This is a genomic window from Modestobacter sp. SYSU DS0904 (genome assembly GCF_054051115.1).
This window is the reverse complement of sequence record NZ_JBJHAQ010000004.1, coordinates 1-55,527: the sequence shown is the minus strand read 5'-3', so window position 1 is coordinate 55,527 and position 55,527 is coordinate 1. Positions and strand designations below refer to the sequence as shown.

Annotated in this window: 54 protein-coding genes (1 of these 54 only partly in view); 34 read left to right on the top strand and 20 right to left on the bottom strand. The window is 74.0% G+C overall.

The features are described 5' to 3' along the window. From ACI79U_RS03805 to ACI79U_RS03795, 3 genes are all read right to left on the bottom strand, one after another. Nucleotides 1-977, bottom strand: partial view of a CynX/NimT family MFS transporter gene (locus ACI79U_RS03805; protein ID WP_457065787.1) — the 5' portion only. 409 nt of this gene lie to the left of the window's left edge; only the first 977 of its 1,386 coding nucleotides appear in the window; the start codon lies at nt 975-977; its stop codon lies off the left edge, out of view. A 94-nt stretch (nt 978-1,071) separates the two neighbouring features. Further along, nucleotides 1,072-1,632, bottom strand: coding sequence for a hypothetical protein (locus tag ACI79U_RS03800; RefSeq protein ID WP_457065789.1), 561 nt, complete (start codon nt 1,630-1,632; stop codon nt 1,072-1,074). A gap of 71 nt (nt 1,633-1,703) precedes the next feature. Continuing rightward, the gene (locus tag ACI79U_RS03795) at nt 1,704-3,995 is read right to left on the bottom strand and encodes a (Fe-S)-binding protein (protein ID WP_457065791.1); all 2,292 of its coding nucleotides are present in this window, start codon (nt 3,993-3,995) and stop codon (nt 1,704-1,706) included. Nucleotides 3,996-4,197: 202 nt separating this feature from the next. On the opposite strand from ACI79U_RS03795, the gene ACI79U_RS03790 reads away from it, so the two are divergent. From ACI79U_RS03790 to ACI79U_RS03750, 9 genes are all read left to right on the top strand, one after another. Then, nucleotides 4,198-4,527: a PadR family transcriptional regulator gene (locus ACI79U_RS03790; protein WP_457065793.1), complete on the top strand. Its 330-nt coding sequence runs from the start codon at nt 4,198-4,200 to the stop codon at nt 4,525-4,527. Next, the gene (locus tag ACI79U_RS03785) at nt 4,524-5,570 is read left to right on the top strand and encodes an HAAS signaling domain-containing protein (RefSeq protein WP_457065795.1); all 1,047 of its coding nucleotides are present in this window, start codon (nt 4,524-4,526) and stop codon (nt 5,568-5,570) included. Before ACI79U_RS03790 ends, ACI79U_RS03785 begins: the two co-directional genes overlap by 4 nt. A gap of 204 nt (nt 5,571-5,774) precedes the next feature. Then, nucleotides 5,775-7,685, top strand: a complete 1,911-nt coding sequence (gene dnaK / locus ACI79U_RS03780) for a molecular chaperone DnaK (RefSeq protein WP_457065797.1) — start codon at nt 5,775-5,777, stop codon at nt 7,683-7,685. A 64-nt stretch (nt 7,686-7,749) separates the two neighbouring features. Continuing rightward, a complete protein-coding gene (grpE, locus tag ACI79U_RS03775; RefSeq protein WP_457065799.1) occupies nt 7,750-8,493 on the top strand; it encodes a nucleotide exchange factor GrpE in 744 nt (247 codons plus the stop codon). An 82-nt stretch (nt 8,494-8,575) separates the two neighbouring features. After that, on the top strand, nt 8,576-9,808 hold the full coding sequence (gene dnaJ, locus ACI79U_RS03770) for a molecular chaperone DnaJ (RefSeq protein ID WP_457065801.1): 1,233 nt from the start codon (nt 8,576-8,578) through the stop codon (nt 9,806-9,808). Next, nucleotides 9,805-10,224, top strand: a complete 420-nt coding sequence (locus ACI79U_RS03765) for a heat shock protein transcriptional repressor HspR (protein ID WP_457065804.1) — start codon at nt 9,805-9,807, stop codon at nt 10,222-10,224. The genes dnaJ and ACI79U_RS03765 overlap by 4 nt, the downstream gene beginning before the upstream one ends. Before the next feature lie 84 nt (nt 10,225-10,308). After that, nucleotides 10,309-10,782, top strand: a complete 474-nt coding sequence (locus tag ACI79U_RS03760; protein WP_457065806.1) for a MarR family winged helix-turn-helix transcriptional regulator — start codon at nt 10,309-10,311, stop codon at nt 10,780-10,782. A gap of 497 nt (nt 10,783-11,279) precedes the next feature. Then, on the top strand, nt 11,280-11,834 hold the full coding sequence (locus ACI79U_RS03755) for a MarR family winged helix-turn-helix transcriptional regulator (RefSeq protein ID WP_457065808.1): 555 nt from the start codon (nt 11,280-11,282) through the stop codon (nt 11,832-11,834). After that, complete coding sequence (locus tag ACI79U_RS03750) at nt 11,831-13,516, top strand: MDR family MFS transporter (RefSeq protein ID WP_457065810.1); 1,686 nt, start codon at nt 11,831-11,833, stop codon at nt 13,514-13,516. Before ACI79U_RS03755 ends, ACI79U_RS03750 begins: the two co-directional genes overlap by 4 nt. Nucleotides 13,517-13,647: 131 nt before the next feature. Here the strand turns inward: ACI79U_RS03750 and ACI79U_RS03745 are convergent, their stop codons facing one another. After that, a complete protein-coding gene (locus ACI79U_RS03745; protein ID WP_457065812.1) occupies nt 13,648-14,082 on the bottom strand; it encodes an OsmC family peroxiredoxin in 435 nt (144 codons plus the stop codon). A gap of 170 nt (nt 14,083-14,252) precedes the next feature. Continuing rightward, complete coding sequence (locus ACI79U_RS03740) at nt 14,253-14,714, bottom strand: MarR family winged helix-turn-helix transcriptional regulator (RefSeq protein ID WP_457065814.1); 462 nt, start codon at nt 14,712-14,714, stop codon at nt 14,253-14,255. Nucleotides 14,715-14,923: 209 nt separating this feature from the next. Here ACI79U_RS03740 and clpB point away from each other — a divergent pair, with 209 nt between their 5' ends. Further along, nucleotides 14,924-17,515 carry an ATP-dependent chaperone ClpB gene (gene clpB, locus ACI79U_RS03735; RefSeq protein ID WP_457065816.1) on the top strand — a complete coding sequence of 864 codons (2,592 nt, stop codon included), beginning with the start codon at nt 14,924-14,926 and terminating at the stop codon, nt 17,513-17,515. Nucleotides 17,516-17,852: 337 nt separating this feature from the next. Further along, complete coding sequence (locus tag ACI79U_RS03730) at nt 17,853-18,572, top strand: hypothetical protein (RefSeq protein ID WP_457065818.1); 720 nt, start codon at nt 17,853-17,855, stop codon at nt 18,570-18,572. 51 nt (nt 18,573-18,623) lie between these two features. Here ACI79U_RS03730 and ACI79U_RS03725 read toward each other — a convergent pair whose 3' ends face one another. Beyond that, nucleotides 18,624-19,103: a hypothetical protein gene (locus ACI79U_RS03725; protein ID WP_457065820.1), complete on the bottom strand. Its 480-nt coding sequence runs from the start codon at nt 19,101-19,103 to the stop codon at nt 18,624-18,626. Nucleotides 19,104-19,239: 136 nt separating this feature from the next. On the opposite strand from ACI79U_RS03725, the gene ACI79U_RS03720 reads away from it, so the two are divergent. The 5 genes from ACI79U_RS03720 to ACI79U_RS03700 all read left to right on the top strand — a co-directional run bounded on the left by ACI79U_RS03720 (nt 19,240) and on the right by ACI79U_RS03700 (nt 22,443). Further along, a complete protein-coding gene (locus ACI79U_RS03720; protein ID WP_457065822.1) occupies nt 19,240-19,959 on the top strand; it encodes a fasciclin domain-containing protein in 720 nt (239 codons plus the stop codon). A 10-nt stretch (nt 19,960-19,969) separates the two neighbouring features. Then, nucleotides 19,970-20,530, top strand: a complete 561-nt coding sequence (gene pyrE / locus ACI79U_RS03715) for an orotate phosphoribosyltransferase (RefSeq protein ID WP_457065824.1) — start codon at nt 19,970-19,972, stop codon at nt 20,528-20,530. Between the two features lie 119 nt (nt 20,531-20,649). Further along, nucleotides 20,650-21,681: a class II fructose-bisphosphate aldolase gene (gene fbaA, locus ACI79U_RS03710; RefSeq protein ID WP_457065826.1), complete on the top strand. Its 1,032-nt coding sequence runs from the start codon at nt 20,650-20,652 to the stop codon at nt 21,679-21,681. A gap of 1 nt (nt 21,682) precedes the next feature. Next, nucleotides 21,683-22,087: a DUF3151 domain-containing protein gene (locus ACI79U_RS03705; protein ID WP_457065828.1), complete on the top strand. Its 405-nt coding sequence runs from the start codon at nt 21,683-21,685 to the stop codon at nt 22,085-22,087. 212 nt (nt 22,088-22,299) lie between these two features. Further along, the gene (locus tag ACI79U_RS03700) at nt 22,300-22,443 is read left to right on the top strand and encodes a GPGG-motif small membrane protein (RefSeq protein ID WP_457065830.1); all 144 of its coding nucleotides are present in this window, start codon (nt 22,300-22,302) and stop codon (nt 22,441-22,443) included. A gap of 60 nt (nt 22,444-22,503) precedes the next feature. Here the strand turns inward: ACI79U_RS03700 and ACI79U_RS03695 are convergent, their stop codons facing one another. The 4 genes from ACI79U_RS03695 to ACI79U_RS03680 all read right to left on the bottom strand — a co-directional run bounded on the left by ACI79U_RS03695 (nt 22,504) and on the right by ACI79U_RS03680 (nt 25,894). Then, nucleotides 22,504-23,334 carry an ATP-binding cassette domain-containing protein gene (locus ACI79U_RS03695; RefSeq protein ID WP_457065832.1) on the bottom strand — a complete coding sequence of 277 codons (831 nt, stop codon included), beginning with the start codon at nt 23,332-23,334 and terminating at the stop codon, nt 22,504-22,506. After that, nucleotides 23,331-24,395 (bottom strand): ABC transporter permease, encoded by a 1,065-nt coding sequence (locus ACI79U_RS03690; protein WP_457065834.1) that lies wholly within the window; start codon nt 24,393-24,395, stop codon nt 23,331-23,333. The genes ACI79U_RS03695 and ACI79U_RS03690 overlap by 4 nt, the downstream gene beginning before the upstream one ends. Before the next feature lie 161 nt (nt 24,396-24,556). Next, a complete protein-coding gene (locus ACI79U_RS03685; RefSeq protein ID WP_457065836.1) occupies nt 24,557-25,219 on the bottom strand; it encodes a maleylpyruvate isomerase family mycothiol-dependent enzyme in 663 nt (220 codons plus the stop codon). Nucleotides 25,220-25,276: 57 nt separating this feature from the next. After that, nucleotides 25,277-25,894 (bottom strand): hypothetical protein, encoded by a 618-nt coding sequence (locus ACI79U_RS03680; RefSeq protein ID WP_457065838.1) that lies wholly within the window; start codon nt 25,892-25,894, stop codon nt 25,277-25,279. Between the two features lie 65 nt (nt 25,895-25,959). Here ACI79U_RS03680 and ACI79U_RS03675 point away from each other — a divergent pair, with 65 nt between their 5' ends. Beyond that, nucleotides 25,960-27,249, top strand: coding sequence for an adenylosuccinate synthase (locus tag ACI79U_RS03675; protein ID WP_457065840.1), 1,290 nt, complete (start codon nt 25,960-25,962; stop codon nt 27,247-27,249). Between the two features lie 60 nt (nt 27,250-27,309). Here ACI79U_RS03675 and ACI79U_RS03670 read toward each other — a convergent pair whose 3' ends face one another. Further along, the gene (locus tag ACI79U_RS03670; protein WP_457065842.1) at nt 27,310-28,356 is read right to left on the bottom strand and encodes a glycerophosphodiester phosphodiesterase family protein; all 1,047 of its coding nucleotides are present in this window, start codon (nt 28,354-28,356) and stop codon (nt 27,310-27,312) included. A gap of 214 nt (nt 28,357-28,570) precedes the next feature. Here ACI79U_RS03670 and purD point away from each other — a divergent pair, with 214 nt between their 5' ends. Continuing rightward, complete coding sequence (purD, locus tag ACI79U_RS03665; RefSeq protein WP_457065844.1) at nt 28,571-29,839, top strand: phosphoribosylamine--glycine ligase; 1,269 nt, start codon at nt 28,571-28,573, stop codon at nt 29,837-29,839. A gap of 66 nt (nt 29,840-29,905) precedes the next feature. Here purD and ACI79U_RS03660 read toward each other — a convergent pair whose 3' ends face one another. Then, nucleotides 29,906-30,367: a VOC family protein gene (locus tag ACI79U_RS03660; RefSeq protein ID WP_457065846.1), complete on the bottom strand. Its 462-nt coding sequence runs from the start codon at nt 30,365-30,367 to the stop codon at nt 29,906-29,908. A gap of 88 nt (nt 30,368-30,455) precedes the next feature. Further along, complete coding sequence (locus tag ACI79U_RS03655) at nt 30,456-31,949, bottom strand: AI-2E family transporter (protein ID WP_457065848.1); 1,494 nt, start codon at nt 31,947-31,949, stop codon at nt 30,456-30,458. Between the two features lie 91 nt (nt 31,950-32,040). On the opposite strand from ACI79U_RS03655, the gene purB reads away from it, so the two are divergent. Beyond that, on the top strand, nt 32,041-33,348 hold the full coding sequence (gene purB / locus ACI79U_RS03650) for an adenylosuccinate lyase (RefSeq protein WP_457065850.1): 1,308 nt from the start codon (nt 32,041-32,043) through the stop codon (nt 33,346-33,348). Further along, the gene (locus tag ACI79U_RS03645; protein ID WP_457065852.1) at nt 33,345-34,238 is read left to right on the top strand and encodes a phosphoribosylaminoimidazolesuccinocarboxamide synthase; all 894 of its coding nucleotides are present in this window, start codon (nt 33,345-33,347) and stop codon (nt 34,236-34,238) included. The genes purB and ACI79U_RS03645 overlap by 4 nt, the downstream gene beginning before the upstream one ends. 204 nt (nt 34,239-34,442) lie before the next feature. On the opposite strand, the gene ACI79U_RS03640 is transcribed toward ACI79U_RS03645, so the two are convergent. Further along, nucleotides 34,443-35,108, bottom strand: coding sequence for a flagellar brake protein (locus ACI79U_RS03640; RefSeq protein ID WP_457065854.1), 666 nt, complete (start codon nt 35,106-35,108; stop codon nt 34,443-34,445). Nucleotides 35,109-35,311: 203 nt separating this feature from the next. Between ACI79U_RS03640 and purS the strand changes: the two genes are divergently transcribed. The 4 genes from purS to ACI79U_RS03620 are packed head-to-tail and all read left to right on the top strand — an operon-like array spanning nt 35,312 to nt 38,981. Beyond that, nucleotides 35,312-35,551: a phosphoribosylformylglycinamidine synthase subunit PurS gene (purS, locus tag ACI79U_RS03635; protein ID WP_457065856.1), complete on the top strand. Its 240-nt coding sequence runs from the start codon at nt 35,312-35,314 to the stop codon at nt 35,549-35,551. A gap of 24 nt (nt 35,552-35,575) precedes the next feature. Next, nucleotides 35,576-36,250 (top strand): phosphoribosylformylglycinamidine synthase subunit PurQ, encoded by a 675-nt coding sequence (gene purQ, locus ACI79U_RS03630; RefSeq protein WP_457065858.1) that lies wholly within the window; start codon nt 35,576-35,578, stop codon nt 36,248-36,250. Further along, complete coding sequence (gene purL / locus ACI79U_RS03625; RefSeq protein WP_457065860.1) at nt 36,247-38,598, top strand: phosphoribosylformylglycinamidine synthase subunit PurL; 2,352 nt, start codon at nt 36,247-36,249, stop codon at nt 38,596-38,598. The genes purQ and purL overlap by 4 nt, the downstream gene beginning before the upstream one ends. Beyond that, nucleotides 38,598-38,981 carry a sterol carrier family protein gene (locus tag ACI79U_RS03620; RefSeq protein ID WP_457065862.1) on the top strand — a complete coding sequence of 128 codons (384 nt, stop codon included), beginning with the start codon at nt 38,598-38,600 and terminating at the stop codon, nt 38,979-38,981. Before purL ends, ACI79U_RS03620 begins: the two co-directional genes overlap by 1 nt. A gap of 156 nt (nt 38,982-39,137) precedes the next feature. Here ACI79U_RS03620 and ACI79U_RS03615 read toward each other — a convergent pair whose 3' ends face one another. Both ACI79U_RS03615 and ACI79U_RS03610 read right to left on the bottom strand, forming a co-directional pair. Further along, nucleotides 39,138-39,263 carry an MFS transporter small subunit gene (locus ACI79U_RS03615; RefSeq protein WP_457065864.1) on the bottom strand — a complete coding sequence of 42 codons (126 nt, stop codon included), beginning with the start codon at nt 39,261-39,263 and terminating at the stop codon, nt 39,138-39,140. After that, nucleotides 39,260-40,675, bottom strand: a complete 1,416-nt coding sequence (locus ACI79U_RS03610) for an OFA family MFS transporter (RefSeq protein WP_457065867.1) — start codon at nt 40,673-40,675, stop codon at nt 39,260-39,262. Before ACI79U_RS03610 ends, ACI79U_RS03615 begins: the two co-directional genes overlap by 4 nt. A 296-nt stretch (nt 40,676-40,971) precedes the next feature. On the opposite strand from ACI79U_RS03610, the gene ACI79U_RS03605 reads away from it, so the two are divergent. The 4 genes from ACI79U_RS03605 (at nt 40,972) to purM (ending at nt 45,482) form a co-directional block, all read left to right on the top strand. Then, nucleotides 40,972-42,063, top strand: a complete 1,092-nt coding sequence (locus ACI79U_RS03605) for an S-(hydroxymethyl)mycothiol dehydrogenase (protein WP_457065869.1) — start codon at nt 40,972-40,974, stop codon at nt 42,061-42,063. Nucleotides 42,064-42,068: 5 nt separating this feature from the next. Further along, the gene (locus ACI79U_RS03600) at nt 42,069-42,692 is read left to right on the top strand and encodes an MBL fold metallo-hydrolase (protein WP_457065871.1); all 624 of its coding nucleotides are present in this window, start codon (nt 42,069-42,071) and stop codon (nt 42,690-42,692) included. Between the two features lie 172 nt (nt 42,693-42,864). Then, a complete protein-coding gene (gene purF, locus ACI79U_RS03595; protein WP_457065873.1) occupies nt 42,865-44,424 on the top strand; it encodes an amidophosphoribosyltransferase in 1,560 nt (519 codons plus the stop codon). Continuing rightward, entirely contained in the window at nt 44,421-45,482 is a 1,062-nt protein-coding gene (purM, locus tag ACI79U_RS03590) for a phosphoribosylformylglycinamidine cyclo-ligase (RefSeq protein WP_457065875.1), read from the top strand. Before purF ends, purM begins: the two co-directional genes overlap by 4 nt. Before the next feature lie 171 nt (nt 45,483-45,653). Here the strand turns inward: purM and ACI79U_RS03585 are convergent, their stop codons facing one another. Together ACI79U_RS03585 and ACI79U_RS03580 are read right to left on the bottom strand one after the other, a co-directional pair. Continuing rightward, entirely contained in the window at nt 45,654-45,875 is a 222-nt protein-coding gene (locus tag ACI79U_RS03585; RefSeq protein ID WP_457072267.1) for a DUF3073 domain-containing protein, read from the bottom strand. A gap of 211 nt (nt 45,876-46,086) precedes the next feature. Continuing rightward, a complete protein-coding gene (locus ACI79U_RS03580; RefSeq protein WP_457072265.1) occupies nt 46,087-47,151 on the bottom strand; it encodes a Glu/Leu/Phe/Val family dehydrogenase in 1,065 nt (354 codons plus the stop codon). A gap of 267 nt (nt 47,152-47,418) precedes the next feature. Here ACI79U_RS03580 and ACI79U_RS03575 point away from each other — a divergent pair, with 267 nt between their 5' ends. The 6 genes from ACI79U_RS03575 (at nt 47,419) to mftG (ending at nt 54,476) form a co-directional block, all read left to right on the top strand. Beyond that, nucleotides 47,419-48,405, top strand: a complete 987-nt coding sequence (locus ACI79U_RS03575) for a sugar ABC transporter substrate-binding protein (protein WP_457072263.1) — start codon at nt 47,419-47,421, stop codon at nt 48,403-48,405. A gap of 14 nt (nt 48,406-48,419) precedes the next feature. Continuing rightward, nucleotides 48,420-49,481: an ABC transporter permease gene (locus tag ACI79U_RS03570; protein ID WP_457072261.1), complete on the top strand. Its 1,062-nt coding sequence runs from the start codon at nt 48,420-48,422 to the stop codon at nt 49,479-49,481. Beyond that, the gene (locus ACI79U_RS03565) at nt 49,478-50,308 is read left to right on the top strand and encodes an ATP-binding cassette domain-containing protein (RefSeq protein ID WP_457072258.1); all 831 of its coding nucleotides are present in this window, start codon (nt 49,478-49,480) and stop codon (nt 50,306-50,308) included. Before ACI79U_RS03570 ends, ACI79U_RS03565 begins: the two co-directional genes overlap by 4 nt. A 234-nt stretch (nt 50,309-50,542) precedes the next feature. After that, complete coding sequence (locus tag ACI79U_RS03560) at nt 50,543-51,868, top strand: M23 family metallopeptidase (RefSeq protein WP_457072256.1); 1,326 nt, start codon at nt 50,543-50,545, stop codon at nt 51,866-51,868. Nucleotides 51,869-51,899: 31 nt separating this feature from the next. After that, nucleotides 51,900-52,769, top strand: a complete 870-nt coding sequence (locus tag ACI79U_RS03555) for an MBL fold metallo-hydrolase (protein ID WP_457072254.1) — start codon at nt 51,900-51,902, stop codon at nt 52,767-52,769. Nucleotides 52,770-52,805: 36 nt separating this feature from the next. Beyond that, nucleotides 52,806-54,476, top strand: coding sequence for a mycofactocin dehydrogenase MftG (gene mftG, locus ACI79U_RS03550; protein WP_457072252.1), 1,671 nt, complete (start codon nt 52,806-52,808; stop codon nt 54,474-54,476). Here mftG and ACI79U_RS03545 read toward each other — a convergent pair. Continuing rightward, nucleotides 54,457-54,900 (bottom strand): hypothetical protein, encoded by a 444-nt coding sequence (locus tag ACI79U_RS03545; RefSeq protein ID WP_457072250.1) that lies wholly within the window; start codon nt 54,898-54,900, stop codon nt 54,457-54,459. The two genes, mftG and ACI79U_RS03545, sit on opposite strands and share 20 nt — an antisense overlap. Before the next feature lie 136 nt (nt 54,901-55,036). Continuing rightward, nucleotides 55,037-55,246: a hypothetical protein gene (locus ACI79U_RS03540; RefSeq protein WP_457072248.1), complete on the bottom strand. Its 210-nt coding sequence runs from the start codon at nt 55,244-55,246 to the stop codon at nt 55,037-55,039. Nucleotides 55,247-55,527 lie beyond the last annotated feature (281 nt).

Here is a 55,527-nt window from a genome sequence, read left to right as displayed (position 1 = left end):
AAGGAGCCCATGCCCAGGCCCAGCAGCGACACCCACAGCCAGGGCACGGTGAGCGGGGCGAGCAGCAGCCCGGTCCAGCCGGCCAGGTAGCAGCTGACGAAGGCCAGCAGCATCGGCCGCTGCAGCCGCTGGCGCACCGCCCCGAGCGGGACGACGGCGTTGAGCGGGATGACGATGAGCGCGTTCAACCCCACCAGCGACCCGGCGGCCGCCGCGGACATGCCCTGGTCGCGCAGGTACTGGGCGGTCCACCCGACGATCACGTAGGCCTGCATCGACTGCAGGCCGAAGAAGGCAGCCATCGTCCAGGCCAGCGGGCTGCGGGTCAGCGACCGCATCCGGATGGCGGCGTGCGTGCTCCGCGAGGCGCCGGGGCGCACCGGCACGAACAGCCAGGGCAGGGCGGCGACCACGGCGAAGGCGGCCCAGATGCCCAGTGCCCAGCGCCAGCCGTCGGCGCCGGCCGCCTCGGCGATCGGCGCCGCCGAGACGCTGGCCACGGCCCCGCCGACCGCCAGCGCCGTGCTGTAGGCGCCGACGAGCAGGCCGGTGCGGCCCGGGAACCAGCGCTTCACCAGGCCCGGCAGCAGCACGTTGCCCAGCGCCCCGCCGACCATCGTGGCCACCGTGCCGGCCAGGAAGACCCAGACGCTGTCGGTGGCGACCCGGCCCAGCAGGCCGACGGCCATCACCAGGAGGGCGGCGGCCAGCACGTGCCCGTCCCGGTAGCGGGCGGCGAGCGGGGGGCCGGCGAAGCCGATCAGCGCGAAGCAGATCAGCGGCATGCTGGTGATCAGGCCGGCCAGCCCGGAGGAGATGCCCAGCCCGCGCTCGATCTCCTCCAGCACCGGGCCGACGCTGTTGACCGCGGTGCGCAGGTTGAAGCCGGTCAGCACGATGGCGATGCCGACCAGGACGGCGCCGTGCGAGGCGGGGCCGGCCGGCGCGGCCGGCGCGTCGGGGGTGGAGCGGGTCACGTGCCCGGATCTTCCTCCTGCCCTCCCCGCCCGGGCGGACCGGGGCGGTCAGCGGGGGGCGCGGCCCACCCGCTGCGGCAGCGTGGTCTTCTCGCTACCGGCTGCCGTCGACGGTGACCTGCACCGCCGCGACCTGCTCGGTCGTGCCGTCGGCGGCCACCCGCAGCATCGCCAGCTCGTGCGGCCCGTCCCCGGCGGGGGCCGCGATCGCCAGCGCCGGGCTCAGGCACTGGCGCAGCTGCAGCGCCGGCCCGGCGTCGGTCGGGCGGTAGCTGACCGTGCTGCCGGCGTCGCCCTGGACCGGGGTGCCGTCCAGCGTGGCGACGTAGTCGACCCCGTCGGCGCCGGTGAGCCGGTAGCGCAGCACCGCGCCGGGGGCGACGACGCTGCTGGAGACCGCGATCGCCGGGGTGTCGCAGTCGGCGGTGAGCGGGACCTCCTCGGCCCCGCGGGTGCCGGCCAGCGCGAGCACCGCGAGCACGACCACGGCCACCGCCAGCCAGGTCCAGCCGCGGTTGCGCTGCACCGGCGGGCGGTCGTCGGCCAGGGCCCGCTCGTCGTTGACGTCCCGGGCGTAGTGCATCCGGGTGCGGCGGTTGCCCGCCGCCAGCTCGGGGTCGACGCGCCCCCGCCCACCCCCGAAGACGAAGCTCACGTCGCTCAGTGTCCCTCGGCCCCGTCCAGAGGCTCGCCCCGAGCTTGCGAGGGGTGAGGAGGACGGGGTCCTCAATCGTGCTGGGTGGCCGCCGAGCCGGTGCCGGCCGGGTCGTCGGGCTCGGTGCCCACGCCGGGGCCGGACTCCGTGCCCGGCGCGCCCGCCGGTGCCATCGAGCGGAGCAGGATCTGGCTGACGTCGAGCACCTCGACGTGCTGCTTGGCCTCGCCGGCCTGCTGCTTGCTGGTCACCGCGTCGCTGAGCATGGTGATGCAGAACGGGCAGGCGGTGGAGATGACGTCGGGATCGAGCTCGAGCGCCTCCTCGGTGCGCTCGACGTTGATCCGCTTGCCGATCTTCTCCTCCATCCACATCCGCGCGCCGCCGGCGCCGCAGCAGAAGCCGCGGTCCTTGCAGCGGTGCATCTCCTGGGTGGACAGGCCCTGCACGGAGTCGAGGATCTCCCGCGGCGGCGTGTAGACCTTGTTGTGCCGGCCCAGGAAGCACGGGTCGTGGTAGGTGACCTTGCGGTCGACCGGGGTGACCGGGGTCAGCCGCCCCTCCTCGACCAGCCGGCCGAGCAGCTGGGTGTGGTGGACGACGTCGTAGTCCCCGCCCAGCTGCGGGTACTCCCGGCCGATCGAGTTGAAGCAGTGCGGGCAGGTGGCGACGATCTTCCGCCGTCCGGCCGGGCGCTCCTCGAAGACGGCGTTCAGCGTCTCCACGTTCTCCTGCGCCAGCTGCTGGAACAGGAACTCGTTGCCCATCCGGCGGGCCGGGTCGCCCGAGCAGGTCTCCCCCTTGCCCAGCACGGCGAACTCCACGCCGGCGATGTGCAGCAGCTCGGCGACGGCCTTGGTGACCTTCTTGGCGCGGTCGTCGATGGCGCCGGCGCAGCCCACCCAGAACAGGTACTCGACGTCGTCGTCGATCGCGCCCTCGACCTGCCGGACCTCGAAGTCCAGGTCCTTCATCCAGTCCTCGCGGACGTTGCCGCCCATGCCCCACGGGTTCCCGCGGTTCTCCAGGTTGCGCATCATCACGCCGGCCTCGGAGGGGAAGCTGGACTCGATCAGCACCTGGTAGCGGCGCATGTCCATGATGTGGTCGACGTGCTCGATGTCGACCGGGCACTGCTCGACGCAGGCGCCGCAGCTGGTGCAGCTCCACAGCACGTCGGGGTCGATCACCCCGCCCTCCTCCAGCGTGCCGACCAGCGGGCGGTGGGCCTGGGCGTCGTTGGTGCCCTCGATCCGGGCGTAACCCGAGGCCCACACCTGCTCGTCGCTGGCCTGCAGCGTGGAGTAGTCGGCGAAGTCCGGGGCGTTGTCCGACGCCTTCGTCGCGCCGGTCAGGTACGGGGCCTTGGCGTACAGGTGGTCCCGCAGGTCCATGATCACCATCTTGGGAGACAGCGGCTTGCCGGTGTTCCACGCCGGGCACTGGCTCTGGCACCGCCCGCACTCGGTGCAGGTGGTGAAGTCCAGCATCCCCTTCCAGGTGAAGTCCTCGATCTTGCCGCGGCCGAAGACGTCGTCCTCGCCGGGGTCCTCGAAGTCGATCGGCTTGCCGCCCGACGTCATCGCCGGCAGCGGGCCGAGGGCCTGGCTGCCGTCGTCCTCGCGCTTGAAGTAGATGTTGAAGAAGGCGCTGAACCGGTGCCACGCGACGCCCATGTTGAGCACCCGGGAGATGGTGATCAGCCAGGCCAGCGAGACGACGACCTTGATGAAGGCGACGACCGACAGCAGGTCCGGGCTGGCCGGGACGACGTTCGCCAGCAGCCCGGAGACCGGGTGCGACCAGGCCGGCGCGTCGGTGAGGCCGGCGGAGACCTTGATCGCGCGGATCAGGAGGATGCAGATGCCGATGGTCAGGACGACGGCCTCGACGAAGTAGCCGCGCCCCTCGTTGGACCCGGCGAACCGGCTGGCCCGGCCCTGGCGGCGCGGGTGGTCGAGCTGGCGCCGGACGATCAGGTAGCCGATGCCGAGCACCGTGGCGGTGCCGATCAGGTCGACGAAGAGGTTCCACAGCGCCCACTCGCCGATCAGCGGGAGGTGCCACTCGGGGTTCCACACCTCGCCGAACGCCTCGACCAGGGTGAGGAACAGGCCGTAGAACCCGATGAAGACGAACCAGTGGGCGGCGCCGATGGCCGACCACTTGAGCATCCGGGTGTGCCCCAGCGACTCGACGGCCAGCGTCTTCAGCCGCGGGCCGACCGGGCCGGAGCGGGTCGGGTCGGGCTGGCCGGTGCGGAAGATCCGCAGCATCGCGCGGACGGCCTTGGTGGCGTAGACCACCGAGACGACCAGCAGGAGCACGGCCAGCGTGCCGAGGACGATCTGCAGCAGGCCCATGGGCTCCCTCTCGTGCGCGCATGCGGGCGTCGCCGCCCACCCGGGACCGACATCGACCGGGCGAGGTCACGCTACCGGCCGGTAACCGATGGACCCAGGGGCCGTGCGGCGGCAGCTCGGCGCGTGTTGGTCTTCTCTGCGCACTACTGCGCATGGTGCACTACCTCCCGGGCCGCCAGCGGGGCGGCGAAGGAGGTGGCGGGTGGACGCCAGTCAGCTGCTCAAGGGCGTGCTGGACGTCGCGGTGCTCGCGGTGGTCCGGGACGCCGACGGCTACGGCTACGACGTGGTGCGCCGGCTGCGCAACGCGGGCCTCGAGGACGTCGGCGACGCCTCGGTCTACGGCACCCTGCGCCGGCTCTACCAGGCCGGCGCGCTGACCTCCTACGTCGTCCCCAGCGACGAGGGGCCGCACCGGAAGTACTACGCGATCAACGACAGGGGGCGCTCGGTGCTCGAGGACTCGACCAAGACGTGGCGCACGTTCGTCGACACCGTCGACGGCGTGCTGGACCGGACGGTGGCGGCGTGACCGCGCCCGCGGCCCCCGACTCCGCCCGCGACCCCGCCCCTGAGCTGGCCCGCCAGGCGCAGAACTACCTGGTGGCGGTCGAGTGCGAGCTCAGCGACCTGCCTGCCGAGGAGCGCGGCGACCTGCTCGAGGACCTGGAGATGCACCTGGCGTCCCTGGTCGAGGAGGACGACGGCCGGCCGATCGACGTGCGGCTGGGGTCGCCGGTGGCCTACGCCGCCGAGCTGCGGTCCGCCGCCGGGCTCCCGCCGCGCGGTGGCGCCCGGGCCGGGGCCGACCGGGTCGCGGAGCTGCGCCGGTGGCTGGCCCGCGCGCAGGCGCACCCGCTGGCCGGCGAGGTGCGCCGGCTGCTGCTCGAGCTCCGGCCGGCCTGGTGGGTGCTGCGCGGCTACCTGCTGATCGCGGTGCCGTGCGCCCTCGCCGGCCAGTGGGACTTCCCCTTCCCGTACCCACTCGGCAGCTCGGTGCTCGGGCTGCTGCTGACCGTCGGCGCGATCGCCGGCTCGGTCGCGCTGGGTCGGCGGAAGCGGGGCCCGCGGCTGGATCGGCTGATCGCCGTCGCCGGCGCCTTCCTGGGCTTCGTGGCCTTCGTGCTGGCCGTCGACTCCACCGGCCCCTCCTCGGCCGACTACGGGTACGTCGCGGACTCCGGTTACGCCCCCGCGCCGGTGCTCGAGCAGGCCGTCGGGCAGTACCCGCTGGTGTCGCGGTACGGCCCGGTCACCGACGTCCTGCCCTACGACGCGGAGGGGACGCCGCTGGAGGGGGTGCTGCTCTACGACCAGGACGGCCGCCCGCTGCAGGTGGGGTTCCAGGAGTGGTGGGCCGACGGGTGCGCCCGCGAGCTGCGCCAGCCGCTGGCCGACGACGGGGTCCCGGTGGCGAACGTGTTCCCCCAGCAGTACGTGCTGGACGGCTCGGGTACGGACCTGAACGGGGTGCCGGTGCCGCTCGGTTCCTGCGACGCGACCGTGCAGCGTCCGGACGTGGCGCTGCCGCAGTTCCCCCCGTCGGCTCCGGAGTCCACCTCGGTGGGGGACTGACCTCGACGCGGGAACGGCAGGCCCATGCCCCCGGGGGACATCTCGCCCCCCGGGAACACAGCGGCGGGGCCTGCCGTTACGGTGGGCAGGAAAGTTGAGCGGACCAGGCGCAAGGCGTTCCCGGCGGAGCCGGAGACCCGGCGTCGTCGGTCCCTCGGCTCTCTCCGGACCTGCACCACCCACCAGTACAGAGGAGAAGCCCCCATGGCACGAGCGGTCGGTATCGACCTGGGCACCACCAACTCCGTCGTCTCGGTCCTCGAGGGTGGCGAGCCCACCGTCATCGCGAACTCCGAGGGCTCCCGCACCACCCCGTCGGTCGTCGCCTTCGCCAAGAACGGCGAGGTCCTGGTCGGCCAGTCGGCCAAGAACCAGGCGGTCACCAACGTCGACCGCACGATCCGCAGCGTCAAGCGCGAGATCGGCACCTCCTGGAAGACCGGCGACATCGACGGCAAGCAGTACACCCCGCAGGAGATCAGCGCGCGGGTGCTGCAGAAGCTCAAGCGCGACGCCGAGACCTACCTGGGCGAGCCGGTCACCGAGGCCGTCATCACCGTCCCGGCGTACTTCGAGGACGCCCAGCGCCAGGCCACGAAGGAGGCCGGCGAGATCGCCGGTCTGAACGTGCTGCGGATCGTCAACGAGCCCACCGCCGCGGCCCTGGCCTACGGCCTGGACAAGGGCGAGACCGAGCAGACCATCCTGGTCTTCGACCTCGGTGGCGGCACCTTCGACGTCTCGCTGCTGGAGATCGGCGACGGCGTCATCGAGGTCAAGTCCACCGCCGGTGACAACAAGCTCGGCGGCGACGACTGGGACGAGCGGGTCGTCAAGCACCTGGTGCAGACGTTCAACGCCCAGTCGGGCATCGACCTGGCCAAGGACAAGCTGGCCATGCAGCGGCTCCGTGAGGCCGCCGAGAAGGCCAAGATCGAGCTGTCCGGCGCGCAGTCGACCAACGTGAACCTGCCCTACATCACCGCCGGCGCCGAGGGCCCGATGCACCTGGACGTGACGATCACCCGCGCGGAGTTCCAGCGGCTGACCCAGGACCTGCTGGACCGGACCAAGGCCCCGTTCAACCAGGCGATCCGCGACGCCGGCGTCAAGGTCGGCGACATCGACCACGTCGTCCTCGTCGGTGGCTCGACCCGGATGCCGGCCGTCACCGAGCTCGTCCGTGAGCTGACCGGCGGCAAGGAGCCCAACAAGGGCGTCAACCCCGACGAGGTCGTCGCCGTGGGTGCCGCGCTGCAGGCCGGTGTGCTCCGCGGCGAGGTCAAGGACGTCCTGCTGCTCGACGTCACCCCGCTGTCCCTGGGCATCGAGACCAAGGGCGGGATCATGACCAAGCTCATCGAGCGCAACACCACGATCCCGACCAAGCGCAGCGAGATCTTCACGACGGCCGACGACAACCAGCCGTCGGTGCAGATCCAGGTCTTCCAGGGCGAGCGCGAGATGGCCGCGTACAACAAGAAGCTCGGGATGTTCGAGCTGACCGGTCTGCCGCCGGCGCCCCGCGGCGTCCCGCAGATCGAGGTGGCCTTCGACATCGACGCCAACGGCATCGTCCACGTCCACGCCAAGGACCTCGGCACGGGCAAGGAGCAGTCGATGACCATCACCGGCGGCTCGGCCCTCCCGAAGGACGACATCGAGCGGATGATGCGCGACGCCGAGTCGCACGCCGAGGAGGACAAGAAGCGCCGCGACGAGGCCGAGACCCGGAACCTCGCCGAGTCGCTGCAGTACCAGACCGAGAAGTTCCTGGCCGAGAACGGCGACAAGATCCCGGCCGAGAAGAAGGAGGAGCTCGGTGAGGCGCTGACCGAGCTCCGCTCCTCCCTCGGTGGGTCGGACATCGCCGCGATCAAGGCCGCCCAGGAGAAGGTCGCGCGGATCTCCCAGGAGGTCGGTGGCGCGCTGTACGCCCAGGCGCAGGCCGACGGTGCCCCGACCGGTGACGCCGACGCGGGCTTCGCCGGTGCGACCGGCGACGCCGGCACCCCGGGCGCCGGGTCCACGGGGGCCGGGTCCACGGGGGCGTCGTCCGCGGACGACGACGTCGTCGACGCCGAGATCGTGGACGAGGACACCGACAAGCGGTGACGACGCCGGCTGCGTGCCCGTCCGCCGGCCCGGGGAACCGGGCCGGCGGGTCCGGGAGGGAGCCATGAGCCAGCAGGACGAGCAGGCGCCGCGGGTGGTCATCCGTGACCGGCGGCGCATCGACCCGACCAGCGGCGCGGTCCGTGAGCCGGCCGGCGAGCAGCCGGCCGGCTCCACGGCCGCCCAGGGAGAGCAGATGAGCGAGCAGAACGAGGAGGCGACCCCGGTCGCCGAGCACACGGGGGGCCCGGCCGGGGCTCCGGCCGACGACCTGGGCGGCGACACCGCCCGCCAGCTGGCCGAGCGGACCGAGGACCTGCAGCGGGTGACCGCCGAGTACGCCAACTACCGGCGCCGGGTGGACCGGGACCGGGTGCTGGTGGTCGACCAGGCGGCCGAGAGGTTCGCCGGTCAGCTGTTCCCGATCGTCGACGACATCGAGCGGGCCCGCGACCACGGCGACCTGACCGGCGCGTTCAAGGTCGTCGCCGACCGGGTGCTCGGGCTGCTCGACGGCCTGGGCGTGGATTCCTTCGGCAAGCCGGGCGACCCGTTCGACCCGGCGCTGCACGAGGCGGTGCTGCACGACACCTCGCCGACGGTGAGCGAGCCGACCGCCACCACGGTGCTGCGCCCGGGGTTCCGCCGCGGCGACCGGGTGCTGCGCACGGCGATGGTCGGCGTCACCGAGCCGGAGTCCCCGGCGCCGGCGGCCCAGCCCGTCGTCGACGAGACCGTCGTCGACCAGGCCGACCCCGACCAGCCCGACACCGTCGGGCAGCCGGACGCCGACCCGGCCGACCGCTGAGCCCACCACGACCGCCGGTCCGGCGCCCACGACCCGGGCGCCGGACCAGCCCGACCGCAGCACAGCAGAGAGGAGGCGCCCGATGAGCAGCACCCGGGACTTCATCGAGAAGGACTACTACGCGGCCCTGGGCGTCCCCAAGGACGCCGACGCGGCGGCGATCAAGAAGGCGTACCGCCAGTTGGCGCGGGAGCTGCACCCGGACAAGAACCCCGGCAACACCCAGGCCGAGACCCGCTTCAAGGAGGTCTCGGAGGCCTACGACGTGCTGTCGGACCCCAAGCGGCGGTCCGAGTACGACGAGGCGCGGCGGCTGTTCGGCTCCGGCGGTTTCCGCCCCGGCGCGGGTGCCCCCGGCGGCTTCCCCGGCGGTTTCCCCGGCGGCGGTGCCGGTGCGGGACAGCCCTTCGACCTCGGGGACCTGTTCGGTGGCGCGGGTGCGCCCGGTGCGGGTGGCCGCGCCGGAGGCCTGGGCGACCTCTTCGGTGGCCTGTTCACCGGCGGCGCCCCGGGTGCCGGCACCCGGAGCCGGCAGCAGGCGGCCTCCGGGCCGGCCCGCGGCCAGGACGTCGAGACCGAGGCCACCCTCGCCTTCGACGAGGCGGTCCTCGGGGTCACGGTGCCGCTGCGCATGCAGAGCCCGGGCACCTGCCCGACCTGCGTCGGCAGCGGTGCCAAGCCCGGCACCAGCCCGCACACCTGCCCGGTGTGCAACGGCGCCGGTGTCACCAGCCGCAGCCAGGGTGCGTTCGCCTTCTCCGAGCCCTGCCGGGAGTGCCGCGGCACCGGCTCGGTGGTCGACGACCCCTGCCCGGAGTGCAGGGGCAGCGGCGTCACGAACCAGACCCGCACGATCACCGTCCGCATCCCGGCCGGGGTCAAGGACGGGCAGCGCATCCGGCTGGCCGGCAAGGGCGCGCCCGGACGGCGCGGCGGGCCGGCCGGCGACCTGTTCGTCGTCGTCCACGTCACCGGCTCGGAGCTGTTCGGCCGCGCCGGCAACGACCTCACGCTCACCGTGCCGGTCTCCTTCGCCGAGGCCGCCCTGGGCACGACGCTGACCGTGCCGACGCTGGACGGCTCGGTGTCGCTCAAGGTGCCCGCCGGCACCGCCAGCGGCCGGACCTTCCGGGTCCGCGGCCGCGGGGTGCCGGGCAAGAGCTCCACCGGCGACCTGCTGGTGACCGTCGAGGTGGCGGTGCCCCAGCGGCTGACGCCCGGCGCCCGCGAGGCGATCGAGAAGCTCGCCGCGGAGCTGCCCGACGACCCCCGGCCGGAGGTCACCGCCGCCCTGCGCCAGGGAGGCACCCGGTGACCGGCCCCGCCTTCGCCGAGGACGCCCCGGTGTTCGTCATCTCGGTGGCGGCCGAGCTGGCCGGCATGCACGCCCAGACGCTGCGCCAGTACGACCGGCTCGGTCTGGTCCGCCCGGGACGCACGGCCGGCGGTGGGCGCCGGTACAGCCCGCGGGACGTCGCGCTGCTGCGCGAGGTGCAGCGGCTCAGCCAGGAGGACGGCGTCAACCTGGCCGGGATCAAGCGCATCATCGAGCTGGAGTCCCGGGTCGAGGCGCTGCAGCACCGGATCGGCGAGCTGCTGGAGGAGCTCCAGGTCTCCGAGTCCGGGCGGATCGCCGCGGAGTCCGCGGTGGCCGCCACCTACCGGCGCGACCTGGTGCCGCGCACGGCCGGCTCCGCGCTGGTGATCTGGCGTCCCGACAGCCGGGTCTGAGCCGGCCGCACCGCGACCTGCCCGGGGAATGCGAACCGCTCGGGGAACGTTGAGTCCGCTCCGTACGTGGGACACGATGTGACCGTGAGCAGCGAGTTGGACAGCCGCAAGGCGTACGTGCACCTGGAGCGTGAGGTCGCCCTGTTGCTGCGGCGTGCCCGCGCCATCCAGGGGCGGCTGGGCAGTCAGCTCCACCACGACCTGGACGGCGCCGCGTACGGACTGCTGGTGCTGCTCGACGACGCCGGCCCGCTGCGCGCGAGCGACGTCGTCGCCAAGCTCGGGCTGGACAAGAGCACGGTCAGCCGGCAGGTGGCCTCGCTGGTCGACCTCGGGCTGGTCGACCGGGCCGCCGACCCCGACGACGGGCGCGCCCAGGTGCTGTCCACCTCCGCGGAGGGCCACCGCCGGCTCAGCGAGCTGCGCGACGCCCGCCGGGCCCGCTGGGAGGCCGACCTGTCCGACTGGGCCACCTCCGACGTCGCCACGCTGGCCGAGCTGCTCGGTCGGCTGAACCGCATCGGCGAGGCCCGCGAGGCAGAGGCCGCCGCGGACTGACCCCGCTCGCCGGGTCCCGGCCGGGTCCCGGCGGTGAGACGGCCGACCGGACGGTGCTCGACCGGCAGGTCTGCCCGGCTCTTCTCGACCCTTCTCCGGCCCCGCCCGGTGGGCTGCATGCCCGCGCGCCTGGCGAGTGCGGCCGGGCCGACTCCACCGGGCCGACTCCACCGGACCGTCTCCACCGGGCACCGTGACGGACTGGTCGCCGCGAGCTCTCCCGACCTGCTCGACCCCGGGCACTCGGACGTCCCGCTGCCGGTGGGGGACCGGCTGGTCCCCGCGTCCGGGCCGCCGGGACGACGCGTGGTCGCCGCCGCCGAGGGCCGGCGGCCGGTCGAGCCGGTGGCTCGCCTGCTCGCCGCGTTCCCCTCGGGGCCGTGCTCCTCTCACCCGGGAGAGCACCGTCACAGCGCAATGATGTTGCATGCTCCAACCAACAGGAGCAAGATGCTTGCTGTCTGCACAGAAGACGAGCGAGACAGCGGAGCGGCGACGTGCACATCACCCGGGAGACCTCCCAGCGGCTGACCGCTGGTCTGGCCCGGTTGCTGCGCACCACGCGGCAGCTTGGCCACCGCGTGGCCGCCGACCTCTATGGCGACCTGCCGTCCTTCGGCTGGGCGGTGCTGGCCCCGCTCGAGCAGTACGGGCCGCAGCGCTGCAGTGCGCTCGCCGAACACGCCGGCGTCGACGTCTCGGTCGCCAGCCGGCAGGTCGCGGCGCTGGAGCGCGCCGGGTACCTGGAGCGCAGCTCCGACCCGCAGGACGGGCGGGCCAGCCTGATCCGGCTCAGCGACGCCGGGGCCGCTGCGCTCGCCCACACCCGCGAGGTCCGCAGCCAGTGGGCGCGCAGCGCGCTCGAGGACTGGACCGAGGACGAGGCCCGCTGGTTCAGCCAGGCGCTGGAGAGGCTCGCCGACGGCCTGGACCGGGCCGGCCGCGCCACGGGGCGGCCCCAGCCCGAGGACCCGGCCCACGCCGGCGCCGTCCCGGCGGCCCCGCCCCTCCCCACCGCACGACGGCAACACCCTCAGGAGATCCGCGCATGAGCACCCACACCCCGGCCCGGCCCGCGGCCGCCCCCACCCCCGCCGCTGAGGCGCCGGTCCGGCAGCAGGGCCGGATGACCCACCGGCAGGTGCTCTCCGCGCTGTCGGGGATGTTGCTGGCGATGTTCGTCGCGTTCCTGTCCTCGACCGTCGTCTCCAACGCCCTGCCGACGATCATCACCGAGCTGCGCGGCTCGCAGAGCCAGTACACCTGGGTGGTCACCGCCACCCTGCTGGCCTCCACGGCGTCCACCCCCATCTGGGGCAAGCTCGCCGACCTGTTCAGCAAGAAGCTGCTGATCCAGATCGCGATCGTGATCTTCATCGTCGGGTCGATGCTGGCGGGGCTGTCGCAGTCGCTGCCCACGCTGATCGGCTGGCGGGTGCTCCAGGGCCTGGGCCTCGGTGGCCTGCAGGCGCTGGTGCAGATCGCGATGGCCGCGATGATCAGCCCGCGCGAGCGCGGCCGGTACTCGGGGCTGCTGGGCGGCGTCATGGCGGTGGCCACCGTCGGTGGCCCGCTCATCGGTGGGCTCCTGGTGGACACCAGCTGGCTGGGCTGGCGCTGGTGCTTCTTCGTCGGTGTCCCGTTCGCCGTGGCCGCCCTGGTGCTGCTGCAGCGCACCCTGCACCTGCCGGTGACCAAGCGCGAGGTCTCCATCGACTACCTGGGTGCCGCCCTGCTCACCGCCGGCGTCTCCGCGCTGCTCATCTGGGTCACCCTGGCCGGGGACACCTTCGCCTGGGCGTCCACGGAGACCGCGCTGTTCCTCACCGGTGGCGTGCTGGCGATCATCGCCTTCGTCGTCACCGAGCTGCGCGCCACCGAGCCGATCGTGCCGCTGCGGCTCTTCCGCGACCGCACCACGACCCTGGCGATCGTCGCCAGCGTCGCGATCGGCGTGGCGATGTTCGGCTCGACGGTCTTCCTCGGCCAGTACCTGCAGATCGCGCGCGGCTACTCGCCCACGGCGGCCGGGCTGCTCACCATCCCGATGGTCGGCGGGCTGCTGGTCTCCTCCACCGTCTCGGGCATCCTGATCACCCGGTACGGCCGGTGGAAGCGGTTCCTGGTGGCCGGGTCGCTGCTGGTCGCCATCGGCTTCGCGCTGCTGGCCACGATCGACCACGCGACGAACATGGTCGTGCTCGGGGTCTTCCTGGCGGTGCTCGGCATCGGCATCGGCATGACCATGCAGAACCTGGTGCTCGCCGTGCAGAACACCGTCGCGGCCACCGACCTGGGTGCGGCCAGCTCCGCGGTCGCCTTCTTCCGCAGCCTGGGCGGGACGATCGGCGTCTCGGTGCTTGGTGCGGTGCTCTCCACCCGGGTCGGCGACCTGATCCAGCAGGGGCTGGCGGGGGTGCCCGGGGCGGCCGGGGCCGCCGGGTCCGGCGACGTCGGTCTGGCCGACCTCGCCGATGCACCGGCGCCGATCCGCGAGCTGATCGCGGTCTCCTACGGCGACGCGACGGGACGGATCTTCTTCATCGCCGCGATCCTGTCGCTGGTCACCATCGCCGCGGTCATCGCCATCCGCGAGGTGGCGCTGCGCACCGACACCGGCGACGAGCGGATGCGCACCGAGTCGGTCGACGGCTCGGCCGAACGGCCCGGGGACGCCACCGCCGACGTCGACGAGCAGCTCGCCGGCCGGGTGGAGCTGCACCAGCGGGCGTAGTGCCAGCGGGTACCGCACCCGCACGACGACGGCCCGCCTCCCTCCCGGGAGGCGGGCCGTCGTCGTGCGGGTGCGGCCCCGTCCAGAGGCTCACCCTGAGCCTGCGAAGGGTGAGGGGACGGGGTCCTTCCTCAGACGAGCGAGGCGTCCAGGCTGATGTCGACCGCGGACAGCGCCTTGCTCACCGGGCAGCCGGCCTTCGCGGCCTGCGCGGCCTGCTGGAAGCCGTCGGCGTCCAGGCCGCCCACCTCGCCGCGCACGGTCAGCTTGATGGTGGTGATCGTCGGCGCGCCGTCGACCTGCCCCAGCGTGACCTCGGCGGTCACCTCGAGCGACTCGGTGCTGCCGCCGGCCTTGCCGATCTCGCTGGACAGGGCCATCGCGAAGCAGGACGAGTGGGCCGCGGCGATGAGCTCCTCGGGGCTGGTGGTGCCCCCGGCCTCGTCGGCGGCGCGCTTGGGGAAGCTGACGTCGTAGGTGCCGACCTTCGAGCTGCTCAGCTCGACCTGGCCGGAGCCCTCCTGCAGCGAGCCGTTCCAGGCGGTGCGTGCGGTACGAGTGGGCACGGGGCCTCCTCCGTGAGCGGTGCCCACCGCGCGGATGCGGTGGGAGGTGTCACCTGCTGCTGCCGTGCACAACCGTGCGCAGCAGAAGGGATTCCCGCCACCGGAGCACCGGCCCCCTCGCAGGGGCCCGCCCCGAGCCTGCGAGGGGTGGGGGGCGAGGGGGTCCTTTATCAGGCGGGGACGTCGGCCCGGGAGCCGGTGACCCGCTCGGTGATCGTGCGCAGCTGGCCCTTCAGGGCGTCGAACTCCTGCTGGTCCAGCGCGAGCGCGCCGATCATCTCCGCGGAGATCGTGCAGGCCGGCCCGTGCAGGGCACGGCCCTCCTCGGTCAGCCGCACCGACACCGAACGCTCGTCGTCGGCCCGCCGGTGGCGGGTGACCAGGCCGGCGGTGGTGAGGCGCTTGAGCAGTGGTGAGAGGGTGCCGGAGTCCAGCGCGAGCCGGGACCCGAGCTGCCCCACGGTCTGCCCGTCCTCCTCCCACAGCAGCATCAGGACGAGGTACTGGGGATAGGTGATCCCGAGCTCGTCGAGCATGGGCCGGTAGCGCGCGGTGACCGCGCGGGAGGCCGCGTACAGGGCGAAGCAGAGCTGGTCGTCGAGAGCCACGCTCGGCGACGGGGTGTCCGTCATGACCACAGAGTAGGGCGCGATCGGGCTGGAGACAGTTGTGTGGCTGGTCTCGCTGCCTTCTCGGGGCAGGAGAGGCGCCAGAGGCGGGGGTCCCGCATCCCTCCGCCCGGCGCCACTGGACGCCAAGGGTTGAGTGGAACAGACTCAACTCCCGATCCGTTGCACCCGGCGAGCACGTCTCCCCCAACGAGAGGACGAGATCACCGACCATGCAGAGCAAGCTCACCACCCGTGCGCAGGAGGCCGTCGCCGCCGCGCAGCGACTGGCGGTCGACCGCGGCCAGGCCGCCCTGGAGCCGCTGCACCTGCTGGTCGCCCTGCTCGAGCAGTCCGACGGCATCGCCGGCCCGCTGCTGCAGGCGGCCGGCGCCGATCCCACCGACGTCCGCGCCAAGGCCGACGCCGCGCTGCGCCGCATGGCCAGCGTCAGCGGTGCCACGGTCGCCGCGCCGTCGCCGTCCCGCGAGCTGCTCCGGGCGATCAACGCCGCCGGCGAGCAGGCCAGCGCCCTGGGCGACGAGTACGTCTCCACCGAGCACCTGCTGGTGGGGCTGGCCACCACCGAGGGCGAGGCCGGCGCGGTGCTGACCAGCGCCGGGGCCACCCGCGACGCGCTGCTGGCCGCCTTCCGCACCGTGCGGGGCACCCGCAAGATCACCAGCCCCGACCCGGAGAGCACCTTCCAGGCGCTGGAGAAGTACGCCGTCGACCTGACCCAGCGGGCCCGCGACGGCCGCGTCGACCCGGTCATCGGCCGGGACACCGAGATCCGCCGCGTGGTGCAGGTGCTGTCCCGGCGCACCAAGAACAACCCGGTGCTGATCGGCGAGCCCGGCGTCGGCAAGACCGCCATCGTCGAGGGGCTGGCGCAGCGGATCATCGCCGGCGACGTCCCGGAGAGCCTCAAGGGCAAGCGGCTGATGGCGCTCGACCTGGGCGCGATGGTGGCCGGCGCCAAGTACCGCGGCGAGTTCGAGGAGCGGCTCAAGGCCGTCCTCCAGGAGATCACCGAGGCCGAGGGGCAGGTGATCACCTTCATCGACGAGCTGCACACCATCGTCGGCGCCGGTGCCACCGGCGACTCCGCCATGGACGCCGGCAACATGATCAAGCCGATGCTCGCCCGCGGTGAGCTGCGGATGGTCGGCGCCACCACGCTGGACGAGTACCGCGAGCACATCGAGAAGGACGCGGCGCTGGAGCGCAGGTTCCAGCAGGTGTTCGTCGGCGAGCCGAGCGTGCCGGACACGATCGGCATCCTGCGCGGCCTCAAGGAGCGGTACGAGGTGCACCACGGCGTCCGGATCACCGACGCCGCGATCGTCGCCGCCGCCACCCTCTCCGACCGCTACGTCACCGCCCGCTTCCTCCCGGACAAGGCCATCGACCTGGTCGACGAGGCCGCCAGCCGGCTGCGCATGGAGATCGACAGCCGGCCGGTGGAGGTCGACGAGGTCGAGCGCGCCGTGCGCCGGATGGAGATCGAGGAGATGGCGCTGGCCAAGGAGGACGACCCGTCCTCGATCGACCGGCTGGCCGCCCTGCGCAGCGAGCTGGCCGACCGGCGTCAGGAGCTGGACGAGCTGACCGCCCGCTGGCAGCAGGACAAGACCGCCATCGACCGGATCCAGCGCACCAAGGAGGAGCTGGAGGCCGCCCGCACCGACGCCGAACGGGCCGAGCGGGACGGCGACCTCGCCCGGGCCGCCGAGCTCCGGTACGGCCGGATGCCCCAGCTGGAGCGCGATCTCGCGGCCGCCGAGGCGTCGGTGGCCGCCGGGGACTCGATGCTCAAGGAGGAGGTCGGCCCCGACGACATCGCCGAGGTCGTGCAGGCCTGGACCGGCATCCCCGCCGGCCGGCTGCTGGAGGGGGAGACGCAGAAGCTGCTGCGAATGGAGGACGACCTCGCCCAGCGGGTCGTCGGTCAGCCCGACGCCGTCCGGGCGGTCGCCGACGCCGTCCGCCGCGCCCGCTCCGGCGTGTCCGACCCCGACCGGCCGACCGGGTCCTTCCTGTTCCTCGGCCCCACCGGCGTCGGCAAGACCGAGCTGGCCAAGGCGCTGGCGGAGTTCTTGTTCGACGACGAGCGGGCGATGGTCCGCATCGACATGAGCGAGTACTCCGAGAAGCACTCGGTGGCCCGCCTGGTCGGGGCCCCGCCCGGTTACGTCGGCTACGAGGCCGGTGGCCAGCTCACCGAGGCGGTCCGGCGGCGGCCCTACACCGTCGTCCTGCTCGACGAGGTGGAGAAGGGCCACGCCGACGTCTTCGACATCCTGCTGCAGGTGCTCGACGACGGCCGGCTGACCGACGGGCAGGGGCGCACCGTCGACTTCCGCAACACGCTGCTGATCCTCACCTCCAACCTCGGGTCGCAGGTCATCGCCGACCAGTCGGTGCCCGAGGACGCGAAGCGCCGGGCCGTGATGGACGTCGTGCGGGCGCACTTCAAGCCGGAGTTCCTCAACCGGCTCGACGACGTCGTGATGTTCCGGGCGCTGGGCTCGGAGGAGCTCGGCGGCATCGTCGACATCCAGGTCGGGGTGCTCGCGCGCCGGCTGGCGGCCCGCCGGCTCACCCTGCGGGTCACCGACGCCGCGCGGGAGTGGCTGGCGCTCAACGGCTTCGACCCGGTCTACGGCGCCCGGCCGCTGCGCCGGCTGGTGCAGTCGGCGATCGGCGACCAACTGGCCCGGGCGCTGCTGTCCGGGGAGATCCGCGACGGCGACGAGGTCGTCGTGGACTGGCCGGCCGACGTCGCCGAGGGCGACGCCGGGCTGTCGGTCACCCGCGGCTGACGAAGGACCCCGTCCTCCTCACCCCTCGCGAGCTCGGGGCGAGCCTCTGGACGGGGCCGGGGCCCGGCGGCGCTCGTGCTGCCCGCGGGGCTGGCGCTGTGGGGCGCGGTGTCCCGGGCCTTGGAGCGACACCAGCGGTGGGCCTGGTGGATGCTGCTGCACCCGGACAGCCGGGAGTGGGTGGCGCCGGAGCCCGCGGAGCCGTCGGTCACCCGGGCGCCCAGCCGGCGGTCCGCCGCGCCATCGGCCGACTGAGCGTGCCGGGATCGTCCGGATGGACGATGATCAACAGACACAGAGTCGCCACCGCACGACACCGGTCGCACGAGGAGCTGTCATGACGTCAGGACCGCAGGACCCGCAGCAGGGTGGCTGGGGCCCGCCGCCCGGACAGGGCCCGGAAGGACAGGGCTCGCCGGGCCAGGGCTCGTCCGGCCAGGGGCAGGGCGGGCAGTACGGACAGGGCCAGCAGGGCGGCTGGGGTCCCCCGCCCGGCCAGGGGCAGCAGGGCGGCTGGGGCGCACAGCCCGGACAGAGCGGGCAGGGCGGGCAGTACGGCCCCTACGGGCAGGGCGGCGGCTACCCGGCCGCCCCCGGTGGCTGGGAGACCGGCGCCCCGGTGGAGCAGCAGCCCCGGCCCAGCACGGTCCGGTTCGGCATCGGCGCCTTCCTGGCCAGCACGCTGATCAACCTGATCAGCCTGCTGATCAGCTTCGCCGACCTCGACGAGGTCCGGCGCGTGGCCGCCGAGGACTCCGGGCTGACCCCGGAGCAGGTCGACACCGTCGTCAACGTGACCATCGGCATCACGCTGGCGCTGATCGTGGCCTTCCTGCTGGTCATCTGGTTCGCCTGGCAGGGGCACAACTGGGCACGGATCGTGCTCTTCGTGCTCGGGGGGATCAGCGTGCTGTTCGGCCTGCTGGGCGCGGGCGTCGGGCTGTCGTTCCTGGGCATCGTCCAGCTGGTGCTGGTGGTCGCCGGGATCGCGTTCCTGGCGCAGAAGCCGTCGAACGAGTGGTACAAGTCGGAGACCCGGCGGCGGGCCGTCAGCTGACGCCGAGCGCCGCCCCGGGGACACCCGGGGCGGCGCCCGGAGTGCGGTTGCTCAGCCCTGCCGGCGCGCCACCGGGGGCAGCCACTCCGTCGTCGTCCGGGCGAGCAGGCTGGTGGCCGCAGCCGCGCAGAGCACCACGAGGAGCAGGGCGAACGGGCTGGCGCCCCCGGCGGTGACCACCGAGACCAGGGTCAGCGCCCCGAGGAACAGCACCCCCAGCAGGCCGGCCCAGCGGGCCCACCGCCGTCGCTGGGGCAGGAACAGCGCGGCGAGCCCGCAGAGCAGCCCCACGACCAGGTCGCGGGCCAGCCCGATCAGCACGAACTGCTCCACCTCCGACCGGACGAGGTCCGGCTGGGCGTCGAGGAAGCCGTCGACGATGGAGTCCCGCACGGCCCAGCTGACGACGCCGCTGAGGAGCAGCAGCACCGCCAGCGCGGCCAGCAGGCCGACGGCCACCTTCACCGACGCCGGCATCGGCGGGCGCTCGGCGGAGGCGCCGGTGGAGGAGGACGAGGGGTCGGCGCTCACGCCGTCAGCCTGGCGCGCCCGGACGATCACGAGCCGGTGACGTCCCGGTGTGGCGGTCGGTGGGATGCCATGCTCGACGGCCAGCGACCCCGACGACCGGAGCGGGCCCGCGCCGCAGGACCGCAGAGGAGATCCCGTGAAGGCCACCGGGCCGAGCCGATCCGCCGCACGACCCGCCGCACGACCCGGCGTCCGGGCGCTCGCCACCGCCCTGGTCGGCGGCCTGCTGGTCGTGGCGACCGCCTGCAGCGCCGACGACGACGGCAGCCCGGCGGCCGCCAGCAACAGCACCGCCGAGACGAGCACGTCCGCGGCGACGCCCTCCGCGTCGGCCGGCGCGGCCGGCGGTGCGCCCGCCGGCACGCCGGTGGGGCCGGCCTGCGCCGCGCTGCCCGCGGAGGGGCCGGGCAGCGTGCCGTGGAGCGCGGGCGAGCCGGCGGCCGGCGCGATCAGTGCGAGCCCGCTGCTCACCACGCTGATCCAGGGGGTGCTCACGGCCAACCTCGTCGACGTCCTCAACACCCGGCAGGGCATCACCGTGCTGGCGCCGGCGGACACCGCCTTCGCGGCGCTCGGACCGGAGGCGCTGCCACCGCTGCAGGCCGACGTCCCGCGGCTCACCGCGCTGCTCACCCACCACGTGCTGCCGGGCCGGCTCGGCCCGGACGAGCTGGCCGGCGAGCACACCACGCTCCTCGGCGACCGGGTCACGATCACCGGCAGCGGTGCGGAGGTGTCGGTGCCGGCCGAGGAGACGGTCGCCGGGACGGCGCCGGCGACGCTGCTGTGCGGACCGCTGCAGACGGCGAACGCGACCGTCTACGTCATCGACCAGGTGCTCGCGCCCGCTCAGTAGGGTCGGGACCATGCAGACGGACCACGCCCCGGCCCACCCCGACCGCGACCGGCTGCTGGAGCTCATCGTCGAGCTCGCGGTGGTCCGCGGGAAGGTCACGCTCTCCTCCGGCCGCGAGGCCGACTGGTACGTCGACCTGCGCCGGGTGACGCTGCACCACGAGGCGGCCCCGCTGATCGGCCGGGTGATGCGCCAGCTCACCGGCGACCTGCGCTACGACGTCGTCGGCGGGCTCACGCTGGGCGCGGACCCGGTCGCCACCGCGATGCTGCACGCCGCATCGGCCGGCGAGGGCTTCCTCGACGCCTGCGTCGTCCGCAAGCAGGGCAAGGCGCACGGCCTGCAGCGGCGGATCGAGGGCCCCGACGTCGCCGGCCGCACGGTGCTCGCCGTGGAGGACACCTCCACCACCGGGGGCAGCGTGCTGCAGGCGGTCGAGGCGCTGCAGGAGGCGGGCGCCGAGGTGGTCGGGGTGGCCGTGGTCGTCGACCGCGGGGCGCGCGCGGCGGTCGAGGCGGCCGGGCTGGAGTACCGCGCGGCGTTCGAGCTCACCGACCTCGGCCTGGACTGAACGGACCGCTCGCCCGCCGGAGTGACCACCGGGGTGACCTGGAAGCCACCCCGGGGTGGGCCAGCGGGATACTGACCGGCGAGCAGGAGCCGCTGGTCCCGACGTCAGGAGAGCACCGCATGCCCATCGCGACCCCCGAGGTCTACGCCGACATGATCAGCCGGGCGAAGGAGGGTGGCTTCGCCTACCCGGCGATCAACTGCACCTCGTCCGAGACGATCAACGCTGCCCTGCGAGGCTTCGCCGATGCGGGCAGCGACGGGATCATCCAGTTCTCCACCGGTGGCGCCGAGTTCGGTTCGGGCACCCGGGTCAAGGACATGGTCACCGGTGCCGTGGCGCTGGCCGAGTTCGCCCACGTGGTCGCCGAGAAGTACCCGGTCAACGTCGCGCTGCACACCGACCACTGCCCGAAGGACAAGCTGGACAGCTACGTCCGCCCGCTCATCGCGATCTCGCAGGACCGCGTCGACGCCGGGCAGGCGCCGCTGTTCCAGTCGCACATGTGGGACGGCTCGGCGATCGAGCTGACCGAGAACCTGGAGATCGCCCAGGAGCTCATCGAGAAGTGCGCCGCCGCCAAGATCGTGCTCGAGGTGGAGATCGGCGTCGTCGGCGGCGAGGAGGACGGCGTCGCCCACGAGATCAACGAGAAGCTCTACACCGCCGACGGCGACTTCGTCCGCACCGCCGAGGCGCTCGGGCTCGGCGAGAAGGGCGTCTACCTGCTGGCGGCGACCTTCGGCAACGTGCACGGCGTCTACAAGCCGGGCAACGTCAAGCTCCGCCCCGACGTGCTGCAGCGCGGCCAGGCCGTCGTCGCCGAGCAGTTCGGCCTCGGCGACGCCAAGCCGTTCAACCTGGTCTTCCACGGCGGCTCGGGCTCGGACCTCGCCGACATCCGTGAGGCCATCTCCTACGGCGTGGTGAAGATGAACGTCGACACCGACACCCAGTACGCCCTCACCCGGGCGATCGCCGGGCACATGTTCAGCAACTACGACGGCGTGCTGAAGGTCGACGGCGAGGTCGGCGTCAAGAAGACCTACGACCCGCGCACCTACATGAAGCTGGCCGAGGCCAACATGGCCGACCGGATCGTGCAGGCCTGCGAAGACCTGCTGTCCGCCGGCCAGTCGCAGGCGGGCTGAGATGTCCCACTCCCACCACAACCTGCTCGGCGAGCCCCCGGCCACCCTGCTGCCGGTCGACCCCGGCAGCGAGGCACTGGCCAGCGGCATCGACCCGGCCACGGTCGCGGCCACGCACCCCACCTCCAGCGCGGCCTGGGCGGCGCTGGCCGAGGGCGCCCTGGAGGGCGGCCGGACGATCGAGGCCTACGCCTACGCCCGCACCGGCTACCACCGCGGTCTGGACGCCCTGCGCCGCAGCGGCTGGAAGGGCTTCGGCCCGGTGCCGTGGTCGCACGAGCCCAACCGCGGGTTCCTGCGCTGCGTCACCGTGCTGGCCGCGGCGGCCGAGCGGATCGGCGAGGTCGACGAGCAGCAGCGCTGCACCCAACTGCTGCGCGACTGCGACCCGACGCTCGTCTCCTGACCCCGACTGCGCAGTTCCGGTCGTCCCGCACGGCGTGTCCTCGCGTGTCGGCGACCGGAACCGCGCACTCAGCGGGATCGGTGCGGGTGCGTCGCGCCGGCACCCCGGACAGAACCGGATCTTGATCGTCCTGATGCCGGGACGGCGCCGTCTCGTTAACGTCGGCCTCCGGTCGGCGCACAGGGCGCCACCTCGAGGAGAGGGGCTGAACAATGGCCACATTGCTCTGGATCCTGGCAGTCGTGCTCGTCATCGCAGGGATCGTCGCGATCGTGCGCAAGCAGCTGCTGTGGGGGATCGTGCTGATCGTCGTCGGGCTGCTGGTCGGCCCGGGAGGCGTGAGCCTCTTCGCCTGACGTGCCCGGGTGGGGCCGAGACCACGTCTCGGCCCCACCCGGGGGCCCCGGGCACGAGGATCACTCCCGGCGGAGGGACTCCGTCAGTCGGGAGAGCTCGTCGCCACCGGCGACCAGGCGGGTGAGGTCGTGGACGTCGACGTCCTCCCGGGTGAGGTTCCCGGCCACCCGGCCACCGCCCAGCAGCAGGAAGCGGTCGCCCACCAGGTGCGCGTACTGCGGGCTGTGCGTCACGAAGACCACCGCCAGCCCGTTCTCCCGAGCCGCGACGACCGACTGCAGCACCATGGCGCGCTGGGCGACCGTCATCGGCGCCGTCGGCTCGTCGATCACCAGCACCCGGGCACCGAAGTGCAGGGCGCGGGCGATCGCCAGGCTCTGCCGCTCGCCGGCCTGCAGCGCGCTGGCCGCCTGGTCGGGGTCCAGCCCGGTGACCCCGACCCGGGCCATCGCCTGGATGGTGATCTCCTCGGCCCGCCCGACGTCCAGCCGGCGGAACGGCCAGGTGCCGCGGGTGGGCTCGGCGCCGAGGAAGAAGTTCCGCCACACCGACATCAGCGGGGCGATCGCCAGGTCCTGCCAGACGGTGGCGATCCCGCGTGCCCGGGCCTGCTGCGGCGAGCGCAACCGCACCGGGCGGCCGTCGATCAGCAGCTGGCCCTCCGCCGGCTGCTCCACGCCGGAGAGCAGGCCGACCAGCGTCGACTTGCCGGAGCCGTTCTCCCCGAGCACGCAGGTGACCTGACCCCGGTGCAGGGTGAGCGACACCCGGGACAGCGCCGGCACGCTGCCGTACCGGACCGTGACGCCACGCAGCTCCAGCACGGGCGCCGGGGTGTCGGCCGGGCTCTGGTCGTCGGGCTCCGGTGGCCCCGTCCACACGCTGCTCACGACCGCGGCACCGCCCGCAGTCGTCGCCGCACCACGCCGTTGACCAGCAGGGCCACCAGCAGGAGCACCCCGAGGAAGGCCTCGAACCACCGCGGGTCCCAGCCGGAGAGGGCGATGCCCTCCCGGGCGACGGCGTAGAGCAGCGCGCCCAGCGAGGCACCGACGGCCGAGCCGTAGCCGCCGGTGAGCAGGCAGCCCCCGATCACCGCCACCACGACGAACCCGATCTCCGTGCCCAGCGCCGGGGTCACCTGCACCGCGCCCAGCCGCACCAGCCCCAGCGTGCCGATCAGCCAGCCGGCCGCGGCGGTGCCCAGGAACAGCAGCACGGTGGTGCGCCCGACGGGGACCCCCAGCTCGCGGGCCGCGCGGGCCGCCCCGCCGCTGGCGAAGACCGAGTTGCCGAACCGGGTGCGCCACAGCAGCCAGGTGGCGACGGCGGTGGCCGCCAGCCACCAGAGCACCGAGACCGGGAACCGTCCGTCACCGAGCTCCGCCGTCGACCCGAAGACCGCGTGCGCCGAGTCCCACCCGGACTCCCCGCGCAGGCCGCCGACCCGGGGGGCCCCGGCGACGGCGGCGGCGACCGCCTGGGCGGCGCCGGACAGGATGAGGAACGTCGCCAGGGTGACCAGGAAGCTCGGCAGCCCGGTGCTCACCACCAGCAGCCCGTTGACCGCCCCGACCAGCAGCGCGGCGAGCAGCGACACCAGCAGGGCGGGCCAGACGCCCAGTCCCAGCTCGGTGACCAGCAGCGCGGCCAGCAGGCTGCTGCTCACCGCGACCACCCCGATCGACAGGTCGAACTTCCCCGCCACCAGCAGCAGGGCGACCGCCACGCCGCCGATGCCCAGCGGGGCGGCGACCTCGAGCACGGAGGCCAGTCCGCCGGAGGAGACCAGGGTGGGGGACTGGATCCCGAAGAAGAGGGTCAGCAGCGCGACGCCGACGAACGCGCTGGCACCCGGGCGGGCGAGCAGGCGGTCGAACACCCGGCGGCCGCGCGAGCGGGGCGCCACCGGGACGGGTGGGCCGAACGCCAGCGGGCGGTCGGGGCTCACCGGCAGGGACCGGTCGGGCGACGGGACGACGGCAGCGCGACCTCCTCGGGCGGGACGGTGCACCCAGTGTCCACGACCGGCTCGTCGTGGCGGCGGCGGGTGCTGACGCGGCGGCGCGACCCGGTGGCGGGGTCCCGCCGGCCGGTGGGCCCGGCGACGGCTCAGGACCCTGGGCAGCGTGCTCGGAGCACGGGCACACCCGGGCCGGTCAGGTCGTCGCAGAAGATGCTGCGTCCGGCCATGGCCATCGTCAGCGCCAGCGTCGTGCCGGTGACCAACGGCCCGTCCCCGACGGCGAAGGGCCCGTCGTCCGCCTGCAGCCGCAGCCCCGCGACGGCGCTGCGGCTGTTCACGGTGAAGTCGCGGGCGGCGTAGAACCGGGCGACCTCGGTGACCACCGGGACGGGAGGCCCACCGGGCAGGGCGAGCGGGCGGCGGACGTCCTCGGCGTGCACCACGACCTCGCCGAGCCAGGCGGCGGTGTGCCCGGTCGGTGCGGTGGTGCTCGGCACGACCGCGCGGAAGCGCTCCAGGGTGTCGGCGGCGGTGTCACCGCGGTGCTCGGCGAGGCGGCGGGCGTTGTGCAGGTCGGCGTCGAACCGTGCGCCGACCATGCTGCGCAGCCAGCGGGCCCGCCCGGTGCTGGCGGCCGCACTCAGGTGGGCCACGACCTCCTCGACGGTCCAGCGCCCGCACAACGAGGGCTGTGCCCACTGCGCCTCGTCCAGCCCGGCCAGGTCGTCGGCCAGGGCGGATCGTGCGGAGTGGACGGCGGCCCACAGGTCCTCGGGGGTGGGGTCGGGCACACGGGCCTCCAGGTGCATCGGCTGATGTTCTCCCTGAGGACCTCCCGGGCCCGGGGAAGTCATCGGTTGCCCGGGCTAGGGGCGCAGCAGCCAGCGGACCCGGTCGTCGGCGTACCAGGTCCACTTGGTGACCTCGCGGTCGACGGGCACCCCGTCGCGGGTCACCTGGGCCGGCGCGCTGGCCACCTGCAGTGCCCGCCCGGTGGTGCGGCGCACCGGGCGCAGCGGCACGGTGACCACGGCGACGGAGATCCGGTCGACCGCCGTCCAGTCAGGCCGGACGTCGATCCGGGTGATCGGACCGTTGGCCACCCGCTGGTCGTCGTTGTACGCCTGGGCGCCCAGCCGCCGGGCCAGCGCGCGGCGCGGCGCGCCGAACGCGCTGATGCGGCCGTGCCACAGCAGCACGCCGCCGTGGTCGTCGCGCACCAGGGGCAGCTCCCGCTCGGTGCCGGAGCCGACGCCGAGCGCGCGGGCCAGCCCCCGGGACGCGGCGTCGTCGGCCGGTTCCCAGGCCACCGGGACGGCGGGCAGCCGGTCCTTGCGCCAGAGCCGGGTCAGCACCGCCGCGAGCGCGGGCACCGGGCCCAGCACGTGCACCTCCTCGGCGTCGTCGACGACCGAGGCGACGTGCCGGCGGGACGGCGGCTGCTCGGCCGCCAGACCGCGCAGGTCGAGATGAGTCGCGGGCATGCCGATACCCTGCCACCTGGCCAACCGGTTCCTGCCGGTGTCGATGTGACGAGGAGACCGACCCGATGCCCGCAGTCGTGCTGATCGGCGCCCAGTGGGGCGACGAGGGCAAGGGGAAGGCGACGGACCTGCTCGGCGGGCGCGTCCCCTACGTCGTCCGGTACCAGGGCGGCAACAACGCCGGGCACACCGTGATCACCCCGGACGGCGAGAAGTACGCCCTCCACCTGATCCCGTCGGGCATCCTCACCCCGGGCTGCACGCCGGTGATCGGCAACGGCGTGGTGATCGACCCCGAGGTGCTCATCGGCGAGCTCGCCGGCCTGGAGGAGCGCGGCGTCGACACCTCGCGCCTGGTCATCTCCGCCGACGCGCACCTGATCATGCCGCACCACCGCGCGCTGGACCGGGTCACCGAGCGGTTCCTCGGGCAGCGGAAGATCGGCACCACCGGCCGGGGCATCGGGCCGGCCTACGGCGACAAGGTCGCCCGCAACGGCATCCGCGTGGCCGACCTGCTCGACCTCTCCATCCTCCGGCAGAAGCTCGAGGGCACGCTGACGGAGAAGAACCAGCTGCTGGTCAAGGTCTACAACCGCAAGGCGATCGACGTCGACGAGGTGGTCGAGGAGTACGCCGGCTACGCCGAGCAGCTCAAGCACCGCATCGCCGACACCCGCCTGCTGCTGGGCAAGGCCCTGGACGCCGGTGAGTGGGTGCTGCTGGAGGGCTCGCAGGGCACCCTGCTCGACGTCGACCACGGCACCTATCCGTTCGTCACGTCGTCCAACCCGACCGCCGGCGGCGCGGCCGTGGGCGCCGGCGTCGGCCCCACCCGGATCGAGCGCGTGGTGGGCATCCTCAAGGCGTACACGACCCGGGTGGGCTCCGGTCCGTTCCCGACCGAGCTGCACGACCACTGGGGCGAGTACCTGCGCAAGCACGGCGGCGAGGTGGGCGTGACCACCGGCCGCGACCGGCGCTGCGGCTGGTTCGACGCCGTCGTCGCCCGGTACGCCAGCCGGGTCAACGGGATCACCGACTACTTCCTCACCAAGCTCGACGTCCTCTCCGGGCTGGAGACGGTGCCGATCTGCGTCGCCTACGACATCGACGGCGTCCGGCACGACGAGATGCCGATGACGCAGACCGACTTCCACCACGCGAAGCCGATCTACGAGGAGATGCCCGGCTGGTTCCAGGACATCACCGCCTGCCGCACCTTCGACGACCTGCCGGCCACCGCGCAGGCCTACGTGCGGCGGCTGGAGGAGCTCTCCGGGGCGCGGATCAGCGTGATCGGTGTCGGCCCGGGCCGCGACCAGAACGTGGTCATCCACGATCTCATCGACTGACGAGGCCTGCGTTCTCGGGGTCTCCCGTGTCGGGAGACCCCGAGAACGCAGATCCGGCGGTCAGACCCGCGGGCGGACGGGGGCCATCGCCTCGGCGGTCAGCTCTGCGCGGGCCCGGAAGGCGGTCTCCGGGGCGTCGCTGATCACGCCGTCGCAGCCCAGGGCGAACAGCAGCCGGGCCTCGGTCTGCGCGTCGCCCAGGCCGTGCGGGTCGCTGCCGTGGCGCAGGTGCCGGGGCAGGAACAGGTTCTCCGGCCGCAGCGTCCACGGCGTGATGGTCAGGCCGGCCCGGTGCGCCTGGCTGACCAGGTCGGAGACGCCGACGAGTGAGCCGTCGGCGCCGTGCAGCAGGATCCGGCCCTTGTGCGGGGCGATGCCCTGGGCGTACGTGGAGATCTCGCGCAGGCCGGACGGCGTGACCATGGCGTCCTGCACCCCCTCCTCGTCGACCAGCTGGACCAGCACCGGGCCGTCGGCGCCCAGATCGGCGCGCAGCTCGCGCAGCGCCGTCTGCTCGAACGCCATCACGATCACCGGGCCGTCGGGGCGGGCGGCATCCAGCCGGCGCAGCTCGGCGGCGACCAGCTCGCTCATCGGCAGCCCCTGCGCGGTGAACCAGGCGGGGTGCTTCAGCTCGGCCTGCACCTGGATCTGCCGGGTCGGGGTCGACCGGCGCCGGACCAGCTCCACGACGTCGGCCAGGGTGAGCACGCCGAAGCGGCCGTCGTAGGCGGTGTTCAGCGGCCGCACCGCCGGCAGCCGCTCGATCGACCGCAGGGTGCGCAGCTCGGGCAGGCTGAAGTCCTGCACGAACCAGCCGGTCTGCTCCTCACCGTCGACGTCCACGGTGCGCCGCCGGTCGGCGAACTCCGCGCGGTCGGCGACGTCGGTGGAGCGGGACAGCTCGGCGTCGTGCCGGGCGATGAGGACGCCGTCCCGGGAGACGACGAGATCGGGCTCGATCCGGTCCGCGCCCAGGTCGATGGCGAGCTCGTAGCTCGCCGCGGTGTGCTCCGGGCGGTAGCTCGGGGCACCGCGGTGACCGATCACCACGGGGGAGGAGGTCCGTCGGGACGAGGGAGCGACCCGCAGGCCGGTCTCGGACATGAGTCCAGGGAAACCCACCCCGCCGTCCGACGGGTGAACGTGCGCCGACTCCATGGGGACGAATCGGAGGACAGGGCCTCTAGCTGCAGGTCAGCACCACCCGTGTGAGTGATCTCTCATGCCCGGGTGTGTCGTGCGCGACCGATCCGGTCGTGCCGACCGGTGCCGGGCGTCCCGGCCGCGCGCCGATCCGCGGCTGGGTAGGTTCTCCGCCGTGCGCGTGCTCGTGATCGGCTCCGGTGCCCGGGAGCACGCCCTGTGCGTGGCTCTGCAGTCCGACCCCGCCGTCACGGCGCTGGCCTGCGCGCCGGGCAACGCGGGGACCGCGGTGATCGCCCAGGCCCTGCCGGTCGACGCCGCCGACCCGGTGGCGGTCGCGTCCCTGGCCGGGCAGTGGGGCGCCGACCTGGTCGTCGTCGGCCCGGAGGTCCCGCTGGTGGCCGGTGCGGCCGACGCCGTCCGGGACGCGGGCATCGCCTGCTTCGGCCCGTCGGCGCAGGCCGCGCAGATCGAGGCGTCGAAGGCGTTCGCCAAGCACGTGATGGCCGCCGCCGGCGTGCCGACCGCCCGGTCGTGGCCGGTGGGGGGTGTCGCCGAGCTGGAGACGGCGCTCGACGAGGTCGCCGCCGCCGGCGCGACCCCGTACGTGGTCAAGGACGACGGGCTGGCCGCCGGCAAGGGCGTGCTGGTCACCCCCGACCGGGACGCCGCGCTCGCCCACGGCCGGTCGGTGCTCGACGCCGGCGGTGCGGTGCTGGTCGAGGAGTTCCTCGACGGCCCGGAGGTCTCGCTGTTCGCCGTCACCGACGGCACCACCGTCGTCCCGCTGCTGCCGGCCCAGGACCACAAGCGCCGCGACGACGGCGACGGCGGGCCGAACACCGGCGGGATGGGCGCCTACGCGCCGCTGCCCTGGGCGCCGGCCGGGCTGGTCGAGGAGGTGCTGCGCACCGTCCTGCAGCCCACCGTCGACGAGCTGCGCGGCCGTGGCGAGCCGTTCAGCGGGCTGCTCTACGCCGGGCTGGCGCTGACCTCGGCCGGCGTGCGGGTGGTCGAGTTCAACGCCCGCTTCGGCGACCCGGAGACCCAGGTCGTGCTGCCGCTGCTGGAGACCCCGCTCGCCGGGCTGCTGCACGCCGCCGCCACCGGGACGCTCGCCGCCCACCCGCCGCTGCGCTGGCGGGACGGCGCCGCGGTCACCGTCGTCGTCTCGGCGTCGGGCTACCCGGAGCGGCCGCGCACCGGCGACCCGGTCACCGGCGCCGACGGCGAGGGCGTGCTGCACGCGGGCACCGTCATCGGGCCGGACGGCACCGTCCGCTCGGCCGGGGGCCGGGTGCTCGCGGTCACCGCCGTCGGCCCCGACCTGGCCGCTGCCCGGCAGACCGCCTACGAGCGGGTGGCCGGCGTCCGGCTGGCCGGCGCGCACTGGCGCACCGACATCGCCCTCGCCGCCGTGGAAGGACGCATCCAGCCAGGCTGACCGGCGGCCTGCCTGCAGGGCCCCGCGGTGAGCGCAGCGAATCGTGGGGGGCAGGCAGGTCCTTCGTCAGTCCAGGCAGAACTCGTTGCCCTCGGGGTCGGTCAGCACGATGAAGCCGGCCTCCATCGGGGGATCGGGCTCCGTGCGCCGCACCCGGGACGCCCCCAGGGCGACGAGCCGGTCGCACTCGGCCTCCAGCGCCGCCATCCGCTCCTCGCCCTGCAGCCCGGGTGCCGCCCGGACGTCGAGGTGGACCCGGTTCTTCGCGACCTTGCCCTCCGGGACCCGCTGGAAGAACAGCCGTGGAGCGTGCCCGGCCGGGTCCTCGATGGCCGATCGCGCGTTGCGCTGCTCCGCCGGGACGCCGACCCGGGCCAGGAAGTCGTCCCACGCGGCCAACGGGTCGGCGTCCTCGGGCAGCTCGACCCCGGGCGGAGCCGGGTGGACGTAGCCCAGCACCTCGCGCCAGAAGGACGACAGCGCCCGCGGGTCGGCGGCATCGAACGTGACCTGGACCTGGCGGCTCATCGGGTTCCTCCGTCCGGGGCGGTGCTCGTGCTGGACAGGGACACCAGACCACCCGGGGGTGCCGCGGGGAAGGGGTCGGCCCGCGGGCTCACCGCATGCTGACGAGGCGCTGCGCCCGGCGGGTGTCCGGCTGCGGCGGACGGGGACCCTCGTGGCGGCGGGACAGGTAGGTGCCCGCCACGTTGCCGCAGGCGATCACCGGGACGGCGATCAGCGCGCCGAAGATGCCGCCGACCAGCAGCCCGGCCGCGATGCCCAGCACCACCGCCAGCGGGTGCACCGAGACCGCCCGGCCGAGCAGCAGCGGCTGGAGCACGTGCCCCTCCAGCTGCATGACCACGACGATGATGCCGAGGACGACCAGCGCCTGGATCGGCCCGAGCGTCACCAGCGTGACCAGCACCGAGACCGTGCCGGCGAGGAACGACCCGATGATCGGGATGAACGCGCCGAGGAAGACCAGCGCGGCCAGCGGCACCACCAGCGGCGTGCCCAGGATCAGCAGGCCGATGCCGATGAAGACCGCGTCGAAGGCGGCGACGGCGACGGTGGCCCGGACGTAGGAGATCAGCGTCCGCCAGGACCGGCGGGCGGCCTCGTCCAGGTAGGCCTGCGAGTTGGTGGGCGCCAGGCCGACCAGCCACAGCCAGATCTGCCGGCCGTCGAGCAGGAAGAAGAACAGCGTGAACAGGGTGAGCACGATGCCGGTCAGCACCTCACCGACCGTCGCCGCGGTGGTCAGCGCCCCGGTGGTCAGCACGTCGCGGTTGGCGACGATCGCCCCCTGGGCGCTGTCGAGCGCGTCGTTGATCTGCGACTGGGAGATCGGGAAGGTGTCGACGGCGAAGTCGCGAACCTGCTCGATGCCCTGGCCCACCTGCTCGGCGAGGTCGTCGTACCCGGCCACGAACTCCTCGACGACCAGCGTGATGATCCCGGCGACCACGCCCAGGCCGACCACCAGCATCGTGAGCGACGCGAGCGACGTCGGCCAGCCCCGCCGGCGCAGCCACGCGGCCCCCGGCTGCAGCAGCGCGGCCAGCAGCAGCGCCACGAACACCGGCACCAGGACCACGGCGACGTACCCGGCCGCGCGCAGCAGCAGGTAGCCGGCCGCCACCACCACGATCGCCCGCCACGACCAGGCGGCGGCGATCCGGAGCCCGTTCGGCACCTGGTGGTCGGCCGCGACCGGCGCCTCGGGGGCCAGCAGGCCGCCGCGGCTGCGGTCCCGGCCGGGAGCGGGCGGCGGGCCGCCGGGGCGGGGCGGGCCGCTGACCCCGCCCGGCACGTCGATGTCGGGGGCGGAGGGGTGCGGGCTGCCGGCGGCGGGGACGGTGCCGGGGTCGGTGCCCGCCGCACCGTCGGGGCCCGGCCGCCGGTGCGGGTGCCCGTTCGGCCGCACGGCCACCGCCCCGTCCGGGGCGGGGCCCGGGTGGCCCTCGACGTGGTCGATGACGGCGCGGGTGCCGTCGTCCAGCACCAGCACGGTCCCGTCGGGCCAGGCGTACGGATCGCGCTCGGCGGCCGCCCGGAGGTGCTCCCGGGCCCGCGAGACCGCACGGGTGACCTGCTTGAGCATGGTTCCTCCGAGGGGATGCGCGGGCCGGCAGGCCGGTGCGGGAGGATGTCACCGTGCCACGACCTGCTGACCAGTTCCGCGCGGTGCCCGCATGATCGACCGCTACACCCTGCCCGAGATGGGCCGGGTCTGGAGTGACGAGCACAAGTACGAGCTCTGGTGCCGGGTCGAGACGCTCGTGCTCGAGGCGCACGCCGCGGCCGGCCGGGTGCCCGCCGACGTCGTCGAGCCCGTGCGCAACGCGCCGCCGCCGTCCGCCGCCCGGGTCGCGGAGATCGAGGAGACGACGCAGCACGACGTCATCGCCTTCCTCACCGCGTGGGCCGACAACACCGAGCCGCGGTCGGCCGCGGCGTACGTGCACCACGGCATGACGTCGTCGGACCTGCTGGACACGGCGCTGGCCGTGCAGCTCACCGACGCCACCGACGTGCTGCTGGCCAAGGCCGACCGGCTGGTCGCGGCGCTGCGCGACCACGGACTGGCGCACCGGGACACCGTCAAGGTGGGGCGCACGCACGGCGTGCACGCCGAGCCCGACGTGTGGGGCCACCGGGTCGCCGACCTCGCCTTCGCGATGGCCCGGTCCCGGGACCGGCTGCGCCGCGCGCGGGAGTCGGTGGGCGTCGTCGCCATCTCCGGCGCCGTCGGCACGTACTCCCTCATCGACCCGTCGGTCGAGGTGACCGTGGCCGAGGCGCTGCAGCTGCGCGCCGCGGACGCGTCCACCCAGGTGGTGCTGCGCGACGGGATCAGCGAGTGGGTCTCCGCGCTGGGCATCATCGCCACCGTCTGCGAGGCGATTGCGCTGGAGGTGCGGCACGGCCAGCGCACCGAGGTGCGGGAGCTGTCCGAGGCGTTCGGGTCGGGGCAGAAGGGCTCCTCGGCGATGCCGCACAAGAAGAACCCGATCCGCTCGGAGCGGATCGCGGGGCTCGCGCGGGTCGTGCGGGCGGCGATCGTCCCGGTGATGGAGGGCATCCCGCTGTGGCACGAGCGGGACATCTCGCACTCCTCCACCGAGCGGGTGTTCCTGCCCGACGCCGCGATCACCACCGACTACCTGCTGAACCTGACGGCGGGCCTGGTGGAGAACCTGGTCGTCGACGTCCAGCGGATGCGCGACAACCTGGAGTCCACCGGTGGGTTGATCTACACCTCCTCGGTGCTGCTCGAACTCGTCGAGGGCGGGCTGTCCCGGGAGGCGGCCTACGCGCTGGTGCAGTCCGCCGCGATGGAGACCTGGAACACCGGCACCCCGTTCCGGACGACGCTGCGGGCCCGGGCGGAGACCGACGGCGTGGCGCTGGACGAGGCGCGGCTGGACGAGATCTGCCGGCCGGAGCAGTACGTGCAGAACCTGGGGCCGCTGTTCGACCGGCTCGCCGCCCTGTCATGACGGGCTCCCGGCCCACCCCGCCCTTCGAGCTGGTCGCGCGGGGGAAGGTGCGCGAGGTCTACGCGGTCGGGAACGACCGGCTGCTGCTGGTCGCCAGCGACCGGATCTCCGCCTACGACCACGTGCTCCCCACCCCGATCCCGGACAAGGGTCGGGTGCTGACCGCGCTGTCGGTGTGGTGGTTCGAGCAGCTCGCGCCGGTGCTGGCCGAGCACGGCGCCGAGCACCACCTGCTGGCCTCGGGCGACGCCCTGCTCGCCGAGGGGGTGCCCGCCGAGCTGGCCGGCCGGTCGATGCTGGTGCGCCGGCTGGAGATGCTGCCGGTCGAGTGCGTGGCCCGCGGCTACCTGTCCGGCTCCGGGACGGTCGAGTACCAGCGCACCGGGGCGATCCTCGACGTCCCGCTGCCGGCCGGCCTGGTCGAGGGCTCGCAGCTGCCGGAGCCGGTCTTCACCCCGTCGACGAAGGCCGAGGTGGGCGAGCACGACGAGGCGATCGGCTTCGCCCAGGTGGTCGACGCCGTCGGAGCCGAGCGGGCGGAGGCGCTGCGCTCGCTGACCCTGGCGCTCTACGCCCGGGGCGCGGAGATCGCGCACGCCGCGGGCATCGTGCTGGCCGACACCAAGTTCGAGTTCGGGCTGGCGGGGGAGACCCTGGTGCTCGGCGACGAGGTGCTCACGCCCGACTCCTCGCGGTTCTGGCCGGCGATCACTTGGTCGCCGGGGGCGGCGCAGCCCTCGTTCGACAAGCAGTTCGTCCGCGACTGGCTGACCACGTCGGGCTGGGACCGGGTGTCCCCGCCGCCGGAGCTGCCGGCCGACGTCGTCGCCGCCACCCGCGAGCGCTACGTCACCGCCTACGAGAAGCTCACCGGCCACCCGTTCACCTGAGAGCCCCTCTGCTGAGGCACCCCAGGCACCCCAGGCAGTCCGGGACGGTCGGGGGAGCCGCCGTCGTGCGGTGACCAGGGTGTCGGCCGGGAGGCCGACTGTGGGATGTCGGCGCGGGGCCGGAGGCTCCCGCCGGCAGCGCACGAAGCGGCTCAACGGCCGTCGGGGCGGCCGTTGGCCGCGGTGCGATCCGGAGGATCGCGATCAGTACAACGTGGAGATGCCGCGCACGCGGGCGTTGCGCAGCGCGGTGAAGACGTGCGAGCGGATCAGGTCCGCGGCGGGCTCGGGGAGGTCGACGAAGGCCAGCGACCACTCGTGCAGCTGGTCCTGGCGCGGCCGGCGGCGCACCATCCTGACGTCGGTGATCAGCTCGTCGGACCACAGGTCCAGGCGCAGGGTCATGGTCTGGCCGCGCTTGGGGAACGGGGTGCCGACCCCGAGGTCGGCGTAGCCGCGGAAGACGGCGAGCAGCCCGCCCTCGCTCAGGTCGATGGTGCTGCCGGTGAGGGTGGTCCGGTCCCAGGCCAGGGACACCGGCAGCCCGATGGGGGCGCGGACGGCGTCCCGGCGCTGCAGCCGGCTGGCCGGGCCGGTGATCTTCAGCTTCCAGAGTCCGTCGCTGGAGACGCCGACGGTCTGGGTGGGGATCGACCGGAGGCCGTCGTCGCCCTGCCAGGACAGCTCGACCATGTCCCGGGGCGTGAACTCGGCGCCCTCCCCGCGGGGGTCGCGCGGGTGGGCCACGTAGAGCAGCGAGTCGCTGCTCCGCCGGACCCGGCTGGTCAGCGCCTCGTCCTGACCCAGCGGCAGGACGCTCAGGGCGGTGGCGTCGGCCGGGTAGTCGACGTTCGGGGTACCCGCCACCATCGGTCGGTGCCTCCAGTCCGTTGCGTCCCTCCGGTGACCGCCGGACGGCGGTCACGTCGGGGTCATCATCGGCGCGGGAGCACCGTCGGTGAACGCGGCGCGCAGACCTCGCCACCCGTTCGGGGGACCCCGGCCGGCGCTCCCGCGGGGCCGTCACCTGCGCTCCTGCAAGCCGCCGGCGGCGTGCCGGTACCCTGCTGGACGTGCCCCAGGTGGTCGTCGACGTCGTCCTGAAGCCAGAGATCTCCGATCCGCAGGGGCAGGCCGTGCTCGGCGCCCTCGGGCGGCTCGGACACTCCGGTGTCCGCAGTGTCCGTCAGGGCAAGCACTTCGTCCTGGAGGTCGAGGGTGAACCCGATGAGGCGGAGCTGCGCGAGATCGCCGAGACGCTGCTGGCCAACCCCGTCATCGAAGACGTCGAGCTACACCTCCCGACCGACTGAGTGAGCCCCGGAAAGAGAATCGCTGTGCGCATCGGTGTCATCACCTTCCCGGGCTCCCTGGACGACGTCGACGCCGCACGTGCGGTGCGGCTCGCCGGCGCCGAGCCCGTCTCCCTCTGGCACGCCGACCACGAGCTGGCCGGTGTCGACGCGGTCGTCCTGCCCGGCGGCTTCTCCTACGGCGACTACCTGCGGGCCGGCGCCATCGCCGCCCGGTCCCCGCTGATGCAGGACGTCGTGGCGGCGGCCGGTCGGGGCCTGCCGGTGCTGGGCATCTGCAACGGCTTCCAGGTGCTGTGCGAGGCGGGGCTGCTGCCCGGCGCGCTCACCCGCAACGGCCACCTGCACTTCCGCAACCGCGACCAGGGCCTGCTGATCGAGCGGGCCGACACCGCGTGGACGTCGTTGTTCGCGGCGGGCCAGCGCATCGTCGTCCCGGTGAAGAACGGCGAGGGCCGCTACGTAGCCGCGCCGGCCGACCTGGACCGGCTGGAGGGTGAGGGGCGGGTGGTCGTCCGCTACGTCGACGGCAACCCGAACGGCAGCTCCCGGGACATCGCCGGCGTGTGCAGCGAGAACGGCCGCGTCGTCGGCCTGATGCCGCACCCCGAGCACGCGGTCGAGGACCTCACCGGTCCGTCGGTCGACGGCCTCGGCTTCTTCACCAGCGTGCTGACCGCCCTGGTGGTGGCCGCGTGAGCGCCGACCCGACCGCCGGGCAGGCGAGCGCCACCGCCGGGCTCTCCGAGCTCGACACCGGCCCGGGCCGGCTGGCCGGCCGGCTGGACACCGTCGAGCTGGCGGCGGGCACCTCCGAGGAGCAGCAGCCCTACGCCGAGCTGGGGCTCCGTGCGGAGGAGTACCAGCGGATCCGGGACATCCTGGACCGCCGCCCCACCACCGCCGAGCTGGCCATGTACTCGGTGATGTGGAGCGAGCACTGCTCCTACAAGTCCTCCAAGGTGCACCTGCGCCGCTTCGGTGACCTGCCGCCGAGCGACGCCCTGCTGGTCGGCATCGGCGAGAACGCCGGCGTCGTCGACGTGGGCGACGGCTACGCGGTCACCTTCAAGGTCGAGTCGCACAACCACCCCAGCTACGTGGAGCCCTACCAGGGCGCGGCCACCGGGGTCGGCGGCATCGTCCGCGACATCCTGACCATGGGCGCCCGGCCGGTCGCCGTCATGGACTCGCTGCGCTTCGGCCGGGCCGACGCCCCCGACACCGCCCGGGTGCTGCCCGGCGTCGTCGCCGGGGTGGGCGGCTACGGCAACTGCCTGGGCCTGCCCAACATCGGCGGCGAGCTGCTCTTCGACGACTGCTACGCCGGGAATCCGCTGGTCAACGCGTTGTGCGTGGGCGTGATGCGGCACGAGGACGTCCGGCTGGCCAAGGCCGAGGGCGTCGGCAACAAGGTGGTGCTCTTCGGCGCCCGCACCGGTGGCGACGGCATCGGCGGGGTCTCGGTGCTGGCGAGCGAGACCTTCGACGCGGAGGGCCCGGCCAAGCGGCCCGCCGTCCAGGTCGGCGACCCGTTCACCGAGAAGCTGCTCATCGAGGCCTGCCTGGAGATCTTCCGCGAGGACCTGGTCACCGGCATCCAGGACCTGGGCGGGGCCGGGATCTCCTGCGCCACCAGCGAGCTGGCCAGCGCCGGCACCGGGGGCATGCACATCGACCTGGACGCCGTCCCGCTGCGCGACAGCACGCTCACACCCGCCGAGATCCTGATGAGCGAGTCGCAGGAGCGGATGTGCGCGATCGTCGAGCCGGGCAAGGTGGAGGCCTTCCTGGCCGTCTGCCGCAAGTGGGAGGTGATGGCCACCGTCATCGGTGAGGTCACCGAGGGCGAGCGGCTGGTCATCGACTGGCACGGGCAGCGGATCGTCGACGTCCCGCCGCGCACCGTCGCCCACGAGGGCCCGGTGTACGAGCGGCCGATGGCCCGCCCGGTCGACCTGGACGCCCTGCAGGCCGACGTCCCGCCGTCGGCCTCGGCCGACCTGCGGGCCGACTGGCTCGCCGTCGTCTCCAGCCCGGACGGCGCGGACAAGAGCTGGGTCATCGAGCAGTACGACCGCTACGTGCGCGGCAACACGGTGCTCGCCCAGCCCGAGGACGCCGGCGTCATCCGGATCGACGAGGACAGCAACCGGGGCATCGCGCTGGCGCTGGACGGCAACGCCCGCTACGCCCGGCTGGACCCCTACACCGGGGCGCAGCTGAACCTGGCCGAGGCCTACCGCAACGTCGCCGTTTCCGGCGCCGCGCCGCTGGCGGTCACCAACTGCCTGAACTTCGGCTCCCCGGAGGAGCCCGAGGTGATGTGGCAGTTCGCCGAGGCGGTCCGCGGCCTGGCCGACGGCTGCCGCGAGCTCGGGCTGCCGGTCACCGGCGGCAACGTGAGCCTCTACAACCAGACCGGCGACGTGGCGATCAACCCGACGCCGGTGATCGGCGTGCTGGGCGTGCACGCCGACGTCACCCGTCGGGTGCCCACCGGCTGGCGGGCCGACGGCGAGACCGTGCTGCTGCTGGGGGAGACCCGGCCGGAGTTCGGCGGCTCGGCCTGGGCATCGGTCGTGCACGGGCACCTCGGTGGCCTGCCGCCGCGGCTGGACCTCGCCGCCGAGCGCTCGCTCGGGGAGCTGATGGTGCGGCTGGCGGCCGAGGGCGCGGTCAGCTCCGCGCACGACCTCGCCGACGGCGGGCTGGCGCAGGCGCTCACCGAGTCGGCGCTGCGCCACGGCACCGGCGCCCGGCTGAGTGTCGCCGGCGACCCCACGGCGGCGCTGTTCAGCGAGTCGGTGGCCCGCGTCGTCGTCACCACGGCCGACCCGGCGGCCGTTCGGGCCGCCGCGGAGTCCGCCGGCGTCGCCGTCACCGAGCTCGGGACGACGGGGGGCGACGCGCTGGTCCTGGACGGCCTGCTGGAGCTGCCGCTGGCCGAGCTGCGGGAGGCCTGGACCGGGACGCTGCCGGCCCTCTTCGGCAGCCCGGAGACCGCTGTCGGCACCGTGCCCGCGGGGACCGTCCCGACCAGCTGATGGCGGCGACCCAGCCGATCCCGGCCGAGGAGCTGCGGGCCGCGGTGGACGCCGTCCGCCCGTGGCTGGCCGGGGAGGCCGAGCAGCCCGCACGGGCGGTGCTGGGAGCCGCGGTGAAGACCTCCGCACGCTGGCTGGCCCAGCAGGTGCCGGGCCGGTCGGTCGAGGTGCGCGTGCCGCCGTTCGTGGCCGTGCAGTGCGTCCCGGGGCCCCGGCACACCCGCGGCACCCCGCCCAACGTGATCGAGACCGACGCCGGCACCTGGCTGCGGCTGGCCACCGGGGAGCTCGGCTGGGCCGAGGCGGTGGCCGCGGGCCAGGTCAGCGCCAGCGGCAACCGCGCCGACCTCGACGCGTTCCTGCCGTTGAGCCCCCTGCGCTGACCGACGGATCCACCGATCCCGAGTTGATCATCGGCGAGAGGCTGCTCGACACACCGGCCGGGGCAGCCGTTCGCCGATGATCAACTGCAGGGCACCCAACGACAGCGCCCCTCCTGCCAGTGGCAGGAGGGGCGCTGGGTGCGGTCGTGCGGTGGCTCAGCCGGTGAACAGCGTGCTGGCCGTGCGGATGGTCTGCACCAGCCCGTAGGCCAGCGGGAGGCCCACCAGGGCCCAGGCGAAGGCGACCAGACCGGTCGGCGTGCTGCTCTGCTGCTCGCTCATCGTGCGGTGCTCCGATCGGGGTTGGCGCGGGCGGTGGCGGGGGTGGTGGCCTTCGGCTCGTGCCACTTGTCGGCCACCGGCTTCACCATCAGGTTGGCGACGAAGCCGACGGCGAGCAGGCCGACCATGATGAACAGCGCCGGCCGGTAGTCGGCGGCGGTCAGCTGACCCGGGGTGCCCTGGGCGTCCAGGACACCGTTGACGATCAGCGGGCCGGCGATGCCGGCGGCGGCCCAGGCGGTCAGCAGCCGGCCGTGGATGGCGCCGACCTGGTAGGTGCCGAAGAGGTCACGCAGGTAGGCCGGGACGGTCGCGAAGCCACCGCCGTAGAAGCTGATGATGATCGCGGCGAGCGCGACGAACAGCCAGACGGCGCTGCTGCCGATGGTGGCCAGCAGGACGTACAGCACCAGGCCGACGCCGAGGTAGACCATGTAGATGCCCTTGCGGCCGATGTAGTCCGAGGTCGAGGACCACACGAACCGGCCAGCCATGTTGAACAGCGAGAGCAGCCCGACGAACCCGCCGGCGGCGGCGGCGGCGACCGCGGAGGTCTCACCGTTGCGGAAGAAGTCCTGGATCATCGGTGCGGCCTGCTCGAGGATGCCGATGCCGGCGGTCACGTTGCAGAACAGCACGGTCCACAGCAGCCAGAACTGCGGGGTCTTGATCGCGTTGCCCGCCGACACGCTCTCGGTGGTGACCAGCGACTTGGCCTTGACGGTGCTCGGGTCGAAGCCGGTCGGCTTCCAGTCGTCGGCGGGGACGCGGACGATGAAGGCGCCGAACATCATGAAGACCAGGTAGACCAGGCCCAGGGTGACGAACAGGCCGGCGACCGAGGCGCCGCTGGGGGTGGTGCCGGCGGTGCCGTCGTAGGCCGGGTCGTACCAGTTCATCAGCTGGCGGGACAGCGGCGAGGCGATGAGCGCGCCACCACCGAAGCCCATGATCGCCATGCCGGTGGCCAGGCCCGGGCGGTCCGGGAACCACTTGATCAGCGTGGAGACCGGCGAGATGTAGCCGATGCCCAGGCCGATGCCGCCGATGACGCCGTAGCCGAGGTAGACCAGCCACAGCTGCTCGGTGGAGATGCCCAAGGCGCCCACCAGGAAGCCGACCGACCAGAAGCAGGCGGCGGTGAACATGGCGGCACGGGGGCCGTTGCGGTCGACCCAGGTGCCGAAGACGGCGGCGGAGAGGCCGAGCATCACGATGGCGATCGAGAAGATGATGCCGATCGCGGTCAGCGTCGAGTCGAAGTGCGAGACGAGCGCGGCCTTGTAGACGCTGGTCGCGTAGGCCTGGCCGATGCACAGGTGCACGGCCAGCGCCGCCGGTGGGATGAGCCACCGGTTGAACCCGGGCTTCGCGATGATGCGCTCCCGGGCGAGGAAGCTGGGTACTGCCACGGAACGACCTCCGAGGTGACGTGACGGCGCGGCCGGTCGGACGAGCCAGCCGCGCGAGCCACTTCCCTGTGACCTCCGTCGCGACCGCAGGGACGGTACGACGCCCGGCGGTCTTTCGCCCGCCGTAGTACCCGATGTGGGGGCGGCGTGTCTGATCACGATTTCGCAGGTCGGAGCGCGAGTCGTCGACTGGTCGACATGCGCGGTCGCTCACCGTCGCCGCCGCGCCGGGGCGGGCGCCCCGGCGGACGGGAGGCGGTTCGGCGCGCATCCGGCCGCCGCCCTAGGGTCAGGGCATGCCGTACGAGGTCCAGGGCGTCGTCGCCCTCAGCAAGGGTGCACCGGTCACCATCGAGACGATCATCGTCCCCGACCCGGGTCCGGGCGAGGCGGTCGTGGACGTGCAGGCCTGCGGGGTCTGCCACACCGACCTGCACTACCGCGAGGGCGGGATCAACGACGAGTTCCCGTTCCTGCTGGGGCACGAGGCCGCCGGGGTCGTCTCGGCCGTGGGTGAGGGCGTCACCAACGTCGCCGTCGGCGACTACGTGGTGCTCAACTGGCGGGCGGTCTGCGGCGAGTGCCGTGCCTGCCGCAAGGGGCAGCTCCAGTACTGCTTCAACACCCACAACGCCGCGCAGAAGATGACCCTGGCCGACGGCACCGAGCTCTCCGCCGCGCTGGGCATCGGCGCCTTCGCGGACAAGACGCTGGTCCACTCCGGGCAGTGCACCAAGGTGGACCCGCAGGCACCGGCCACCTCGGCCGGGCTGCTCGGCTGCGGCGTCATGGCCGGTGTGGGCGCGGCGATCAACACCGGCGCGGTCCAGCGCGGGGAGAGCGTGGCCGTGTTCGGGTGCGGCGGCGTCGGCGACGCCGCGATCGCCGGGGCCAAGCTCGCCGGGGCGACGACGATCATCGCCGTCGACATCGACGACCGGAAGCTGGAGTGGGCGAAGAAGCTCGGCGCCACCCACGCGGTCAACAGCAAGGAGACCGACCCGGTCGAGGCGATCAAGTCCCTCACCGGTGGCTTCGGTGCCGACGTCACCATCGACGCGGTCGGCCACCCGGCGGTGTTCGAGCAGGCCTTCTACTCCCGCGACCTGGCCGGCCGGGTCGTGCTGGTCGGCGTCCCGCGCCCGGACATGGAGATCACCCTGCCGCTGCTGGAGGTCTTCGGCCGCGGCGGCGCACTGAAGTCCTCCTGGTACGGCGACTGCCTGCCCAGCCGCGACTTCCCGATGCTGGTCGACCTGTACCTGCAGGGGCGCTTCCCGCTGGACGACTTCGTCACCGAGACGATCGGGCTGGGCGACGTGGAGCAGGCCTTCGAGAAGATGCACCACGGCGACGTGCTGCGCTCCGTCGTCGTGCTCGGGAAGTGAGCCCGGTGACCGCACGCATCGACAAGGCCGTCATCAGCGGTGTCTTCAGCCTCGACGGGCAGGACTTCGACGTCGACAACAACGTCTGGCTGGTCGGCGACGACGACGAGGTGGTCGTCATCGACGCACCGCACCGCGCCGAGCCGATCGTCGAGGCGATCGGCGGCCGGAAGGTGCGCGCCATCGTGCTCACCCACGGGCACAACGACCACATCACCGCTGCGGTCGACCTGCGAGCGGCGGTCGACGCCCCGATCTGGTTCCACCCGGCGGACCGGATGCTGTGGGACCAGGTGTACGGGGGCGGGGTCCACCCCGACGCGCAGCCGGACCGTGAGCTGGCCGACCACGCCCGCTTCACCGTCGCCGGCACCCGGCTCGAGGCCCTGCACACCCCCGGGCACTCCCCGGGCAGCACCTGCCTGCACGCCGCGGACCTGCACACCGTGTTCACCGGCGACACGCTGTTCTGCGGCGGTCCCGGGGCCACCGGGCGCTCCTACAGCGACAAGCCGACGATCCTGACCTCGATCCGCGCCCGGCTGCTCACCCTGCACGGCGACACCGTGGTGCGCACCGGGCACGGCGACGACACCACGATCAGCGCCGAGGTCGGCAACATCGCCTGATGGAGGACCCCGTCCTCCTCGCCCCTCGCAGGCTCGGGGGGAGGAGGACGGGGCCGAACGGCCGTTCCGGCCGCCGAGCTGGGCGTTCCGGACGACGTCGTCCCCCCGCCCGGGTGACCCACTCCACCCGGGCGGGACGCGGCGGGGCCCCCGTCACCGGTACGCTCGACGGGTGCCTCGCGGTGACGGACGGCTGACGCACGACCTCGACCCCCAATCCCCTGGTCCCCAGGACGCCTGTGGCGTCTTCGGGGTCTGGGCCCCGGGGGAGGAGGTCGCGAAGCTGACCTACTTCGGCCTGTACGCCCTCCAGCACCGCGGTCAGGAGGCGGCCGGCATCGCGGTGTCCGACGGCTCCTCCGTCGTGGTCTACAAGGACCTGGGCCTGGTGAGCCAGGTCTTCGACGAAGCCACGCTGGGCAGCCTGCGTGGCCACATCGCCGTCGGCCACACCCGGTACTCCACGACCGGGGCCTCCATCTGGGAGAACGCCCAGCCCACGTTCCGCACCACCGGTGCCGGCACCGGGCTCGCGCTGTGCCACAACGGCAACCTGGTGAACACCGCGGAGCTGGCCAGCGCCGCGGCCGACGAGGGTGTGGCCGGGGCGTTCGCCGCCACCACCGACTCCGACCTGATCACCTCGCTGATCGCCGCGAAGCCCGACGTGTCCGTCGAGGCCGCCGCGATGGAGGTGCTGCCGCGGCTGCGCGGCGCGTTCAGCCTCACCTTCATGGACGAGCACACCCTCTACGCCGCGCGCGACCCGCAGGGCGTGCGCCCGCTGGTGCTCGGCCGCCTGGAGCGGGGCTGGGTGGTGGCCAGCGAGACCGCTGCCCTGGACATCTGCGGGGCGTCGTTCGTGCGCGAGGTCGAGCCCGGTGAGCTCATCGCCATCGACGAGGACGGGCTGCGCAGCCAGCACTTCGCCGTCGCCCAGCCCAAGGGCTGCGTCTTCGAGTACGTCTACCTCGCCCGCCCGGACACCACGATCTCCGGCCGCACCGTGCACGCCGCCCGGGTGGAGATCGGCCGTCGGCTGGCCAAGGAGCACCCGGTCGAGGCGGACCTGGTCATCCCGGTGCCGGAGTCCGGCACCCCGGCCGCGGTCGGCTACGCGGAGGCCTCCGGCATCCCCTACGGCCTGGGCCTGGTGAAGAACTCCTACGTGGGGCGCACCTTCATCCAGCCCAGCCAGACGATCCGGCAGCTGGGCATCCGGCTGAAGCTCAACCCGCTGCGCGACGTCATCCGCGGCAAGCGGCTGGTCGTCGTCGACGACTCGATCGTCCGCGGCAACACCCAGCGTGCGCTGATCCGGATGCTCCGCGAGGCCGGCGCACTCGAGGTGCACGTGCGGATCGCCTCGCCGCCGGTGAAGTGGCCGTGCTTCTACGGCATCGACTTCGCCAGCCGGGCCGAGCTGGTCGCCAACGGCCTGGACGTCGACGGTGTGCGCGCCTCGATCAACGCCGACTCGCTGGGCTACGTCTCCGAGCAGGGGCTGATCGCCGCCACCGAGCAGCCGGCCAACCGGCTGTGCACCGCCTGCTTCACCGGCGAGTACCCGATCCCGCTGGGGGAGCCGGAGGTGCTCGGCAAGCACGTGCTCGAGGGCATCGGCCGGCGGGCGATGACCGAGGGCGTCCCCGCCGTGTCGGGCTGGACCGGGCAGCAGGCCGGCAGCCCCGCGGTGCCCGGTGGCGCCGAGGACGCGCTGACCCGGCCATGAGCGAGTTCACCTACGCAGCCTCCGGCGTCGACATCGACGCCGGCGAGCGGGCGGTCACGCTGATGCGCGCCGCCGTGGAGCGGACCAACCGCCCCGAGGTGGTCGGCGGCCTCGGCGGGTTCGCCGGGCTGTTCGCCCTGGACACCGCGAAGTACCGCAAGCCGCTGCTGGCCTCCTCCACCGACGGCGTCGGCACCAAGATCGCGCTGGCCCGGCAGCTGGACCGACACGACACCGTCGGCATCGACCTGGTCGCGATGGTCGTCGACGACCTCGTCGCCTGCGGTGCGGAGCCGTTGTTCCTGCAGGACTACGTCGCCTGCGGCCGGGTGGTCCCCGAGCGGATCGCCGCGATCGTCACCGGGATCGCGGCCGGCTGCCAGCAGGCCGGCGCGGCGCTGGTCGGTGGGGAGACCGCCGAGCACGGCGATCTGATGGACGCCGACGAGTACGACCTGGCGGCCACCGCGGTCGGCGTGGTCGAGGCCGACGCGGTGCTCGGCCCCGAGCGGGTCCGGGCCGGTGACGCGGTGATCGCGATGGCCTCCTCGGGCTTCCACTCCAACGGCTACTCACTGGTGCGCCGGGTGGTCGACCGCGCCGGGCTCGACCTCACCGCCACCCCCGCCGGGCTGGACCGCCCGCTGGGTGACGTGCTGCTGGAGCCGACCCGCATCTACGCCCGGGACTGCCTGGCCCTGGTCGAGGAGCTGGGGGTGGAGACCGTGCACGCCTACGCGCACATCACCGGCGGCGGGCTGGCCGGCAACACCGTCCGGGTGCTCCCCGACGGGCTGGCCGCCGAGCTCGACCGCGGCACCTGGGCGCTGCCGGCAGCGGTGCGGCTGCTCGAGGAGCACGGCGTGCCGCGCGCGGAGTCCGAGCGCGCGTTCAACTGCGGCGTGGGCATGGTCGCCGCCGTCGCCGCGGAGCACGCCGACCGGGCGGTCGCGGTGCTGACCGCGCGCGGTGTCCCGTCCTGGGTCGCCGGCACGGTGACCGGGGCCGCATCCCCGACGACGGCCCCCGAGGTCACCCTCCGCGGCGACTACCGCTGAGGAAGGGCCCCGGGCTCCGCACCACGCGCAGGATGGCGGTGCGGAGCCCGGGGCCGCAGGAACTCGGGTGAGCCGCAGAGCGGCCCGGAACGCGCGAGGACACCGCCGGTCCCAGGGGGTCCGGCGGTGTCCTCGCGTTCGAACGGCTGTCGGAACTGTCGGATCAGCGGGTCAACGACTGGCTGCCCAGTCGTCATCCCCCTCGTCCGACGCCCAACGATCGGCGTAGCCCTCGTCCTCATCGTCGTCGTCGTCCTTGGCTCCCCGGCTGGGGAAGGACGACGGCTGACCAGCGAGTTCGCGCTGGAGGGCTGTGAGGTCGGTGTTGGGTGAGCTGTACTTGAGCTCACGGGCCACGCGTGTCTGCTTGGCCTTCGCTCGGCCGCGCCCCATTGGCTCGACCCCCTCGTGACGGAGTGCGGGTCGCCCAGCACTGGGCTGGACGGCCCGTGTGGCGACCCCGACTGAGTGACTGTGTCCTTGACCGAGCTTACGACACGGATGGGTCACGGGCACACGTCGGCATCCCCGGCCCCCTCATCTGGAGGGGTCTGGCGACCGTCTGGTGACCGGGATCACCCGCAGAACGGCCTGGGACCGGGGTTCAGTGGGGGAGGCGGATGGTCGCCAGCCGTCCCACCGACCTCATCCGCTCCTCGGCGAGTCGGTCGGCGGCCACCGCGGGGGAGACCCCGTCGGCGTCCGCTGCGGCGAACACCCGCAGGGCGACGTCGAAGATCGTCGTCGTCTTCGACTCGGCCCGGGCGAAGGAGAAGCCGTGCCGCTCGTCCTCCACCTGGATCACCCCGCCGGCGTTCACCAGGTAGTCGGGGGCGTAGAGGATGCCGCGGTCGGCCAGCAGCCCTGGCGTGCCCTCGTGGGCCAGCTGGTTGTTCGCGCCGCCGCAGACGATCTCGGCGGGGAGGGCGGCGACGGTCTCGTCGTCCAGCGCACCGCCGAGGGCGCAGGGCGCGTAGACGTCGTGCGGGGTGCGCACCAGGGTGGCGGTGTCGGCCACCGCGACGACGTCGGGGTGGCGGCTGCGCACCCGCGCGACCGCGGCCGGGTCGACGTCGGCGACCACCACCGACGCGCCGTCGGCGACCAGCCGGTCGACCAGGTGGGAGCCCACCTTGCCCACCCCGGCCACCGCCACGGTGCGCCCGGCCAGCGTCGGGGCGCCCCAGCGGTGCTGCGCGGCCGCGCGCATGCCCTGGAAGACGCCGAAGGCGGTCAGCACCGAGGAGTCCCCGCAGCCACCGAAGGCCTCCGAGCGGCCGTGCGCGAACCGGGTCTCCCGGGCGACGACGTCCAGGTCGGCGTTGTGGGTTCCGACGTCGCAGGCGGTGAGGTAGCGGCCGCCCAGGCTCTCCACGAACCGGCCGTAAGCCCGCAGCAGCGCCTCGGTCTTGCCGGTGCGCGGATCTCCGATGATCACCGCCTTGCCACCGCCGAGGTCCAGCCCGGCGAGGCTGTTCTTGTAGGCCATCGCCGTGGAGAGGGCCAGCGCGTCGGAGACCGCGGCCTCCTCGGAGGCGTACGGGAAGAAGCGGGTGCCGCCGAGGGCGGGCCCCAGTGCCGTGGAGTACACGGCGATCACCGCCCGCAACCCCGACCCGGGGTCGGAGCAGAAGACGACCTGTTCGTGACCGGAACCGAGAACGTCCACGGCCGGAGCCTAGGCGCGCCGTCCCCGCCCGGCCCCGGTCGTCGTCGCCGCGCCCCCGCGCTCGGCAACGACCTGGGCTCGGCAACGACCTGGTCTCGGCGGGGAGGTCGCCGGCGCAGCCGGCGGCAGGGGGAGGCATGATCAACGCTCCAGGACGAGCGCCGGTTCCCCCGGTGCCGCACACTTCGTCCCGGTTCGCCTGAGTCCTGGGCCGGCCGGAGGAGCACCCAGCGGAGCAGCGCTGCCGCGACACAGGAGGACACGCACATGGCCCGATCCACGCGGCTGCTGGCGCTCGCGCTGGCCGCACCCCTGGTGCTCGCTGCCTGCTCCACCGAGAACTCCGGTGGCGGCGGGACGGACGCCTCCGGAGGTGGCGCCTCCGGCGGGGACGGCGACCTCAGCTTCGCGGTGGTCACGCACGGCTCCGCGGGCGACGCGTTCTGGGACGTGGTCCAGAAGGGCGCCGAGGCCGCCGGGGACGACCTGGGGGTGGGTGTGGACTACCAGAGCGACGGCGACCCGCAGCGCCAGTCGCAGCTGATCGAGGCCGCGGTCAACCAGGAGGTCGACGGCATCGTGGTGTCGATGGCCAACCCCGACGCGCTGGAGGACTCCATCCGCGCCGCCGCGGACGCCGGCATCCCGGTGGTCACGATCAACTCCGGTGCGGACCGGTCCGCCGAGTTCGGCGCGATCGGCCACGTGGGCCAGGACGAGTTCATCGCCGGCCGGGGCGCGGGGCAGCGGCTGGCCGCCGACGGCGCGCAGAACGTGCTGTGCGTGATCCACGAGCCCGGCAACATCGGCCTGGAGCAGCGGTGCGCCGGCGCCTCCGAGGGGCTGGGCAGCGACGTCCGCCTGCTGCAGGTCGACATCAACGACCTGCAGACCGCCCAGTCGACGATCACCTCCCAGCTGCAGACCGACCCGTCGATCGACGCCGTCCTCACGCTGAACTCGGCCGTCGCCTCGGTCGCCGTGACGGCGGCGTCGGACGCCTCCGTCGATGCCGAGATCGCCACCTTCGACCTCAACGGCGACGTGATCTCCGCGATCCAGGACGGCTCGATCGCCTTCGCCGTCGACCAGCAGCAGTACGCGCAGGGCTACCTGCCCGTGGTGATGCTCAAGCTCTACGCCGACAACCTGAACACCGTCGGCGGGGGGCAGCCGGTGCTCACCGGGCCGGGCATCGTCGACTCCACCAACGTCGACGAGATCGCCGAACTCGCCGCGGAGGGCACGCGCTGAGCAGGGAGGGGTCCGTGGGGGTGGCGCAGGAGGCGCCGGCGGGCACTCCGCCGCGTGTCGACGAGCGCGTCGCCGCCGTCAGCTGGTGGCGGCGGCTGCTGGTCAAGCCCGAGCTCGGGTCGCTGATCGGCGCGGTGGTGATCTTCGCGTTCTTCGCCTCGCAGTCGCAGGTCTTCCGGTCGCTGAGCGGCGTCGCCAACTGGCTCGACGTCGCCTCGACGCTGGGCATCATGGCGGTGGCGGTCGCCCTGCTGATGATCGGCGGGCACTTCGACCTGTCCGCCGGGGTGATGACCGGCACCAGTGCGCTGACCGTCGGCATCGTCGCGGTGCAGCTGGAGCTGAACATCTGGGTCGCCATCGGCGTCGCCCTGGTGGTGGCGCTGGCGATCGGCTTCTTCAACGGCTGGCTGGTCACCCGCACCGGCCTGCCCAGCTTCATCATCACGCTGGGCACCTTCCTGATGCTGCAGGGCCTCAACCTGGGGCTCACCAAGCTGTTCACCGGCACGGTCATCGTCCGCGGGCTGGCCGACGCCCCCGGGTACCACCTGGCAGAACTGGTGTTCGCCTCCACGATCGACGTCTTCGGGCAGCCGTTCCGGGTGGCGGTGCTGTGGTGGCTGGGCGTCACCGCGGTGGCCAGCTGGGTGCTGCTGCGCACCCGGTTCGGCAACTGGGTGTTCGCCACCGGCGGGGACGACGTCGCCAGCCGGAACGTGGGCGTGCCCGCCCGGCGGACCACCATCGCGCTGTTCATGACCACCGCGGCCGCGGGCTGGCTGGTCGGCACCATCACCGCTGTCCGGCTCACCGCCGTGCAGGCCAACACCGGCACCGGGCAGGAGCTGATCTACATCGTGGCGGCGGTGATCGGCGGCTGCCTGCTCACCGGTGGGTTCGGCTCCGCGATCGGCGCGGCGCTGGGCGCCCTGGTCTTCGGCATGACCCAGCAGGGGATCGTCTACCTGAACTGGGACGCCGACTGGTTCTACTTCTTCCTCGGCGCGATGCTGCTGCTGGCCGTGCTCAGCAACCGCCTGGTGCGCCGCTACGCCGAGGCGGCCCGGCGATGAGCACCGCAGCCCACGAGCGCCCGGCCCAGGAGCGCCCGGCGGACGGGACGCCGCTGCTCGAGCTGCGCGGCATCGGCAAGGACCACGGTTCGGTCATCGCGCTGGACGACATCTCCGCCACCGTGCGGGCCGGGGAGGTGACCTGCGTCCTCGGCGACAACGGCGCGGGCAAGTCCACGCTGATCAAGGTGCTCTCCGGCGTGCACCGGCCCACCCGGGGCGAGCTGCTGCTGGACGGTCGCCCGGTGACCTTCGGGGCCCCCCGGGACGCGCTGGACGCCGGGATCGCCACGGTCTACCAGGACCTGGCGATGATCCCGCTGATGTCGATCTGGCGGAACTTCTTCCTCGGCTCGGAGCCCACCGTCGGCTGGGGGCCGTTCCGCCGGTTCGACCGGGCGACGGCCAAGGAGGTCACCCGGCGCGAGCTGGCCGCGATGGGCATCGACATCCGTGACCCGGAGCAGCCGGTGGGCACCCTCTCCGGCGGTGAGCGCCAGTCGGTGGCGATCGCCCGGGCCGTGCACTTCGGGGCGCGGGTGCTGATCCTCGACGAGCCGACGTCGGCGCTGGGGGTCAAGCAGGCGGGTGTGGTGCTGCGCTACATCGCCCAGGCGCGCGACCGTGGTCTCGGCGTCGTCTTCATCACCCACAACCCGCATCACGCCCATCCGGTGGGCGACCGGTTCCTGCTGCTCAACCGCGGCCGGAGCATGGGCGACTTCGCGAAGGACGAGGTCAGCCCCGAGCAGCTGACCACGATGATGGCCGGCGGTGACGAGCTCACCCAGCTCGCCGAGGAGCTGCGGCGCCCCGCAGGCGGCTGACCGGCGGTCCTCAAGGGGGTGCCGCGACGCGCCCGGGGGCGGCGGGAGATCCGGCTCCATGGTGTGCTGGATCCCGGCGCGGGGCCGCGAAGTCGACAACTCGACGCTCTCGAACAGTCACGTTGCGTTCTTGTGGGGCGGTCATCCATGCGCCGCGTGTTGCCTTTGTGACGGGTGGTGTTGGTGCGAGCCTCGCTGGGCCCGACGTCCATCCCTCTTCCCCAGGGAGCGACCATGCCGCAGTACCCACTGCGCCTCCACCGCGCCTCGCCGCCGGCTCCCGCGCGCCGCCGGCCGGCGAGCGGTGCCCGGGCCCGGCTGCTCGTGCTCGCCCTGACCCTGCTCACCCTGACTCCGGCCCTGCTCACCGCCGGGGTGGGCCCGGCGCTGGCCGCGCCGGTGAACCCCAGTGACGAACAGCTCGGCGAGGCCCGGTCGGCCCAGGAGGTGGCGGCCGCCGAGGTCGGCCGGATCGCCGCCCTGGTCGCAGCGGCCGAGTCCGAGCTGGAGCGCGTGCAGTTCCTCGCCGAGGCGGCCGGCACCGCCTACCTGGCCGCCGAGGAGGCCCGCGAGCTCGCCCAGGCGGCGGCGGACCAGGCGATGCTCGAGCTGGCGGCCGCCATCGCCGCGGTGGCGGACGCGCGGGGACGGATCGCGGACTTCTCCCGCGACACCTACATGAACGGCAGCTCGCTGACCGGCGCCGCGGCGCTGCTGGACGCCGAGGGCCCCGGCGAGCTGGTGCGCAAGGCGGCGGTGCTGCAGTACGTCGCCGACCACCAGCTCGACGTGCTCGGAGCGCTCGAGGCCGCCGAGGCGCAGCAGGCGGCCGCGGAGGCCGCCGCCCGCACCACTCGCGACCAGGCGGCGGCGGCCGAGGAGCAGGCGGCGGCGGCCAAGCTCGAGGCCGAGGCCCAGCTCGCCGCCCAGGAGAGCGCCGTCGGCCAGGTGGCGGCGCAGAAGGCCGCGCTGGACCAGCAGCTGCAGGACGCCCAGGTGCGGCTGCTCCAGCTGCAGGGTGAGCGCAACGCCTTCGAGGTGTGGCAGGCGCAGAAGCGGGCGGAGGAGGAGGCCGCGGCCGCGGCCCGGGCGGCGGCCGAGGCCGAGGCGGCGGCGGTCCGCTCGTCGGTGGTCTCCGGCCGCGACGCGGGCGGCCACGGGTACGTGCGCCCGGCCATCGGCCGCACCAGCAGCTGCTACGGGGCCCGCTGGGGCGTGACCCACTTCGGGGTGGACATCGCCGCGCCGATCGGCACGCCGATCTACGCCGCGACCACCGGCACGGTGGTCCGCGCGGGGCCCGCCACCGGCTTCGGGCTGGCGGTCTACATCCGCGGGGACGACGGCGCGGTGACCGTCTACGGCCACGTGAACCGGTTCTTCGTCGCCGCCGGCGAGCGGGTCGGGGTCGGTGAGCGGATCGCCGAGGTGGGCAACCGGGGCCAGTCGACCGGACCGCACCTGCACTTCGAGGTGCACCCCGGCGGATCGCTCTACAGCGGCCAGGTCGACCCGGTGCCGTGGCTGCGCGCCCGGGGCATCGCGATCTCCGGCTGCTGACCGGCGCCGTCGTGCGGGCTAGCGTGCCGGGGTGACCGCCCCGCCGGACCCGAGGACCGGGTGGGGGCTGCCCGCGCCCGGCGAGCTGCCCCGCACCACGGCGCCGGAGCCGCTGGTGACCCGGGTGCTCGCGCCCAACCCCTCGCCGATGACGCTGGACGGCACCAACACCTACCTGGTGGGCGAGCCGGGCAGCGGGCAGGCGGTCGTGGTCGACCCGGGGCCCGACGACGTCGCCCACCTGACCGCGGTCACCGCGGCGCTGGCCGCCCGGGACGCCCGGGTGGTGGCGGTGCTGGTCACCCACCACCACGGCGACCACGCCGAGGCCGCGCGGCCGTGGGGGCGGCACTTCGACGCGCCGGTGGCGGCCGCGACGCCGGCGGTGGCCGGGCCGCGCGGGCGGGTGCTGACGCCGGGGGAGCGGCTGCGGCTGGCCGGCACGACGGTGCGGGTGGTCCCCACGCCGGGGCACACCGCCGACCACCTGGCGTTCCGGCTGGACTCCGGCGCGGTGCTGGTGGGGGATGCCGTGCTCGGCCGGGGCACGTCGGTGGTCAGCCACCCGGAGGGGGACGTGCTGGCCTACCTGGCGTCGCTGCGCCGGCTGCACGACCTGGGCCCGGCCGCCCTCTACTGCGGACATGGACCCGAGCTGACCGTCGACCCCGGCGCCGTCCTGGCGTACTACCTCGCCCACCGGGCGTACCGGGAGGAGCAGCTGCTGGCGGCGCTGGCCGGCGGCCCCCGGTCGGTCGCCGAGCTGGTCGCCGAGGTCTACGCGGCCGTCCCCCGGGCGTTGTGGCCGGCCGCCGCCCAGTCGACCCGGGCCACGCTGGCCAAGCTGCGCGGCGAGGGGCGCGTCGAACCCGCCGGGGACGACGTGGTGCGGCTGGCCTGAGGACGCCGGGCGGCGGCGTCGCCTAGCGTCGGCGGCATGACCGGATCCGGGGGCAGCGGGGCGGGCGTCGACTGGGACGTCGTCGTCGTCGGTGCCGGCTCGGCCGGGTGCGCGCTGGCGGCCCGCCTGGTCGACGCCGGCCGGCGGGTGCTGGTGCTCGAGGCGGGCGCCGACCACCCGCAGCCGGCGGACTTCCCGCCGGCCCTGCGCGACGCCGCCGTGCTGGGCGCGGTCACCCCCGGGCACCCCGCCAACTGGACCTACACCGCGCAGCTGGCCGAGGACGTCAGCTACCCGGTGGTCCGCGGCCGGGTGCTGGGCGGCTCCAGCGCGGTGAACGGCTGCTACTTCGTCCGCGGCACCCGGGCGGACTTCGACGGCTGGGCGGCCGACGGCAACGACCTGTGGTCCTACGACGCGGTGCTGCCGGCGTTCCGGCGCTCGGAGACCGACGCAGACCACCCCGACTCGCCCGCGCACGGCTCGAGCGGCCCGATGCCGGTGCGGCGGGTGGTGGCCCGGCACCCGATCGCGGAGGCGTTCCCCGCCGCCTGCGCCGAGCTGGGGTATCCGGCCGAGCCGGACAAGAACGCCGACGGCGCGCCCGGGTACGGGCCGCTGCCGGTCAACGTCGCCGGCGGCGTGCGGGTGAACACCGCGATGGCCTACCTCTCCCCGCGGCGCGGCTCACCGTCGCTCACCGTCCGGTGCGGCACCCGGGTGACCCGGGTGCTGTTCTCGGGCGACCGGGCGATCGGGGTGCAGACCGAGCACGGGGCGGTGCACGCCGAGGAGGTGGTGCTCGCCGCCGGCGCGGTGGCCACCCCGCAGCTGCTGATGCTCTCCGGCATCGGCCCGGCCGACCAGCTGCGGGCGGCCGGCGTGGCGGTGCGGGTGCACGCGCCGGGGGTGGGTGCGGAGTTCACCGACCACCCCGACCTCTACGTCACCTGGCAGCCCCGGCAGCGGCTCTCCGCGCCGCGGGGGCTGCTCCCGCTGTCCAGCGCGCTGCACACGACCTCGGCGGGCTCCCCGACCCCGGGTGACCTCGAGGTGATGCCCTGGCTCAAGCCGTTCAGCCGGGTGCTGCTGGACCGCGCCCCCGGCTCCCCGGTCGCCGAGGCGCTGAAGCGGCCGGTGACCACGCTGCGGGCGCTGCGCGGCGCCTCGCTGCACCGGGTGCTGGACCAGGCCCGGCGGCGGGAGGACCTCTTCCTGGCGGTCGCGCTGCAGCAGGAGGACAGCCGCGGCCGGCTCAGCCTGGTCAGCGCCGATCCCACCGTGCAGCCCCGGATCGAGCACCGGTACCTGACCGAGGAGTCCGACCGGCGCCGGATGCGCGAGGTGGTGCGGCTGGCCGCCGAGCTGCTCCGGACGGCGGCGTTCGCCCCCCTGGTGGGTGAGCGGACCGGCCTGCCCGACGACGTGCTGGCCGACGACCGGGAGCTGGACCGCTGGACCCGCCGGCACCTGGCGACCGCCATCCACCTGGCCGGGACCGCCCGGATGGGGACCGACGACGACCCCGGTGCGGTGGTGGACCAGCACCTGCGCGTGCGCGGGGTGCGGGGGCTGCGGGTGGTGGACACCTCGGTGATGCCGCGGGTGACCTCCCGCGGTCCGGCCGCCACCGCGGTGATGCTCGGCGAGCGCGCCGCGGAGCTGATGACCGCCGACCGGCCGCTGCTCAGCCCTCCGGGCGGCTGAGCACCACGCTGACGACCTCGGGGTCGGTGGAGCCGAGCACGAGCACCTGCACGCCTCGGTGCTCGGCGGTGATCGCCACGGGGTCGGCGGTCTCGGTGAGCAGCTGCCAGCCCTCGGCGGGGAGCGCCTCGCGGTAGAACGCCATCGCCTCCTCCACGCCCACGTCGAAGACGACGAAGGACGGGGAGTCCGCGGCGGCGGAGGTGTCCTCGGTGGAGCCGCCCGGCGGCACCGGCACGCTCTCGGCCGGCCAGCCCTCGGGCAGCGGGAACGAGCCCGGGGCGCCGGTGGCGGCGGCGGTGCTCGTCGTCTCCGCGTCCGCCCCGGCGTCGTCGGCGGAGCACCCCGGCAGCAGGACCAGCGCGGCGACGGCCGCGGCGGCGGACGCGCGGCGTCGTCCCCCGCGGGTGGTCCGGGCTCCCATCGGGTCCTCCAGAGTGCTGGGGTGCGCGCCGCCGGCGGCCACGATACGGCCCGCCGGGGGCCGGGACGCCGGCGCCGCCGGACCCGGGGCGGGAGCGGCGGCGCGGAGGGGAGGGCTGCGGGCGGGTGCCCGCCGGTCAGCGGACGGCGCGGATCTGGGTGCCGGTCTGGGACAGCGGGGACCAGGCGTCGGGGTGCGGCTGCCCGGCGTCGACGACCCAGCCCGGCGTGCGGGCCGCGGTCGTCCGGCCACGGGTCTCCGGCCGGGCGCTGAGCCGCACGATCAGGGCGAGCAGCACGAGCAGCCCCACGACCACGCCAGCGATGATCAAGAGTGTCGAGAGCATGATCTGGAAGTTAGTGGTGCGAACCGGTCCGTGTCAGAGCCTCGCGGGGGCAGATGTCACCGAAGCTCGACCGAAGAGTGTGGACACTCTGCCAATCTGGTCGATCTGTCGACTCGAACTGGACGATCGACCTGGTGAGAGTCTGCCAGAAGGCGGCCGATCCGTCACCGGGCCGCCGGTGCACCCTCCCGGGGGGGGGGGGGGGGGGGGGGGGGGGGGGGGGGGGGGGGGGGGGGGGGGGGGGGGGGGGGGGGGGGGGGGGGGGGGGGGGGGGGGGGGGG

What these genes read in the sequence shown, in the direction of transcription:
- ACI79U_RS03670 (WP_457065842.1), bottom strand. Translation starts at nt 28,356, where the DNA reads ATGTCCGAGACCGGCCTGCGGGTCGCTCCCTCGTCCCGACGGACCTCC.
- ACI79U_RS03685 (WP_457065836.1), bottom strand. Translation starts at nt 25,219, where the DNA reads ATGCACCTGGAGGCCCGTGTGCCCGACCCCACCCCCGAGGACCTGTGG.
- ACI79U_RS03575 (WP_457072263.1), top strand. Translation starts at nt 47,419, where the DNA reads ATGGCCCGATCCACGCGGCTGCTGGCGCTCGCGCTGGCCGCACCCCTG.
- dnaJ (WP_457065801.1), top strand. Translation starts at nt 8,576, where the DNA reads ATGAGCAGCACCCGGGACTTCATCGAGAAGGACTACTACGCGGCCCTG.
- ACI79U_RS03585 (WP_457072267.1), bottom strand. Translation starts at nt 45,875, where the DNA reads ATGGGGCGCGGCCGAGCGAAGGCCAAGCAGACACGCGTGGCCCGTGAG.
- ACI79U_RS03640 (WP_457065854.1), bottom strand. Translation starts at nt 35,108, where the DNA reads ATGGTGGCGGGTACCCCGAACGTCGACTACCCGGCCGACGCCACCGCC.
- ACI79U_RS03705 (WP_457065828.1), top strand. Translation starts at nt 21,683, where the DNA reads ATGTCCCACTCCCACCACAACCTGCTCGGCGAGCCCCCGGCCACCCTG.
- clpB (WP_457065816.1), top strand. Translation starts at nt 14,924, where the DNA reads ATGCAGAGCAAGCTCACCACCCGTGCGCAGGAGGCCGTCGCCGCCGCG.
- ACI79U_RS03730 (WP_457065818.1), top strand. Translation starts at nt 17,853, where the DNA reads ATGACGTCAGGACCGCAGGACCCGCAGCAGGGTGGCTGGGGCCCGCCG.
- ACI79U_RS03680 (WP_457065838.1), bottom strand. Translation starts at nt 25,894, where the DNA reads ATGCCCGCGACTCATCTCGACCTGCGCGGTCTGGCGGCCGAGCAGCCG.
- ACI79U_RS03675 (WP_457065840.1), top strand. Translation starts at nt 25,960, where the DNA reads ATGCCCGCAGTCGTGCTGATCGGCGCCCAGTGGGGCGACGAGGGCAAG.
- ACI79U_RS03620 (WP_457065862.1), top strand. Translation starts at nt 38,598, where the DNA reads ATGGCGGCGACCCAGCCGATCCCGGCCGAGGAGCTGCGGGCCGCGGTG.
- ACI79U_RS03615 (WP_457065864.1), bottom strand. Translation starts at nt 39,263, where the DNA reads ATGAGCGAGCAGCAGAGCAGCACGCCGACCGGTCTGGTCGCCTTCGCC.
- ACI79U_RS03655 (WP_457065848.1), bottom strand. Translation starts at nt 31,949, where the DNA reads ATGCTCAAGCAGGTCACCCGTGCGGTCTCGCGGGCCCGGGAGCACCTC.
- ACI79U_RS03660 (WP_457065846.1), bottom strand. Translation starts at nt 30,367, where the DNA reads ATGAGCCGCCAGGTCCAGGTCACGTTCGATGCCGCCGACCCGCGGGCG.
- ACI79U_RS03545 (WP_457072250.1), bottom strand. Translation starts at nt 54,900, where the DNA reads ATGGGAGCCCGGACCACCCGCGGGGGACGACGCCGCGCGTCCGCCGCC.
- ACI79U_RS03540 (WP_457072248.1), bottom strand. Translation starts at nt 55,246, where the DNA reads ATGCTCTCGACACTCTTGATCATCGCTGGCGTGGTCGTGGGGCTGCTC.
- ACI79U_RS03645 (WP_457065852.1), top strand. Translation starts at nt 33,345, where the DNA reads ATGACGGGCTCCCGGCCCACCCCGCCCTTCGAGCTGGTCGCGCGGGGG.
- dnaK (WP_457065797.1), top strand. Translation starts at nt 5,775, where the DNA reads ATGGCACGAGCGGTCGGTATCGACCTGGGCACCACCAACTCCGTCGTC.
- purB (WP_457065850.1), top strand. Translation starts at nt 32,041, where the DNA reads ATGATCGACCGCTACACCCTGCCCGAGATGGGCCGGGTCTGGAGTGAC.
- ACI79U_RS03560 (WP_457072256.1), top strand. Translation starts at nt 50,543, where the DNA reads ATGCCGCAGTACCCACTGCGCCTCCACCGCGCCTCGCCGCCGGCTCCC.
- purM (WP_457065875.1), top strand. Translation starts at nt 44,421, where the DNA reads ATGAGCGAGTTCACCTACGCAGCCTCCGGCGTCGACATCGACGCCGGC.
- grpE (WP_457065799.1), top strand. Translation starts at nt 7,750, where the DNA reads ATGAGCCAGCAGGACGAGCAGGCGCCGCGGGTGGTCATCCGTGACCGG.
- ACI79U_RS03750 (WP_457065810.1), top strand. Translation starts at nt 11,831, where the DNA reads ATGAGCACCCACACCCCGGCCCGGCCCGCGGCCGCCCCCACCCCCGCC.
- pyrE (WP_457065824.1), top strand. Translation starts at nt 19,970, where the DNA reads ATGCAGACGGACCACGCCCCGGCCCACCCCGACCGCGACCGGCTGCTG.
- ACI79U_RS03605 (WP_457065869.1), top strand. Translation starts at nt 40,972, where the DNA reads ATGCCGTACGAGGTCCAGGGCGTCGTCGCCCTCAGCAAGGGTGCACCG.
- ACI79U_RS03565 (WP_457072258.1), top strand. Translation starts at nt 49,478, where the DNA reads ATGAGCACCGCAGCCCACGAGCGCCCGGCCCAGGAGCGCCCGGCGGAC.
- fbaA (WP_457065826.1), top strand. Translation starts at nt 20,650, where the DNA reads ATGCCCATCGCGACCCCCGAGGTCTACGCCGACATGATCAGCCGGGCG.
- ACI79U_RS03700 (WP_457065830.1), top strand. Translation starts at nt 22,300, where the DNA reads ATGGCCACATTGCTCTGGATCCTGGCAGTCGTGCTCGTCATCGCAGGG.
- mftG (WP_457072252.1), top strand. Translation starts at nt 52,806, where the DNA reads ATGACCGGATCCGGGGGCAGCGGGGCGGGCGTCGACTGGGACGTCGTC.
- ACI79U_RS03795 (WP_457065791.1), bottom strand. Translation starts at nt 3,995, where the DNA reads ATGGGCCTGCTGCAGATCGTCCTCGGCACGCTGGCCGTGCTCCTGCTG.
- ACI79U_RS03740 (WP_457065814.1), bottom strand. Translation starts at nt 14,714, where the DNA reads ATGACGGACACCCCGTCGCCGAGCGTGGCTCTCGACGACCAGCTCTGC.